Source organism: Citrobacter sp. EC_71 (assembly GCF_019584005.1).
Taxonomy (GTDB): domain Bacteria; phylum Pseudomonadota; class Gammaproteobacteria; order Enterobacterales; family Enterobacteriaceae; genus Citrobacter; species Citrobacter werkmanii.
Genome location: NZ_VDAY01000007.1, coordinates 1 through 57,671, shown reverse-complemented (window position 1 = coordinate 57,671; position 57,671 = coordinate 1). Strand labels below are relative to the sequence as shown.

Annotated in this window: 52 protein-coding genes, 1 tRNA gene and 1 pseudogene (1 of these 54 running past the window's edge); 23 read left to right on the top strand and 31 right to left on the bottom strand. The window is 52.1% G+C overall.

Annotation, left to right across the window (positions count from 1 at the left end):
• From rpsA to FHD02_RS09365, 5 genes are all read right to left on the bottom strand, one after another.
• A protein-coding gene (gene rpsA, locus FHD02_RS09385) for a 30S ribosomal protein S1 (protein ID WP_003035776.1) crosses the window boundary here: on the bottom strand, nucleotides 1-559 show its beginning. It extends 1,115 nt beyond the left edge of the window; only the first 559 of its 1,674 coding nucleotides appear in the window; the start codon lies at nucleotides 557-559; its stop codon lies beyond the left edge, outside the window.
• A gap of 113 nt (nucleotides 560-672) precedes the next feature.
• The gene (gene cmk / locus FHD02_RS09380; RefSeq protein WP_061381864.1) at nucleotides 673-1,356 is read right to left on the bottom strand and encodes a (d)CMP kinase; all 684 of its coding nucleotides are present in this window, start codon (nucleotides 1,354-1,356) and stop codon (nucleotides 673-675) included.
• A gap of 171 nt (nucleotides 1,357-1,527) precedes the next feature.
• Nucleotides 1,528-2,811 carry a 3-phosphoshikimate 1-carboxyvinyltransferase gene (aroA, locus tag FHD02_RS09375; RefSeq protein ID WP_220393824.1) on the bottom strand — a complete coding sequence of 428 codons (1,284 nt, stop codon included), beginning with the start codon at nucleotides 2,809-2,811 and terminating at the stop codon, nucleotides 1,528-1,530.
• Nucleotides 2,812-2,879: 68 nt separating this feature from the next.
• Nucleotides 2,880-3,968 carry a 3-phosphoserine/phosphohydroxythreonine transaminase gene (serC, locus tag FHD02_RS09370; protein WP_137349300.1) on the bottom strand — a complete coding sequence of 363 codons (1,089 nt, stop codon included), beginning with the start codon at nucleotides 3,966-3,968 and terminating at the stop codon, nucleotides 2,880-2,882.
• A 213-nt stretch (nucleotides 3,969-4,181) separates the two neighbouring features.
• Nucleotides 4,182-4,874 (bottom strand): DUF421 domain-containing protein, encoded by a 693-nt coding sequence (locus FHD02_RS09365; RefSeq protein ID WP_038639302.1) that lies wholly within the window; start codon nucleotides 4,872-4,874, stop codon nucleotides 4,182-4,184.
• A gap of 135 nt (nucleotides 4,875-5,009) precedes the next feature.
• On the opposite strand from FHD02_RS09365, the gene ycaO reads away from it, so the two are divergent.
• From ycaO to pflA, 4 genes are all read left to right on the top strand, one after another.
• Complete coding sequence (ycaO, locus tag FHD02_RS09360) at nucleotides 5,010-6,770, top strand: 30S ribosomal protein S12 methylthiotransferase accessory factor YcaO (protein ID WP_137359930.1); 1,761 nt, start codon at nucleotides 5,010-5,012, stop codon at nucleotides 6,768-6,770.
• A 404-nt stretch (nucleotides 6,771-7,174) separates the two neighbouring features.
• Complete coding sequence (gene focA, locus FHD02_RS09355; RefSeq protein WP_032939923.1) at nucleotides 7,175-8,032, top strand: formate transporter FocA; 858 nt, start codon at nucleotides 7,175-7,177, stop codon at nucleotides 8,030-8,032.
• Between the two features lie 59 nt (nucleotides 8,033-8,091).
• Nucleotides 8,092-10,374 carry a formate C-acetyltransferase gene (gene pflB, locus FHD02_RS09350; RefSeq protein WP_006685273.1) on the top strand — a complete coding sequence of 761 codons (2,283 nt, stop codon included), beginning with the start codon at nucleotides 8,092-8,094 and terminating at the stop codon, nucleotides 10,372-10,374.
• A gap of 185 nt (nucleotides 10,375-10,559) precedes the next feature.
• Nucleotides 10,560-11,300: a pyruvate formate lyase 1-activating protein gene (gene pflA / locus FHD02_RS09345; RefSeq protein WP_003035751.1), complete on the top strand. Its 741-nt coding sequence runs from the start codon at nucleotides 10,560-10,562 to the stop codon at nucleotides 11,298-11,300.
• 121 nt (nucleotides 11,301-11,421) lie between these two features.
• On the opposite strand, the gene FHD02_RS09340 is transcribed toward pflA, so the two are convergent.
• Nucleotides 11,422-12,570: an MFS transporter gene (locus FHD02_RS09340; RefSeq protein WP_042309480.1), complete on the bottom strand. Its 1,149-nt coding sequence runs from the start codon at nucleotides 12,568-12,570 to the stop codon at nucleotides 11,422-11,424.
• A 385-nt stretch (nucleotides 12,571-12,955) separates the two neighbouring features.
• Here FHD02_RS09340 and ycaC point away from each other — a divergent pair, with 385 nt between their 5' ends.
• Nucleotides 12,956-13,582 (top strand): isochorismate family cysteine hydrolase YcaC, encoded by a 627-nt coding sequence (gene ycaC, locus FHD02_RS09335; RefSeq protein ID WP_137359929.1) that lies wholly within the window; start codon nucleotides 12,956-12,958, stop codon nucleotides 13,580-13,582.
• A gap of 111 nt (nucleotides 13,583-13,693) precedes the next feature.
• On the opposite strand, the gene FHD02_RS09330 is transcribed toward ycaC, so the two are convergent.
• The 8 genes from FHD02_RS09330 to lrp all read right to left on the bottom strand — a co-directional run bounded on the left by FHD02_RS09330 (nucleotide 13,694) and on the right by lrp (nucleotide 25,906).
• The gene (locus FHD02_RS09330; protein ID WP_137359928.1) at nucleotides 13,694-14,557 is read right to left on the bottom strand and encodes a dimethyl sulfoxide reductase anchor subunit family protein; all 864 of its coding nucleotides are present in this window, start codon (nucleotides 14,555-14,557) and stop codon (nucleotides 13,694-13,696) included.
• A 1-nt stretch (nucleotide 14,558) separates the two neighbouring features.
• Entirely contained in the window at nucleotides 14,559-15,176 is a 618-nt protein-coding gene (locus tag FHD02_RS09325) for a DMSO/selenate family reductase complex B subunit (protein WP_038639290.1), read from the bottom strand.
• A 10-nt stretch (nucleotides 15,177-15,186) separates the two neighbouring features.
• A complete protein-coding gene (dmsA, locus tag FHD02_RS09320) occupies nucleotides 15,187-17,631 on the bottom strand; it encodes a dimethylsulfoxide reductase subunit A (RefSeq protein ID WP_137359927.1) in 2,445 nt (814 codons plus the stop codon).
• Between the two features lie 207 nt (nucleotides 17,632-17,838).
• The gene (serS, locus tag FHD02_RS09315; RefSeq protein ID WP_003836908.1) at nucleotides 17,839-19,131 is read right to left on the bottom strand and encodes a serine--tRNA ligase; all 1,293 of its coding nucleotides are present in this window, start codon (nucleotides 19,129-19,131) and stop codon (nucleotides 17,839-17,841) included.
• Between the two features lie 91 nt (nucleotides 19,132-19,222).
• Nucleotides 19,223-20,566 carry a replication-associated recombination protein RarA gene (gene rarA / locus FHD02_RS09310; RefSeq protein WP_137349295.1) on the bottom strand — a complete coding sequence of 448 codons (1,344 nt, stop codon included), beginning with the start codon at nucleotides 20,564-20,566 and terminating at the stop codon, nucleotides 19,223-19,225.
• 10 nt (nucleotides 20,567-20,576) lie between these two features.
• A complete protein-coding gene (lolA, locus tag FHD02_RS09305) occupies nucleotides 20,577-21,188 on the bottom strand; it encodes an outer membrane lipoprotein chaperone LolA (protein WP_085049191.1) in 612 nt (203 codons plus the stop codon).
• A 111-nt stretch (nucleotides 21,189-21,299) separates the two neighbouring features.
• The gene (gene ftsK / locus FHD02_RS09300) at nucleotides 21,300-25,277 is read right to left on the bottom strand and encodes a DNA translocase FtsK (RefSeq protein ID WP_220393823.1); all 3,978 of its coding nucleotides are present in this window, start codon (nucleotides 25,275-25,277) and stop codon (nucleotides 21,300-21,302) included.
• Nucleotides 25,278-25,411: 134 nt separating this feature from the next.
• Nucleotides 25,412-25,906 carry a leucine-responsive transcriptional regulator Lrp gene (lrp, locus tag FHD02_RS09295; RefSeq protein WP_002439523.1) on the bottom strand — a complete coding sequence of 165 codons (495 nt, stop codon included), beginning with the start codon at nucleotides 25,904-25,906 and terminating at the stop codon, nucleotides 25,412-25,414.
• Between the two features lie 547 nt (nucleotides 25,907-26,453).
• Between lrp and trxB the strand changes: the two genes are divergently transcribed.
• The 6 genes and pseudogenes from trxB (at nucleotide 26,454) to infA (ending at nucleotide 32,278) form a co-directional block, all read left to right on the top strand.
• A complete protein-coding gene (gene trxB, locus FHD02_RS09290; RefSeq protein ID WP_137359925.1) occupies nucleotides 26,454-27,422 on the top strand; it encodes a thioredoxin-disulfide reductase in 969 nt (322 codons plus the stop codon).
• A 114-nt stretch (nucleotides 27,423-27,536) separates the two neighbouring features.
• Nucleotides 27,537-29,303: a cysteine/glutathione ABC transporter permease/ATP-binding protein CydD gene (gene cydD, locus FHD02_RS09285; RefSeq protein ID WP_137371314.1), complete on the top strand. Its 1,767-nt coding sequence runs from the start codon at nucleotides 27,537-27,539 to the stop codon at nucleotides 29,301-29,303.
• Nucleotides 29,304-31,025 carry a cysteine/glutathione ABC transporter ATP-binding protein/permease CydC gene (gene cydC / locus FHD02_RS09280; protein ID WP_220393822.1) on the top strand — a complete coding sequence of 574 codons (1,722 nt, stop codon included), beginning with the start codon at nucleotides 29,304-29,306 and terminating at the stop codon, nucleotides 31,023-31,025.
• A 44-nt stretch (nucleotides 31,026-31,069) separates the two neighbouring features.
• On the top strand, nucleotides 31,070-31,774 hold the full coding sequence (gene aat, locus FHD02_RS09275) for a leucyl/phenylalanyl-tRNA--protein transferase (protein ID WP_042309498.1): 705 nt from the start codon (nucleotides 31,070-31,072) through the stop codon (nucleotides 31,772-31,774).
• Nucleotides 31,775-32,132 (top strand): annotated as a pseudogene (locus FHD02_RS09270) (hypothetical protein).
• Complete coding sequence (gene infA, locus FHD02_RS09265; RefSeq protein WP_002211347.1) at nucleotides 32,060-32,278, top strand: translation initiation factor IF-1; 219 nt, start codon at nucleotides 32,060-32,062, stop codon at nucleotides 32,276-32,278. The pseudogene FHD02_RS09270 and the gene infA overlap by 73 nt, the downstream one beginning before the upstream one ends.
• 79 nt (nucleotides 32,279-32,357) lie before the next feature.
• Here the strand turns inward: infA and FHD02_RS09260 are convergent, their stop codons facing one another.
• The gene (locus FHD02_RS09260; RefSeq protein ID WP_137371316.1) at nucleotides 32,358-33,269 is read right to left on the bottom strand and encodes a LysR family transcriptional regulator; all 912 of its coding nucleotides are present in this window, start codon (nucleotides 33,267-33,269) and stop codon (nucleotides 32,358-32,360) included.
• A 108-nt stretch (nucleotides 33,270-33,377) separates the two neighbouring features.
• Between FHD02_RS09260 and FHD02_RS09255 the strand changes: the two genes are divergently transcribed.
• The 3 genes from FHD02_RS09255 to FHD02_RS09245 all read left to right on the top strand — a co-directional run bounded on the left by FHD02_RS09255 (nucleotide 33,378) and on the right by FHD02_RS09245 (nucleotide 35,169).
• A complete protein-coding gene (locus FHD02_RS09255; RefSeq protein ID WP_042309501.1) occupies nucleotides 33,378-34,238 on the top strand; it encodes a pirin family protein in 861 nt (286 codons plus the stop codon).
• A gap of 16 nt (nucleotides 34,239-34,254) precedes the next feature.
• The gene (locus FHD02_RS09250) at nucleotides 34,255-34,932 is read left to right on the top strand and encodes an isochorismatase family protein (RefSeq protein ID WP_042309503.1); all 678 of its coding nucleotides are present in this window, start codon (nucleotides 34,255-34,257) and stop codon (nucleotides 34,930-34,932) included.
• A gap of 149 nt (nucleotides 34,933-35,081) precedes the next feature.
• Nucleotides 35,082-35,169 (top strand) — tRNA-Ser (locus FHD02_RS09245).
• A 142-nt stretch (nucleotides 35,170-35,311) separates the two neighbouring features.
• On the opposite strand, the gene rlmC is transcribed toward FHD02_RS09245, so the two are convergent.
• The 10 genes from rlmC to FHD02_RS09195 form a co-directional block, all read right to left on the bottom strand.
• Entirely contained in the window at nucleotides 35,312-36,439 is a 1,128-nt protein-coding gene (gene rlmC / locus FHD02_RS09240; RefSeq protein ID WP_137361312.1) for a 23S rRNA (uracil(747)-C(5))-methyltransferase RlmC, read from the bottom strand.
• Nucleotides 36,440-36,480: 41 nt separating this feature from the next.
• A complete protein-coding gene (locus tag FHD02_RS09235; RefSeq protein WP_137350973.1) occupies nucleotides 36,481-36,969 on the bottom strand; it encodes a YbjO family protein in 489 nt (162 codons plus the stop codon).
• A gap of 59 nt (nucleotides 36,970-37,028) precedes the next feature.
• The gene (gene potI / locus FHD02_RS09230; protein WP_042309508.1) at nucleotides 37,029-37,874 is read right to left on the bottom strand and encodes a putrescine ABC transporter permease PotI; all 846 of its coding nucleotides are present in this window, start codon (nucleotides 37,872-37,874) and stop codon (nucleotides 37,029-37,031) included.
• On the bottom strand, nucleotides 37,871-38,824 hold the full coding sequence (potH, locus tag FHD02_RS09225; protein ID WP_079224836.1) for a putrescine ABC transporter permease PotH: 954 nt from the start codon (nucleotides 38,822-38,824) through the stop codon (nucleotides 37,871-37,873). The genes potI and potH overlap by 4 nt, the downstream gene beginning before the upstream one ends.
• 9 nt (nucleotides 38,825-38,833) lie before the next feature.
• Nucleotides 38,834-39,967 carry a putrescine ABC transporter ATP-binding subunit PotG gene (gene potG / locus FHD02_RS09220; RefSeq protein ID WP_042309512.1) on the bottom strand — a complete coding sequence of 378 codons (1,134 nt, stop codon included), beginning with the start codon at nucleotides 39,965-39,967 and terminating at the stop codon, nucleotides 38,834-38,836.
• 138 nt (nucleotides 39,968-40,105) lie between these two features.
• A complete protein-coding gene (gene potF / locus FHD02_RS09215; RefSeq protein ID WP_042309515.1) occupies nucleotides 40,106-41,218 on the bottom strand; it encodes a spermidine/putrescine ABC transporter substrate-binding protein PotF in 1,113 nt (370 codons plus the stop codon).
• Nucleotides 41,219-41,651: 433 nt separating this feature from the next.
• The gene (locus FHD02_RS09210) at nucleotides 41,652-42,128 is read right to left on the bottom strand and encodes a YbjN domain-containing protein (RefSeq protein WP_042309517.1); all 477 of its coding nucleotides are present in this window, start codon (nucleotides 42,126-42,128) and stop codon (nucleotides 41,652-41,654) included.
• Between the two features lie 90 nt (nucleotides 42,129-42,218).
• A complete protein-coding gene (rimK, locus tag FHD02_RS09205; RefSeq protein ID WP_038639233.1) occupies nucleotides 42,219-43,121 on the bottom strand; it encodes a 30S ribosomal protein S6--L-glutamate ligase in 903 nt (300 codons plus the stop codon).
• Between the two features lie 57 nt (nucleotides 43,122-43,178).
• A complete protein-coding gene (gene nfsA / locus FHD02_RS09200; protein ID WP_069323237.1) occupies nucleotides 43,179-43,901 on the bottom strand; it encodes a nitroreductase NfsA in 723 nt (240 codons plus the stop codon).
• Nucleotides 43,885-44,175, bottom strand: a complete 291-nt coding sequence (locus tag FHD02_RS09195) for a YbjC family protein (RefSeq protein WP_137361314.1) — start codon at nucleotides 44,173-44,175, stop codon at nucleotides 43,885-43,887. The genes nfsA and FHD02_RS09195 overlap by 17 nt, the downstream gene beginning before the upstream one ends.
• Before the next feature lie 173 nt (nucleotides 44,176-44,348).
• Here FHD02_RS09195 and FHD02_RS09190 point away from each other — a divergent pair, with 173 nt between their 5' ends.
• Entirely contained in the window at nucleotides 44,349-44,612 is a 264-nt protein-coding gene (locus tag FHD02_RS09190; protein ID WP_016152408.1) for a GrxA family glutaredoxin, read from the top strand.
• Nucleotides 44,613-44,646: 34 nt separating this feature from the next.
• Here FHD02_RS09190 and FHD02_RS09185 read toward each other — a convergent pair whose 3' ends face one another.
• Nucleotides 44,647-45,027, bottom strand: coding sequence for an inner membrane protein YbjM (locus FHD02_RS09185; protein WP_137366272.1), 381 nt, complete (start codon nucleotides 45,025-45,027; stop codon nucleotides 44,647-44,649).
• A 269-nt stretch (nucleotides 45,028-45,296) separates the two neighbouring features.
• Here FHD02_RS09185 and FHD02_RS09180 point away from each other — a divergent pair, with 269 nt between their 5' ends.
• Nucleotides 45,297-46,982 (top strand): aspartate:alanine antiporter, encoded by a 1,686-nt coding sequence (locus FHD02_RS09180; RefSeq protein WP_042309524.1) that lies wholly within the window; start codon nucleotides 45,297-45,299, stop codon nucleotides 46,980-46,982.
• Between the two features lie 269 nt (nucleotides 46,983-47,251).
• A complete protein-coding gene (locus FHD02_RS09175; RefSeq protein WP_137361316.1) occupies nucleotides 47,252-48,049 on the top strand; it encodes an SDR family NAD(P)-dependent oxidoreductase in 798 nt (265 codons plus the stop codon).
• 12 nt (nucleotides 48,050-48,061) lie between these two features.
• On the opposite strand, the gene FHD02_RS09170 is transcribed toward FHD02_RS09175, so the two are convergent.
• Nucleotides 48,062-48,976, bottom strand: a complete 915-nt coding sequence (locus FHD02_RS09170) for a DMT family transporter (RefSeq protein WP_220393821.1) — start codon at nucleotides 48,974-48,976, stop codon at nucleotides 48,062-48,064.
• Between the two features lie 102 nt (nucleotides 48,977-49,078).
• On the opposite strand from FHD02_RS09170, the gene FHD02_RS09165 reads away from it, so the two are divergent.
• On the top strand, nucleotides 49,079-49,993 hold the full coding sequence (locus FHD02_RS09165) for a LysR family transcriptional regulator (protein WP_220393820.1): 915 nt from the start codon (nucleotides 49,079-49,081) through the stop codon (nucleotides 49,991-49,993).
• A gap of 5 nt (nucleotides 49,994-49,998) precedes the next feature.
• Here the strand turns inward: FHD02_RS09165 and FHD02_RS09160 are convergent, their stop codons facing one another.
• On the bottom strand, nucleotides 49,999-50,547 hold the full coding sequence (locus FHD02_RS09160) for a TetR/AcrR family transcriptional regulator (RefSeq protein ID WP_137371011.1): 549 nt from the start codon (nucleotides 50,545-50,547) through the stop codon (nucleotides 49,999-50,001).
• Nucleotides 50,548-50,632: 85 nt separating this feature from the next.
• Here FHD02_RS09160 and FHD02_RS09155 point away from each other — a divergent pair, with 85 nt between their 5' ends.
• The 3 genes from FHD02_RS09155 (at nucleotide 50,633) to FHD02_RS09145 (ending at nucleotide 53,046) form a co-directional block, all read left to right on the top strand.
• Nucleotides 50,633-51,841 carry an MFS transporter gene (locus FHD02_RS09155; protein WP_137366233.1) on the top strand — a complete coding sequence of 403 codons (1,209 nt, stop codon included), beginning with the start codon at nucleotides 50,633-50,635 and terminating at the stop codon, nucleotides 51,839-51,841.
• Entirely contained in the window at nucleotides 51,841-52,656 is an 816-nt protein-coding gene (locus FHD02_RS09150; RefSeq protein WP_137361321.1) for a Cof-type HAD-IIB family hydrolase, read from the top strand. Before FHD02_RS09155 ends, FHD02_RS09150 begins: the two co-directional genes overlap by 1 nt.
• A 108-nt stretch (nucleotides 52,657-52,764) precedes the next feature.
• Entirely contained in the window at nucleotides 52,765-53,046 is a 282-nt protein-coding gene (locus tag FHD02_RS09145; RefSeq protein WP_137361322.1) for a hypothetical protein, read from the top strand.
• A gap of 27 nt (nucleotides 53,047-53,073) precedes the next feature.
• Here the strand turns inward: FHD02_RS09145 and FHD02_RS09140 are convergent, their stop codons facing one another.
• A complete protein-coding gene (locus FHD02_RS09140) occupies nucleotides 53,074-54,306 on the bottom strand; it encodes an MFS transporter (protein WP_137361323.1) in 1,233 nt (410 codons plus the stop codon).
• Nucleotides 54,307-54,602: 296 nt separating this feature from the next.
• Here FHD02_RS09140 and ybjG point away from each other — a divergent pair, with 296 nt between their 5' ends.
• Nucleotides 54,603-55,211: an undecaprenyl-diphosphate phosphatase gene (ybjG, locus tag FHD02_RS09135; RefSeq protein WP_042309539.1), complete on the top strand. Its 609-nt coding sequence runs from the start codon at nucleotides 54,603-54,605 to the stop codon at nucleotides 55,209-55,211.
• Nucleotides 55,212-55,274: 63 nt separating this feature from the next.
• Entirely contained in the window at nucleotides 55,275-56,033 is a 759-nt protein-coding gene (gene deoR / locus FHD02_RS09130; protein ID WP_042309541.1) for a DNA-binding transcriptional repressor DeoR, read from the top strand.
• Nucleotides 56,034-56,081: 48 nt separating this feature from the next.
• Here deoR and dacC read toward each other — a convergent pair whose 3' ends face one another.
• Complete coding sequence (gene dacC, locus FHD02_RS09125; RefSeq protein WP_032940149.1) at nucleotides 56,082-57,284, bottom strand: serine-type D-Ala-D-Ala carboxypeptidase; 1,203 nt, start codon at nucleotides 57,282-57,284, stop codon at nucleotides 56,082-56,084.
• Between the two features lie 180 nt (nucleotides 57,285-57,464).
• Nucleotides 57,465-57,671: hypothetical protein (locus FHD02_RS09120; protein ID WP_220393819.1), on the bottom strand; the 207-nt coding region annotated here is incomplete at its 5' end.

Here is a 57,671-nt window from a genome sequence, read left to right as displayed (position 1 = left end):
CCAGCAGCTGATCGCGTTCTGCGCTGTTTTCGGATTCGATAACGGCACGACGGGAAACAACAACGTTGTTACGCTTCTGATCCAGCTTGATGACTTTGAACTCAAGCTCTTTGCCTTCCAGGTGCAGCGTGTCGCGGACCGGACGAACGTCTACCAGGGAACCCGGCAGGAACGCGCGAATACCATTCAGCTCAACAGTGAAGCCACCCTTGACTTTGCCATTGATAACACCAGTAACGGTTGCAGCTTCTTCGTAAGCTTTTTCCAGCGTGATCCAAGCTTCGTGACGTTTAGCTTTCTCACGGGACAGCAGGGTTTCACCGAAGCCGTCTTCTACTGCATCCAGAGCAACGTCAACTTCGTCACCAACCTGGATTTCCAGCTCGCCCTGGGCGTTTTTGAACTGCTCTGCCGGAATGGCGGACTCAGATTTCAGACCAGCGTCAACCAGTACTACGTCTTTGTCGATAGCAACAACAACACCACGAACGATGGAACCCGGACGGGTTTCGATTTCTTTTAAGGATTCTTCAAACAGTTGAGCAAAAGATTCAGTCATGTTTAATCTTCAGGTTTCATATTTAACGTCCACCTGGCTCCATGCCGGATGGGGTTGTTTAACATACCCGCTGTCAGTCCATTGCAACGGGGGTACTGCAAATTCGGTCGCACTTAAGCGAGTGCCAGTTTTTGGCGCGCATATTGTAACGCTTTTTCAATCACTTGCTCAATGCTTAATCGGGTTGAATCCAAAACTAAAGCATCAGCAGCAGGAATCAGCGGCGCTACAGCACGATTACGATCGCGGTAATCGCGTTCTTCGATCTCGGCCAAAAGGCGTTCAAAGTTAACACTAAAGCCCTTCTCCTGCAACTGTAGCATACGTCTATGCGCACGTTCGTGCGAGGAGGCGTCCAGAAAAATTTTCACCGGCGCATCCGGGAACACGACGGTCCCCATATCGCGTCCGTCGGCAATCAGGCCTGGCGCTTCGCGAAATGCGCGTTGACGACGTAGAAGCGCTTCGCGCACGCGGGGAAAAGCAGCCACCTGGGATGCGGCATTCGCCACTTCCTGAGTGCGGATTTCGCCGCTAACATCTTCACCCTCCAGAATGACTTCCAGGTTGCCGTCCGTTGAGATAAAACGCACATCCAGATGTGAGGCAAGCGGTACCAGAGCATCTTCAGAGGTGACATCAACATGGTGATGTAACGCTGCGAGCGCCAGTACGCGATAGATCGCGCCTGAATCTAACAGATGCCATTGCAATGCTTCCGCCATTGCTTTGCACAAGGTGCCTTTACCTGCACCGCTTGGGCCATCAATGGTAATAACCGGGGCAATTGCCGTCATCTTTTTCTCCTTAAACGGGCATACGTTAACGTGAACGCCGCGCATTATACGCGCCAACGGCAACGATCGTTATCTTTGTGTGAAAAATGCAGAATCATTGAAGCTGAGTGTAGAAGAAATAGACAATCAGGGATGACAGAATGTGCCGCACCTGATAGTGCGGCAATAAAATCAGGCCGGCGCGCTAATACGCGCCAACTGTTCGAAATAATCCGGGAAAGTTTTGGCGGTACATTTGGGGTCAAGAATGGTGACAGGGGTATCAGACAGCGCCACCAGCGAGAAACACATCGCCATACGGTGATCGTTATAGGTTGCGATATCCGCAAACTTCAGCGTCGCTGGTGGTGTGATGCGGATGAAGTCATGCCCCTCTTCAACTTCCGCGCCCACTTTGCGTAATTCCGTCGCCATCGCAAACAGACGGTCGGTCTCTTTGACGCGCCAGTTGTAGATGTTGCGTAGGATTGTGGTGCCTTTAGCAAACAGCGCGGTCGTGGCAATAGTCATCGCCGCGTCGGGAATATGGTTCATATCCATATCCACAGCGTTCAGTTCACCGTGAGTACAGGCAATAAAGTCATCGCCCCAGGTAATGGTCGCGCCCATTTTTTCCAGTACATCAGCGAAGCGAATATCGCCCTGCATACTGTTGCGGCCAATGCCAGTGACTTTCACTGTACCGCCTTTAATGGCGCCCGCCGCGAGGAAGTATGAAGCAGAAGAAGCATCGCCCTCAACCAGATAGGCGCCCGGTGACTGATACTGCTGCTGCCCCTGCACAACAAAGCGCTGGTAGTTCTGATTCTCAATTTCAACACCAAACGTCTTCATCAGATTCAGGGTGATATCAATATAAGGTTTGGATACCAGCTCGCCCTTAATGACGATCGTCGTATCTTGCGGTGCCAACGGTGCAGTCATCAGTAGCGCAGTGAGGAACTGGCTGGATACGCTGCCGTCCACCTCAACCTGACCACCGCTAAAACCACCGCGCAGACGAAGCGGAGGATAGTTTTCCTGCTCCAGGTACTCAATGCTGGCCCCCCCCTGGCGCAACGCATCAACCAGATGGCCAATCGGACGCTCCTTCATGCGCGGTTCGCCCGTCAACACGATGTCATTACTGCCCAGACACAGCGCAGCGGCCAGTGGACGCATAGCGGTTCCGGCATTGCCAAGAAACAGTTCCACTGCCCCTTCGGCATGTAATGCGCCACCGTTGCCGATAATCTCGCAGCGGGTGCGATCGGCGGAAAGGGTATAGCTAATCCCTAACGCATTCAGTGCATTGAGCATATGACGGACATCGTCGCTGTCCAGCAGGTTGGTCAGAACAGTGGTGCCATTTGCTAATGCGGCCAGCAGCAAAGCGCGGTTAGATACACTTTTGGATCCAGGCAGATTGATGGTGCCATCCACCCGCGCAATGGGTTGTAACGTCAGGGATTCCATGAAACTCAACTCTCAAAACAGATATAAAAACCCCACAGGCGGGCTGTGGGGATGAAAAGTACAGCAGATTAACCGCGGCGGCGTTCGAAATCGACCATGAAATCGGTCAGTGCTTTTACGCCTTCAAGCGGCATCGCATTATAGATAGACGCACGCATACCGCCGACCACACGATGGCCTTTCAGTGCATGCAGCCCCGCAGCGAAAGACTCCTCCAGGAAGAGTTTATCCAGGGCGCTGTCAGCCAGTTGGAACGGGACGTTCATACGTGAACGGTTCGACTTCGCGACATCGTTACGATAGAAGTCGCTGTTGTCGATCACGCCATACAACAGCTCTGCTTTTTGCTGGTTAATTTTATCCATCGCACTAACACCGCCCTGCTCTTTCAGCCACTTAAAGACCAGACCAGACAGATACCAGGCAAAGGTTGGCGGCGTATTGAACATGGAATCGTTGTCATTCAGCACGGTATAGTCGAGGATTGACGGGCATGAGACATGCGCTTTGCCCAGTAAATCTTCACGGACGATGACAATCGTCAGACCGGCCGGGCCGATATTTTTCTGTGCCCCGGCATAAATTACGCCATAACGACTAACGTCAAGCGGTGCGGAAAGAATGGTGGAGGACAGATCCGCCGTGACCACAACGTTGCTGGCAAAATTCGGCGTTTCATCGATCGCAATGCCATCGATGGTTTCGTTCGGGCAATAGTGCAGGTATGCCGCGTTATCAGAAAGTTGCCATTCACTCATCGGCTTAACAGCACGCAGGCCGTCCACGGTGACTTTGGCATCAATAACGTTTGGCGTGCAGTATTTTTTCGCTTCTTTAATTGCGCTGGCGGCCCAATAACCGGCATCGACGTAATCCGCGGTGGTTTTATCGCCCAGAATATTTAACGGGATACCCGCGAACTGCCCGCGACCACCGCCATGGCAGAACAACACTTTATAGTTGGAGGGGATGCTGAGAAGATCGCGAAAATCCTGCTCTGCTTCCTCTGCAACCTGGATAAACTCTTTACCCCGGTGGCTAATTTCCATTACCGACGTGCCAAGACCGTTCCAGTCGCGAAGATCCTGTTGAGCCAGTTTAAGTACTTCCGCCGGTAGCATTGCCGGACCTGAACTAAAATTGAAGACCTGAGCCATTTCCCCTCACCACGTTGTGTTGTTATCCAATCAACATCCTGTCATTGACGATAATCCTGCGACAGACATTGGGTATAAGTTATTCCTGTGGATATCGGTTTTATCATTCAGTGACACGCGCCGCAATGGGTAAAACTGGCTGGGGTAAAAATGAGTCATCGATCACACAACAGAATCTATCGGATTGACGGACAAAAACCGATATTTTCGCTGTCAGGTGACCCGTTTTGCCCGACTGGCCTTCGACCATTCTGGATTTGCGCAGCGCGGACATAATTGATGATCCCCCGCGCTCATTTGCACCACTTCACTACACCGTACACATGCATAGTCGCCTGTTTCAGGCACCACCTTAAATCGCTGTGTACAATGTTTAGGCAGGATACTGAGTCCCGGTTTTACGTCTTCATCGGCAAAGAAGTAAACGCTGATCTGCCCATTCGTCTCCAGAATAGCGAGTTTCACCTGCCCCAGTTGCTCTACGCCGTTCAAACGCAGCTCCATAAAGAATTCGAATTCCGTCATATTGGCGCGATTAAGCTTTGACCATGACAATTCACCGTCTTCAATGATGACCACTGGCTTGCCTTCCAGTAGATCTTCCAGCTTTTCGCTGTGTGACATCAGCCACATGACAAGACGATAAAGCAGCGCCAGGGTAATAAAAACCACCAGCACCGGAATCATCGGCACATCGTCATAAAACGCAACATCGCCCGCCGCAGAGCCCAGCGTAAGAATAATCAGCACTTCAAAAAGCGACATCTGCCGTACGCCACGCCGCCCTGTAAGCTTTAAAAACAGAAAAACCAATATAAAGGTATAGAGACTGCGCAGCGCAACCTCACCAAGAAACTCCATTGGCACCTTATCCAGTGCCATACGCTGTAAATCGAATGCTTTCATTTTGTGCTCTTAACATTGTTGACTGTGTGAAAGCATAGCCAATAGTTTTATTTACGCCTGGGCTCCGGCGGCGATAGCGCCGTTCATTGAAAACCCGTATCATTGCGCGCTTTCCGTACGACAAAAGTGATTTTCATGACGCAAACATTTATTCCCGGCAAAGATGCCGCTCTGGAAGACTCCATCGCTCGCTTCCAGCAAAAATTACTCGACCTTGGTTTTCAGATTGAAGAAGCCTCATGGTTGAACCCTGTGCCTAACGTTTGGTCTGTGCATATTCGCGACAAAGAATGCGCGCTATGCTTTACCAATGGTAAAGGCGCGACGAAAAAAGCGGCGCTGGCCTCCGCGCTGGGTGAATATTTTGAGCGTCTGTCTACGAACTACTTCTTTGCGGATTTCTGGCTGGGCGAAACCGTCGCCAACGGCCCGTTCGTGCATTATCCGAACGAAAAATGGTTCCCGCTGACGGAAGACGACGACGTGCCGGAAGGTCTGCTGGATGCGCGTCTGCGCGCGTTTTACGATCCAGAGAACGAATTGACCGGAAGCATGCTTATCGATCTGCAATCCGGTAATGAAGATCGTGGCGTCTGCGGCCTGCCGTTTACCCGTCAATCTGATAACCAGACCGTCTATATTCCGATGAATATTATCGGCAACCTGTACGTTTCTAACGGCATGTCTGCGGGTAACACGCCTAATGAAGCGCGCGTTCAGGGCCTGTCTGAAGTCTTTGAACGTTATGTGAAGAACCGCATTATCGCGGAAAGCATTAGTCTGCCGGAAATCCCGGCCGAGGTGATGGCGCGCTACCCGGCGGTAGTGGAGTCTATCGCCAAACTGGAAGCGGAAGGTTTCCCGATTTTCGCCTACGATGGCTCGCTGGGCGGCAAGTACCCGGTGATTTGCGTTGTCCTGTTCAACCCGGCCAACGGTACCTGCTTTGCGTCCTTCGGCGCGCACCCGGATTTCGGTGTTGCGCTGGAGCGTACCGTTACCGAACTGCTGCAGGGTCGTGGTTTGAAAGATCTTGATGTCTTCACCCCGCCGACCTTCGACGATGAAGAAGTGGCTGAACACACTAACCTTGAAACCCACTTCATTGATTCCAGCGGTCTGATCTCCTGGGATCTGTTCAAGCAGGATGCTGATTATCCGTTCGTTGACTGGAATTTCTCCGGCACTACGGAAGAAGAGTTCGCCACCCTGATGGCCATCTTCAAGCAAGAAGATAAAGAAGTGTATATCGCCGACTACGAACATCTGGGGGTATATGCCTGCCGCATTATCGTTCCGGGCATGTCTGACATCTATCCGGCTGAAGATCTGTGGTTAGCCAACAACGCAATGGGTGCCCATCTGCGCGAAACAATCCTCTCTCTGCCTGGCAGTGAGTGGGATAAAGAAGACTATCTCAATCTGCTCGAGCAACTGGATGAAGAAGGTTTTGACGACTTCACCCGCGTACGCGAACTGCTTGGTCTGGCGACCGGTGCGGATAACGGTTGGTACACTCTGCGCATTGGCGAGCTTAAAGTGATGCTGGCGCTGGCCGGTGGTGACCTGGAGCAAGCGCTGGTATGGACAGAATGGACGATGGAATTCAACGCCTCCGTGTTTAGCGCTGAACGTGCAAACTACTACCGTTGCCTGCAAACGCTGCTGCTATTGTCGCAGGAAGAGGAGCGTCAGCCGCTGCAATATTTGAACGCGTTTGTCCGCATGTACGGCGCCGATGCGGTTGAAGCGGCAAGTGCGGCATTGAGTGGTGAAGCCGCATTTTATGGTCTTCAACCAGTAGACAGCGATCTGCACGCGTTCCCGGCGCATCAGTCTCTGCTGAAAGCCTATGAAAAACTGCAGCGCGCGAAAGCAGCGCACTGGTCAAAATAGTGCCAAACAGCCTGCGTTAAGTAGGCTAAATGTATTGTCTGGGCTATATTACGGGGCGCTTTAAGCGCCCTGTTTTTTATTTTGGTCAAATCAAAAAATAAATGTAAAAGCAAGGTTAAATATTAGTGGTTGATATTAAAAAAAATAGCTTATTAATGTGGCTTTTTATCTCAATTACTCCATATTAATTAACCGTCCAACAGGAGGCTGAAAGAAAAAATTCAACTCACTTTATAATTTTTAAAATTTATTTTTATTTTGATAATCAACAAGTTACTCCGTAATCGCATAAAAACCATGCGTCTTGCGGGCCTATAAGCCAGGCGAGATATGATCTATATCAAATTCTCATCTATAATGCTTTGTTAGTATCTCGTCGCCGACTTAATAAAGAGAGAGTTAGTGTGAAAGCTGACAACCCTTTTGATCTTTTACTTCCTGCTGCAATGGCCAAAGTTGCCGAAGAAGCAGGCGTCTATAAAGCAACGAAACATCCGCTTAAGACGTTCTATCTGGCAATTACTGCCGGTGTATTCATTTCAATTGCCTTTGTTTTCTATATCACCGCCACTACCGGTACCGGTACTATGCCCTTCGGCATGGCAAAATTAATAGGTGGTATCTGCTTTTCCCTGGGGTTGATTCTTTGTGTTATCTGCGGTGCAGACCTCTTCACCTCAACCGTACTGATTGTTGTTGCTAAAGCCAGTGGTCGTATTACCTGGGGACAGTTGGCTAAAAACTGGCTTAACGTTTATGTCGGCAACCTGATTGGCGCCCTGATCTTCGTGTTACTTATGTGGCTTTCCGGCGAGTATATGACCGCCAACGGCGCGTGGGGACTCAACGTCCTGCAAACAGCCGACCACAAAGTGCATCATACTTTTGTTGAGGCGGTAAGCCTCGGTATTCTGGCTAACCTGATGGTGTGTCTGGCCGTATGGATGAGCTACTCAGGTCGCAGCCTGATGGACAAAGCGTTTATCATGGTATTACCGGTCGCAATGTTTGTTGCCAGCGGTTTTGAGCACAGTATCGCAAACATGTTTATGATCCCTATGGGTATTGTAATACGCGATTTCGCCACCCCGGAATTCTGGACCGCTGTCGGTTCTTCTCCGGAGAATTTTTCTCACCTGACCGTGATGAATTTCATCACCGATAACCTGATTCCGGTTACGATCGGTAATATTATCGGCGGCGGTTTGTTGGTCGGGTTGACATACTGGGTCATTTACCTGCGTGGTAACGATCATCATTAATCTGTTGATGCTCATTACACGCAGTAAATAAAAAATCCACTTAAGAAGGTAGGTGTTACATGTCCGAGCTTAATGAAAAGTTAGCCACAGCCTGGGAAGGTTTTACCAAAGGTGACTGGCAGAATGAAGTAAACGTACGTGACTTCATTCAGAAAAACTACACTCCGTATGAGGGTGACGAGTCCTTCCTGGCTGGCGCTACTGACGCGACCACCAAGCTGTGGGACAGCGTAATGGAAGGCGTTAAACAGGAAAACCGCACTCACGCGCCTGTTGACTTTGACACCTCCGTTGCTTCTACCATCACTTCTCACGACGCTGGCTACATCAACAAAGCGCTGGAGAAAATTGTTGGTCTGCAGACTGAAGCTCCGCTGAAACGTGCGATCATTCCGTTCGGCGGCATCAAAATGGTTGAAGGTTCCTGCAAAGCGTACAATCGCGAACTGGACCCGATGCTGAAAAAAATCTTCACCGAATACCGTAAAACCCACAACCAGGGCGTATTCGATGTTTATACCAAAGACATTCTGAACTGCCGTAAATCCGGTGTTCTGACTGGTCTGCCAGATGCGTATGGCCGTGGCCGTATCATCGGTGACTACCGTCGCGTTGCGCTGTACGGTATCGACTTCCTGATGAAAGACAAATACGCACAGTTTGTTTCCCTGCAGTCTGACCTGGAAAACGGCGTAAACCTGGAAGCGACTATCCGTCTGCGTGAAGAAATCGCTGAACAGCACCGCGCGCTGGGTCAGATCAAAGAAATGGCAGCGAAATATGGCTGCGATATCTCTGGTCCGGCTACCAACGCTCAGGAAGCTATCCAGTGGACTTACTTCGGCTACCTGGCCGCGGTTAAATCTCAGAACGGCGCAGCAATGTCCTTCGGTCGCGTATCTACCTTCCTGGATGCATACATCGAACGTGATATCAAAGCAGGCAAAATCACTGAACAAGACGCTCAGGAAATGATTGACCACCTGGTCATGAAACTGCGTATGGTTCGCTTCCTGCGTACTCCGGAATATGATGAACTGTTCTCCGGTGACCCGATTTGGGCAACTGAATCTATCGGTGGTATGGGTGTTGATGGCCGTACTCTGGTTACCAAAAACAGCTTCCGCTTCCTGAACACCCTGTACACCATGGGTCCTTCTCCGGAGCCGAACATCACCGTTCTGTGGTCTGAAAAACTGCCTCTGAACTTCAAGAAATTCGCCGCTAAAGTGTCCATCGACACCTCTTCTCTGCAGTACGAGAACGATGACCTGATGCGTCCGGACTTCAACAACGACGATTACGCTATCGCTTGCTGCGTAAGCCCGATGGTTGTTGGTAAACAAATGCAGTTCTTCGGTGCGCGTGCAAACCTGGCGAAAACCATGCTGTACGCAATCAACGGCGGCGTTGATGAAAAACTGAAAATGCAGGTTGGTCCTAAATCTGAACCGATCAAAGGCGACGTTCTGAACTTCGACGAAGTGATGGACCGCATGGATCACTTCATGGACTGGCTGGCTAAACAGTACGTCACCGCGCTGAACGTTATCCACTACATGCACGACAAGTACAGCTACGAAGCCTCTCTGATGGCGCTGCACGACCGTGACGTTATCCGCACCATGGCGTGTGGTATCGCTGGTCTGTCCGTTGCTGCTGACTCCCTGTCTGCAATCAAATATGCGAAAGTTAAACCGATTCGTGACGAAGACGGTCTGGCTATCGACTTCGAAATCGAAGGCGAATACCCGCAGTTTGGTAACAACGACTCTCGTGTAGATGACATGGCGGTTGACCTGGTAGAACGTTTCATGAAGAAAATTCAAAAACTGACTACTTACCGTAACGCTATCCCGACTCAGTCTGTTCTGACCATCACCTCTAACGTGGTGTATGGTAAGAAAACGGGTAACACCCCAGACGGTCGTCGTGCTGGCGCGCCGTTCGGACCGGGTGCTAACCCAATGCACGGTCGTGACCAGAAAGGTGCTGTTGCCTCTCTGACTTCCGTTGCTAAACTGCCGTTTGCTTACGCTAAAGATGGTATCTCTTATACCTTCTCTATCGTTCCGAACGCACTGGGTAAAGACGACGAAGTTCGTAAGACTAACCTGGCAGGTCTGATGGATGGTTACTTCCACCACGAAGCGTCCATCGAAGGTGGTCAGCACCTGAACGTGAACGTCATGAACCGTGAAATGCTGCTGGATGCGATGGAACATCCGGAAAAATATCCGCAGCTGACCATCCGCGTTTCTGGCTACGCAGTACGTTTTAACTCCCTGACTAAAGAACAGCAGCAGGACGTTATTACTCGTACTTTCACTCAGACCATGTAATTGGTTTTGACTGAAATCGTACTTTAAAAAGCGTACAATAAAGGCTCCACGTAAGTGGGGCCTTTTTAATAGCCTGCTTTGGCTGCTATCTATACTTATGGATAGCAGCCAAAACAGACTCGACACAGTTAATAACTGTGCACTAACACAGGCCCCGGATGGGCCACATCTGGAGAAACACCGCAATGTCAGTTATTGGTCGCATTCACTCCTTTGAATCCTGTGGCACTGTAGACGGCCCGGGCATCCGTTTTATTACCTTCTTCCAGGGCTGCCTGATGCGCTGCCTGTATTGCCATAACCGTGACACATGGGATACGCACGGCGGTAAAGAAGTCACTGTCGACGAATTAATGAAAGAGGTGGTGACCTATCGCCACTTTATGAACGCATCCGGCGGCGGCGTGACGGCGTCTGGCGGCGAAGCTATCCTGCAGGCTGAGTTCGTACGTGACTGGTTCCGCGCTTGTAAAAAAGAAGGTATTCATACCTGTCTGGATACCAACGGTTTTGTTCGCCGCTACGATCCGGTGATCGATGAGCTGCTGGAAGTCACCGACCTGGTCATGCTCGACCTCAAACAGATGAACGATGAAATCCATCAGAATCTGGTCGGCGTATCTAACCATCGTACGCTGGAGTTCGCGCGTTACCTGTCAAACAAAGACATCAAAGTGTGGATCCGCTATGTTGTCGTACCTGGCTGGTCTGATGACGATGACTCCGCACACCGCCTCGGCGAATTTACCCGCGATATGGGTAACGTTGAAAAAATTGAGCTGCTGCCTTACCACGAGCTGGGCAAACACAAATGGGTGGCAATGGGCGAAGAGTACAAACTGGATGGCGTCAAACCACCGAAGAAAGAGACCATGGAGCGCGTAAAAGGCATTCTCGAGCAGTATGGTCATAAAGTTATGTATTAAGTCTCCAGGTGGGTAACAAACCTGTTACCCACCTAACGCCTTCTTAATGCCCTCTTCTCGCCAGCAGCGGGAAAATCAATCCCAACCCGACCAGTACCTGTTCGTATTCTGTTAAAACAGGTCAAATATGCGCGATAGAATTGGGCGTGTGGCCCGTCTTGCGCAGCAGCATCAGTAAATAAATAAACGATACGCTGGCAATCATGATAAACAGCAAGCTATCTGAATAATTCTGCATCAGCATAGCGGTAAACGACGGGCCAAGCAGACTGCCAACGGTATAGCTTAATAGCAAAGCCTGATTCATGGCCACCAGTTGATGATGTTCCACCTTTTCACAGGCCCATGCCATCGCGACCGGATAGAGAGTAAAACCTGCCGCACCCAACATAAATAATGCGGGGGCCATCGCCGCCTGATTCAGCATAGCAATACTCCCGACGATAACCACAAAGACCTGGACGCGTAAAACCAGCAGGCGTCCCAGTTTGTCCGCCAGGCGGCCAATCGGCCATTGCCCCAGAATACCGGCGCTAACCAAAACTGCCATCCAGAAACCAATGCTGGCATTGCTCACTCCCTGATGGTTCAGATACAGCGGCATCAGGCCGTACAAAGAGCCCAGAACAATCCCGGAAATAATGCAGCCATTAACGCCCAGACGCGCCTGTCGCAGCTTCAGCATCGATACAATAGGGGTGGAGTGCTGTTCATTACCCTGCTGATTGGCAATCCGCGTAAAGAGCAGCGGCAGAACCCCAGCCAGGATGGTTCCCGTCACCCACGGCAGCACGTTCATCAGTTCTGTTGATACTTTACTGACCAGCAATTGCCCTAAAAACGTCCCCACGTAATAGATCATCATATAGGCGGCAAGCAAACGTCCGCGATTGCGCGAAGTCCCACTGCACATCAGCGCACTTTCCACTACCACCCAAATCATGGCGCAGCCAACGCCGGCAATGAAGCGCCAGGTCATCCAGCTCCAGAATCCAACCATAATCCCCAGTCCAACACAGCCCGCGGCAAAAATAAACGAGGCGATGTAATAGCTGCGGTTAAAACCAAGGCGTTTAATTAGATACCCGGTCAGCAACGTCCCTACCAAATTACCGGTAAAGTAGGACGAACTCACCATACCTACCTGCCAGGTTGGCAGATTTTCATGGGCGAGCCAAAGCGGGACGAGCGTGTTTAACACGGCGATCGCCAGGGTCAACAGAAGCAGCCCGCACAGCAGCAGCATGACGGGACGGGTATAGATGGACATGAATAAAAACCGTGAGGAAGCTCAAATTTCATGCGCATCATGCCACTGCTAAAAACATTGTCAATCGGCGCAATCAGAGGGCTGAGGCGCTTTCTGGACGATCGATTCGTATTACTGATTCTTAATGTGAATGGATAAATAACAGAAAAATACATCTGCTTGTTTTTATTGATCTAAAACAAAAATCTCACGTTTCGTTCAGTCGAAAAATTTCATGGACTCCCCTTACTTTTATTTCTTACTAAACTCTATGCGAGATGCAGAGCGGTATTGTCTTCGACATAGAACAGTAAGTTCTTATTTATACTTCCAGTCCGGATACCGTTCTTTCCCCAGACTTAAACTCATCAAATTTCCCGCACCGATGCCGAACAGGAGAAATATCATGACTAAACCTTACGTAAGACTTGATAAAGATAATGCGGCAGTATTGCTGGTCGATCATCAGGCTGGCTTGCTCTCTCTGGTTCGGGATATCGATCCCGATAAATTCAAGAATAACGTGCTTGCCCTGGGTGATTTGGCAAAGTACTTCAAACTCCCGACTATCCTGACCACCAGTTTTGAAACAGGGCCGAACGGACCGCTGGTACCGGAACTGAAAGCTCAGTTTCCCGATGCGCCCTATATTGCTCGCCCGGGAAACATCAACGCGTGGGATAACGAAGATTTCGTGAAAGCAGTAAAAGAGACCGGCAAAAAGCAGCTGATTATCGCCGGTGTCGTGACGGAAGTTTGCGTCGCCTTCCCTGCGCTATCCGCAATAGAAGAAGGGTTTGACGTCTTTGTCGTCACGGATGCTTCGGGTACATTTAACGAAATCACCCGCCATTCAGCATGGGATCGGATGTCGCAGGCTGGTGCGCAATTGATGACGTGGTTCGGCGTCGCGTGTGAGCTGCACCGCGACTGGCGTAACGATATCGAAGGGCTGGCGACGTTGTTCTCTAATCACATTCCAGATTATCGCAATCTGATGACCAGTTACGACACGTTGACCAAACAGAAGTAAAAAACCGGGGCGAAAAACCTGGCGTGACATAATGCCGGATGACAAGCAGCGTGAAGGCCTACTGTTCTGTAGGCCGGAGAAGGCACGAGCCGCCATCCGGCATATTATGGATTAGCTTGCAACCGCCATACCGACGGTCATATGCAGGCCATAGAACACGCCACGACCAATCAGCTCGCCGACTATCAGCAGAATAAACGCGACGGAAAGCAGTGGTATTGCGGGTTGGTAACCTTTGACTTGCGGTACAATCCAGCAGCACAGCGCTAACGCCAGTGCCACGATCCGCCAGGCCATCAGCGAGCCATAATCCGGAACCAGCGCAGACGCCTGTTGAATCGAACTGTGGATCGTCGCCAGTTCGGCACCCTGCATTACAGACATAATGGCGCTCACGACCAGAGCAAGCACTGAAATGGCTGGCAGCAGACGCATCGCCCAACCGTCAATACCGGCAATTCTCAATAGCAGATATCCCAGCAGCGGACCGCCCATAAACAGCGTCAGGAAGAAACCCAGCGGCGTCCAGACACTGTACCAGGTCGGCACGGTATCAATGGTGTTATACACACGCACCATCATCCAGACAAAAATGACGCCCAGTACCATGGTGACAACTAACCACAGATTGCGTAATGCGGGCGGCATTTTTTTCAACATCGCCAGCAGCCAACCGATGCCGCCAATGGCAAAGAACACTGAACCGCTGGCGATTTCATTGCTCAGCGCAGAAGCGCCTACGCGATTGAGCGAGTTAAAGGCACGCATCGGCGAGCCCAGGTGAAGCATAGAAGCAATAAAGCCAATGCCCATCAGTACCCACAGCCCGAACATGCAGGCGATTACCCGCTGCTGCAATTCAGGACGTAAGTCCCCTTTCATTAACGCCAATGCCAGAACGATAAAGCCACCAACCACACACTGTCCGAAGACCGTAAAGATCATCAGCGGCCATTCATGCCATCCACTTCCCATCTTACACCTCCTTCGGATTGGCCAGATAACCCGTGGTATCCCCGGTCGGGCGGCTATTGGCGTTAGGTTTGATGACAATGCTCGGTTTGGTGAAGTGCGCGCCCGGGAGTGGCGCAACAGCGGCCAGAGTACCGTGTTTTTTGCGCAGTTCGTCAATCGGACCGAAATCCAACGCACGCAGTGGGCAGGACTCGACGCAGATAGGTTTCTTACCTTCAGCGACGCGCTCATGGCAGCCATCGCATTTGGTCATATGTCCTTTTTCCGCATTGTACTGGGGCGCACCGTAAGGACAGGCCATGTGACAATACCGACAACCAATGCACACGTCTTCATCCACGACGACAAAGCCATCTTCACGTTTGTGCATCGCGCCGCTCGGACATACCTTGGTGCAGGCCGGGTCTTCACAGTGGTTACAGGCAATAGAGAGGTAATAGGCAAAAACGTTTTGGTGCCAGACACCATTGTCTTCTTGCCAGTCGCCACCCGCGTACTCGTAAATGCGGCGAAAACTGACATCCGGGGTTAAATTTTTGAAGTCTTTGCAGGCCAGTTCGCAGGTTTTGCAACCGGTGCAACGGCTGGAATCAATAAAAAATCCATACTGGGTTGTCATCGGTTACTCCTTACACCTTTTCAACCTGAACAAGGTTCGTATGTGACGGATTCCCCTTCGCGAGAGGAGAAGGACGCTGAGTCGTCAGGACGTTAATACAGCCGCCCTGATCCACACGCTTCGTGTCCGGGTCGTACCAGGCCCCTTCGCCTAATGCCACCACGCCGGGCATCATACGCGGCGTCACTTTCGCTTCGATATGCACCTCGCCACGATCGTTAAAGATGCGTACCTTGTCGCCGTTGTTAATGCCACGTCGCTGCGCATCCAACGGATTGATCCACATTTCCTGGCGGCAGGATGCTTTCAGAACATCTACGTTGCCATAGGTCGAGTGGACGCGAGATTTGTAGTGGAAGCCGGTCAGTTGCAGCGGGAATTTCTCCACTAGCGGATCACCTAAGCTTTCAAAGCCAGGGGTATAAATCGGCAATGGATCGATCACATCTCCTTCCGGCAGTTCCCAGGTTGCCGCGATCCCGGCAAGCTGCTGCGAATAAATTTCGATCTTACCCGACGGCGTGGTGAGCGGGTTGGCTTTGGGATCCTCACGGAACGCTTTGTACGCCACATGATGCCCCTCAGGATCTCGCTGCTTAAAGATGCCTTGTTTACGGAACTCTTCAAACCCAGGCAATTCAGGAATGGCTTTGCGCGACTGCTCATACAGATGACGCATCCACTCTTCCTGAGAACGACCTTCGGTAAACTGCTGCTCGACGCCAAGGCGTTTCGCCAGCTCGCTGGTCATCTGGTAGATAGTCTTGCATTCGAAACGTGGTTTGATCGCCTGATCGGTGAAAATCACATAGGACATGTTTCCGCAGGACGCATCCAGCGCGAAGTCCATCTGTTCGGAAGCGGTACAGTCTGGCAGCAAAATATCCGCATATTTCGCTGAGGAGGTCATATGGCAGTCGATGACAACAATCATCTCGCACTTCTTGTCATCCTGCAGGATTTCGTGCGTGCGGTTAATATCAGAGTGCTGGTTAATCAAGCAGTTACCAGCATAGTTCCAAATCATTTTAATCGGAACATCAAGCTTATCTTTGCCGCGAACGCCGTCACGCAGCGCCGTCATCTCCGGACCACGCTCAATAGCGTCCGTCCACATAAACATTGAGATGCTGGTTTCAACAGGGTTTTCCAGCGTGGGCATACGCTCAAACGGCAGACTGTAAGAGCCTTCACGCGCACCGCTGTTGCCGCCATTGATGCCAACATTACCGGTCAGAATGGCCAGCATAGAAATAGCACGGGTCGCTATTTCACCGTTAGCATGACGCTGCGGCCCCCACCCCTGGCTGATGTATGCCGGTTTAGCGCTGCCAATTTCGCGCGCCAGTTTGATGATACGGTCCGCGGGAATACCGGTAATCTGTGCCGCCCATTCCGGGGTCTTGGCAACACCGTCAGTCCCCTGACCAAGAATATACGCCTTATAGTGGCCATTCTTCGGCGCGTCAGCTGGCAAGGTTTTCTCGTCGTAACCCACGCAGTATTTGTCGAGAAACGCCTGGTCCACCAGGTTTTCGGTGATCAGGACATACGCCAGACCATTAACCAACGCCGCATCTGTACCAGGACGGATCGGGATCCATTCATCTTCACGCCCCGCGCCGGTATCGGTATAGCGGGGATCGATAATAATCATCCGGGCATTGGATTTCTGTCGCGCCTGTTCAAGGTAATAGGTTACCCCGCCCCCGCTCATACGGGTTTCGCCAGGGTTATTACCAAACAAAACAACCAGCTTGCTGTTTTCAATGTCGGACGGACTGTTACCGTCGGCCCAGCCGCCGTAGGTGTAGTTCAACCCGGCAGCGATTTGTGCCGAAGAGTAGTCCCCGTAGTGATTCAGGTAACCACCACAGCAGTTCATCAGACGTGCTACCAGGGTTTTACCCGGCGGCCAGGAGCGCGTCAGGGTGCCACCCAGCGTGCCGGTGCCGTAGTTCAGATAGATAGATTCGTTACCATAGTCTTTAATCAGACGCTGCATGTTGCTGGCAATAATCTCGTACGCCTCATCCCAACTGATGCGCTCAAATTTGCCTTCGCCACGCTTGCCGACGCGTTTCATCGGGTATTTCAGACGATCGGGATTATAAACGCGACGACGCATCGAGCGACCACGCAGACAAGCTCGCACCTGGTGCAGACCGTCATAGTTGTCATCGCCAGTGTTGTCGGTTTCGACATACTTTATTTCACCGTCTACCACATGCATCCGCAGTGGACAGCGGCTACCGCAGTTTACCGTACACGCGCTCCAGATGACTTTCTCATTGCGCTGCGTGGGATTAATGGCTTCGGCGGCATTGGCAATACGGGTAAATGGCAGGGTAAACGCGCTACTGGCCACCGCCAGTCCGCCTATCGCCGTCGTTTTTACCAAACCGCGGCGACTAACCTCAGCTGCCAGCACGGCATCGGGGATCTTAGTTTTCATAGGGGCTCACTCTGCTGCTCACAATAAACCAACAATAAATACTCGTTGTATATATTTTTATATATCGCTAGTATTAATATACAGACTGGTAGATACTGACTTTCATTCGAAGGCAGTATTACTCCTATGTGGGTAGTGGTTATTGTCCGACGTCAAACGGGCATAAAAAAAGCGCCCTAAGGCGCTTTTTCGCATAGAAAAGGTAGCTTAGCCGATGAATTCCAGGCCATTCATGTACGGACGTAATACTTCCGGAACCTGAATGCGGCCATCTGCCTGCTGATAGTTTTCCATTACCGCCACCAGCGTACGTCCAACTGCCAGACCGGAACCGTTCAGCGTATGCACCAGACGGGTCTTTTTGTCGGATTTGCTGCGGCAACGCGCTTGCATGCGACGGGCCTGGAAATCCCACACGTTGGAGCAGGAAGAGATTTCACGATAGGTATTCTGCGCCGGGATCCACACTTCCAGATCGTAGGTTTTGCATGCGCCGAAGCCCATGTCGCCGGTGCACAGAATGATCTTACGGTACGGCAGACCCAGAAGCTGAAGAACCTTCTCGGCGTGGCCGGTCATCTCTTCCAGCGCGTCCATTGAATCTTCCGGACGAACAATCTGCACCATCTCAACTTTATCGAACTGGTGCATACGGATCAGACCGCGGGTATCACGACCGTAAGAGCCAGCTTCAGAACGGAAGCACGGCGTATGCGCAGTCATTTTGATCGGTAGCGCATCTTCGTCAATGATTTCGTCACGCACCAGGTTGGTCAGCGGAACTTCGGCAGTTGGGATCAGCGCGTAGTTACTGCTGTCAGCTTCTTCGTCCAGCGGACGGGTATGGAACAGATCGCCAGCGAATTTCGGCAGTTGGCCTGTACCGTACAGCGTGTCATGGTTAACCAGATACGGAACATAGTTTTCACTGTAACCATGCTGTTCGGTATGCAGATCCAGCATGAACTGAGACAGCGCACGATGCATACGTGCGATCTGCCCCTTCATGACCACGAAACGAGAGCCGGTCAGCTTCACCGCAGCGGCGAAATCAAGACCCGTGTGCATTTCACCCAGGGTAACGTGATCGCGAACTTCGAAATCAAACTCACGCGGTGTACCCCAGCGGCTGACTTCGACGTTGTCATTTTCATCTTTACCCACCGGAACTTCATCCGCTGGCAGGTTCGGAATGGTCAGCGCAATGTCGCGGATCTCGGCCTGTAAGGTATCAAGTTCAGCTTTCGCGGCATCCAGCTCTTCGCCCAGTTTGTTCACTTCCAGACGTAAAGACTCGATATCTTCCCCGCGCGCTTTTGCCTGGCCAATGGATTTCGATCGAGAGTTACGCTCTGCCTGCAGGTTTTCAGTTTGTACCTGCAGAACTTTACGACGCTCTTCAAGAGCGCGCAGCTTATCTACATCCAGCTTAAAGCCCCGGCTTGCCAGTTTTTCTGCGACTGCGTCTGGCTCATTACGCAGCAGATTGGGATCGAGCATGCTTATCCTGTGCTTATCGAATTAAAATGGGAAAAGTGACCACAGCCTGCGGTCACAGGGATACAGAGACAACATTACCGCAACGATAACACTAACGGTAGCGTTTTATAGGGCTATTTTGATCCTGTCCGGCGAGCCAGGCGAGCTTTTCGCCAATCTTGCCTTCAAGACCTCTGTTTGTGGGGCGATAATAGCGCGTTTGTGCCATTTCCTGGGGGAAGTACTCTTCTCCGGCGGCATAGGCATTTGGTTCATCATGTGCGTAACGATACTCCTGACCGTAGCCCATCTCTTTCATCAGCTTGGTCGGCGCATTGCGCAGGTGAACGGGAACGTCGTAATCCGGACGTTCACGGGCATCGGCCAGTGCGGCCTTGAAGGCGGTGTAAACCGCGTTACTCTTCGGCGCACAGGCCAGATAAACAATCGCCTGAGCAATTGCCCGTTCGCCTTCTGCGGGTCCCACGCGAGTGAAACAATCCCACGCGGAAATCGCCACCTGCATAGCGCGCGGATCTGCGTTGCCCACATCTTCAGAGGCAATCGCAAGGCAGCGACGGGCAACGTACAACGGATCGCCGCCAGCGGTAATGATTCGCGCATACCAGTAGAGCGCCGCATCCGGCGCGCTACCACGTACCGACTTGTGTAAGGCTGAGATGAGATCGTAAAAGCGATCGCCTTTATTATCAAAGCGCGCGCTGCGTTCACCGGCAATTTCGGTCAGCAATTCCGCTTTCAATATGCGCTTGCCGGAATCATCAACTTCGGCCATATCGGCCATCATTTCCAGCGTATTCAGCGCCCGCCGCGCATCACCATTAACCAGTTCAGCAATCGCCCGACGCGTCTCTTGTGGCAGAACAATATCCTGACCACCGTAACCCCGCGCTTTATCAGCCATCGCCTGATCCAGTACTTGTTCAATATCGTCGGTGGTTAACGATTTCAGCAAATAAACGCGTGCCCGCGACAGCAGTGCCGAATTCAGTTCAAACGAGGGGTTTTCGGTGGTAGCGCCAATAAACGTAATTGTACCGTCTTCAATATGCGGTAAAAACGCATCCTGCTGGCTTTTATTAAAGCGATGGACTTCGTCCACAAACAATATTGTGCGTCGGCCAGCGTTACGGTTCTGACGCGCACGCTCAATCGCTTCACGAATTTCTTTCACACCAGAGGTGACAGCCGAAATTCGTTCAACATCGGCATTAGCGTAACGGGCAATGACTTCGGCAAGGGTGGTCTTACCCGTTCCCGGTGGTCCCCATAAAATCATGGAGTGCAGGTGCCCGGCCTCGATGGCACGCGGCAAAGGCTTACCCGTAGCCAGCAGATGCTGCTGGCCGATATACTGCGCTAAATTTTCTGGCCGCATACGCGCGGCCAGTGGCTGAAAAGTATTATCAGAAAAGTCGAGCGACAGATTGCTCACTCACACGCCTCTACTTACGTTGATCGTCAACCGTTACACCTTGCGGCGGGGTAAAGGTGAATTTCGATGGTTCAATCGCGCCATTCTGCTGCGATTTCAGCTGATAACTGCTGCGCTGATCGTCTTGCTCAACGGCGCTAAACTGATGGATCGTCCCGTCGCGCCCAACATTGATCGTAAACTGTTTCAGGTTACCGTTGCTGGTTTTCGGCGTCAGCACAAAATCATCGCCGTTTTGCTTAATGTTGTACTGCTGCCAGTCGCTGGCCTGGTTACGTGCAATCAGCATGAATGGCGTGTTGCCGGTGGCGTCTTTCAGCCAGGTCGCAGTAGCTTGTTCAACAAACGGGTTAAAGAACCACAGCGTTTTACCATCGGAGACCAGGATGCTCTCGTCAGGCTGCGTCATGTGCCAGTTAAACAGATTAGGACGTTTAACCCATAAATCACCCTGACCCTCCTGCACTGCCGCACCGCTACCGTCCGTAACCTTCTGCGTAAAGCTGGCATGGAAGCTACTGACTTTATCCAGGCGGCTTTTCAGGTCGCTGGCAGCGTCAGCCCAGACGCTGCTGACCACAAAGCTCGACAGTAATGCACAGGTGATTGCGATTCTTTTCATCGTTATTCCTCAAAATACGTCACTCCCAACGGGGAGATCCCTCTGCTATCCATTTCAGGCCAAAAATCAGCATGAGGAAAGTAGAAAATACTGAATTACTTAACTTTGCAATCAATCGAAGGGCGGCGGAGCCAACACTTCACGATTACCATTATGCCCTTGCTCACTGACAATTCCCTGCGCTTCCATCTGTTCGATGATGCGTGCCGCTCGGTTGTAGCCGATACGGAATTGTCGTTGAACACCAGAGATGGAAGCTTTGCGTTTTTGGGTAACAAAGTTCACCGCCTGATCGAACAATGGATCTAACTCTTCGCCACCATCAAAGCCTCCAGCACCACCTTCGCTTTCGCTATCAGAGGTAATACCGTCAACATATTGCGGACGCCCGCGCGCTTTCCAGTCCTGAACCACCGCGTGAACTTCTTCATCACGAACAAAGGCGCCGTGTACACGCACAGGAATCGTCGAGTTCGGTGCCGAATAGAGCATGTCGCCCATACCCAACAGCGATTCCGCGCCGCCTTGGTCAAGAATAGTACGTGAGTCAATTTTGCTGGACACGGTAAAGGCAATACGCGTCGGGATGTTCGCTTTAATCAGACCGGTAATGACGTCAACGGATGGTCGCTGGGTTGCCAGCACCAGGTGGATCCCCGCCGCACGCGCTTTTTGCGCCAGACGAGCAATCAGTTCTTCCACCTTTTTGCCAACGGTCATCATCAGGTCGGCGAATTCATCCACCAGCACCACGATATACGGCAGTTTTTCCAGCACCGGATGCTGAACATCCATGCTGTCGCCTGGCTTCCAGTATGGGTCCGGAATCGGACGTCCCATACGGGCTGCTTCAGCGATTTTCTCGTTATAACCGGCAAGGTTACGTACGCCAAGCGCCGACATCAGCTTGTAGCGACGTTCCATTTCATTGACGCTCCAGCGCAGCGCGTTGGCAGCATCTTTCATGTCGGTCACAACTTCAGTCAACAGATGCGGAATGCCTTCATAAACCGACAGCTCCAGCATTTTCGGGTCAATCATGATAAAGCGAACGTCTTCTGGCTGCGCTTTGTACAGCATGCTGAGGATCATGGCGTTCACCCCAACCGACTTACCGGAACCAGTAGTCCCTGCCACCAACAGGTGCGGCATTTTCGCCAGATCGGCAACAACCGGTTCGCCCGCAATATCTTTACCCAATACCACAGTCAACGGAGACGAGTTATCACGGAATTTCGCGTTATCTAACACTTCGCGCAGATAAACGGTTTGCCGTTTTTTGTTCGGTAATTCCAGACCGACATACGGTTTGCCAGGAATAACCTCGACCACGCGAACCGCAGCAGTTGACAACGAACGCGCCAGATCTCGCGACAGGTTGGAAATGCGCGCGGCTTTAACCCCTGGCGCCAGGTTTAGCTCAAAGCGGGTGATAACCGGGCCAGGAGAGTAGTTCACTACATCGGCTTTAATACGGAAGTCCGCCAGACGCGCTTCTACCAGACGCGCCATTTGTTCAAGTGCAAAAGTATCAATCGGCTCAACTTCACTCGGCGGCGGCGTGAGCAGATCTAACGATGGCAGCGGCGTACTCGGACGCTGAACCGGACGACTGTCGCCGTTACGCATCAACAGTGGATGGATCAGGCTATCCTGCGGCGGCGGTGTAACAGGCTGTGCCGGCTGCTGATAATGCTGCTGCGGCGCGACAGGCTGTGCCGGTTGCTGATAATGCTGCGGTGGTGCAACTGACTGTACCGGCTGCTGGTAATGCTGCTGCGGCGCGACAGGCTGTGCCGGTTGCTGGTAATGCTGCTGCGGCGCGACAGGCTGTGCCGGCTGCTGGTAATGCTGCTGCGGTGCGACAGGTTCCTGGTACTGCGGCGCAGGCTCCGGCATCACGCCTGGCGTAAACAGCGGCTCATGCGGACCGTCATCCACCAGCGTTTTCATTGGCGAAAATTCAAAGTCATCAAGCGAGAACGGATTCGCCCCGGCAGGCTGTTCGCCGGAATAGCGCTGCTGCTGGGAAGAGGCAAACTGGCGAGCCAGTTCCGCTTCTGCGGCTGAATCATCGTCATCAGCCTGGTGGGTATCGTCCTGATACTCTTCGCCATAACGATGCTGCTGAGACTGGGCAAACTGACGTGCCAGCTCGTCCTGCTGCATTGCATCCATTTCATCGTCACTGTACGCATCTGTATCAAGCTGCTCTTCGCGAGCTTTCTCTTCAGCCATACGCTGTGAGGGCAGTTTTATGCCATATGAAGCCAGCTCACGACGAGTAGGCACACGCACACGATTCGGACGCGGTAACTGCGGGCCAATGCCTTCTTTTACCTGCGGACGCGGCGCACCGCCACCCGCAAGGCTAAAGACAGGTGCTGCGGCTGCGGCACCTGCCCCCAAAGCGGCGCTTTTCACGCCGGCAGCCATCGGCGCAACGGCAGCAACAGACTCAACGGGCGGAATGGAGGCTGCCGTCGGCATAGATGGCATAGACGGCTTAACACGCTCAGGCTCCTGAACGGGTTCTGGAATAGGCTGATACCAGGCGGCCAACTGCTCACGCTCGCGCGCTCGTTTCTCTTCGACTTCTTCAAAATAGTAGAGCGGCGGACGAGACGGTTTCGTCTCCTCAACGACTGGCTCAGGTTCCACCACGGAAGGTTGTTCAACCACAGGTTGCTGGAACGCAGAAGGCTGTTGGAAGTCTGGCTCCTGCTGATAGACAGGTTGCGGCACAGGCTCCGGGTGATAAACAGGTTCCGACTGCCAGTTTTGCTGCGCAGTGAATTCCTGCGGCTGCGGCGCGACGGATTGCGCATATACCGGCTCAGGCGTCTGTGGCGCGTAATATTCCGGCTGTGGATTTTCCTGTGCAACCGGCTGTTGCCATGGCTCATACGGCTGCTGCACCGCAGGCTGAGCATATTCGGCTGGCTGCGGATAACCTTCAGGCGCTGGCGCAATAACCGCCTCACCGGCTTGCGGGCCAGGCGCGGATTGCCAGGCAACGGCTGGCGTCGACTGTTCCATAACGGTGCTGGTAACTGGCGACGTTTGCAACAGCGGGTCGACCGGCGCGCTCCAGGCCTGAGATGCCGTTGTGGCTGCTGCTGCGGCGGCTACTGGCTCTGTCACCGAATGACCGTTCAGCAGTGGATCGAGTTCGTCGTATTCAGGCAATGTTGCCCGATTACCAGAGAACAGCACATCGTTCGGATCGGCGGCCACGCCACGGGCGCTGTATTCGATGTCGTCTTCATCATCCATGCGTTTGCCGGAGAACAGCGCAGCATCAGTATGACGGCCCAGCGGATTGGTAAATTTCTCAGCCAGGCGTTTACGGCGCGCTAACGCACCGCGCAGAATTCGAGCCCGACGCGATTCGTTTGGTTTGCCATCAGCGGCGTCGACAAACTCTTCTTCATCTTCATATTCTTCGTCATCGACCCAGGTATCGTCGCGGCGGGTACGGTTGCTGGCAAATGTCAGGATATTAAGTAACCAGCCGCCCAGTTTTTCAGCAATGCTCACCCATGACCAGCCGGTAAACAGCGTTAATCCCGCAGCCCAGATGCACAAAAGCGTAAGTGTACCGCCACTACTATGCAGTAATGGCTGTAGCGTAGTGCTGAGCAGGCTGCCAATCACCCCGCCAGAGGCGAAATACCAGATGTCATCAGCGTTAATGGCGGCCAGCCCGCAAGAAGTGAGAATCAGCGCCAGAACGCCAATAATGCGCAGTGAAACGGCAAAATAATCGACGTATTCGTCGCTGGCCTGATGTCGCCAGGCAAACCAGCAGCCGCCGACAATAATGACCGGAATGGTGTAGGCCATGACGCCAAAAATAAAGAACAGCGTGTCCGCCAGCCATGCACCGGGAATGCCTCCCAGGTTATGGATAGGTTCATGCCACGCGGTTTGCGACCAACTGGGATCCGAAGGGTTAAAGCTGAGTAAGGCAGCCATCAACCAGACGGCAAAAAGGGCAATAAGGATCAGTAGCGCTTCCAGAAGTCGGCGCCCGCTGCTTAACTTCGTCAATGTGACGTCTTTGTCTTCAGTGTATTCCTGGCTCAAAAACGGCTCTCCAGGTTTCAGGCTTTTCCTGCCCGATGCTAAAACGGACAACAGCACCGGGTTGCCCCGGCACTGTTGCTGTATGGATTAACAGGAGTGTAATCAAACTGCGTCGATTTTGCACCTGTTCCGTGTTAGCGCGTCTTAATTACCAGACGATTGCTCTGTTTGACTTCTTCCATTACTACATAAGTACGTGTGTCATTTACGCCAGGCAGACGCAGCAGGGTTTCCCCCAGCAGCTTACGGTATGCTGACATATCCGGTACGCGTGTTTTCAGCAAATAGTCGAAATCACCGGAAACCAAATGACACTCTTGAATTTCTTCAAGTTTTTGTACTGCAGAGTTAAATTGTTCAAACACATCCGGGGCGCCACGATTCAGAGTTATCTCAACAAAAACCAGAAGTGATGCATCCAGATAATGTGGGTTTAACAGCGCTGTATAGCCCTGAATGAAACCCTGTCTTTCCAACCGACGCACACGCTCAAGGCAGGGCGTTGGTGAAAGTCCCACACGTTTAGAAAGCTCGACGTTAGAAATACGCCCATCCTTTTGCAGCTCATTAAGAATGTTACGATCGATACGGTCGAGATCTTTGCCAGGGCGCTTCTTACTATCTACCATTATTATTGTCTCTCTGTATTCCTTCCCTACTCCTGCCTGACTCTACTAACATCACTGTTCAGAGTCGCTCCCCATCAAAATAAACCGCAACCCAGAGGGATTTACGGCTCGCAATGTCTGGGTTTATGGTGAGAAGACCGTTGCCTGTCGGCGGCTATCGACATCACGAATGGCATCTGTCCACACCATGCGTAGATTTCGCTAACACGGTAAACATGGTATCTACATGCATGATTATGCAGCACATACATGACACAGTTTTTTTCTTCCTTGAATGTTTTCGCAAAACAGCAGGGGATTGTCAAAGCAAAACATCGATTTTTAGTACAACATGCCAGTTATTCAGTCGCGGTGATGGAAATTCGTCATTTTATCACCTTATAACTGACCGATTTTAAGTAGAAATCGTTATAGTGTTACGACTAAATCTGCCGTTCATCGGTTTCCGCTATTACACATATTGTTAACAAAATCGCCATACTCTTTTTTTACGCCTGTAAATTCCCTACAATCCTGCTCATTGCCTGCCAACAACTATGGGGATCTCATGGGCGCAACCAAACACAGTAAACTTCTTATTCTGGGCTCAGGCCCTGCGGGATATACCGCTGCGGTCTACGCTGCACGCGCTAACCTGCAACCGGTACTGATTACCGGTATGGAAAAAGGTGGTCAGCTGACCACAACAACAGAAGTGGAAAACTGGCCTGGCGATCCGCACGATCTTACTGGCCCGCTGCTGATGGAACGTATGCACGAACATGCATCCAAATTTGAGACAGAAATCATTTTTGATCACATCAGCAAAGTTGATTTGCAAAACCGCCCTTTCCGTCTGACCGGCGACAGCGGTGAATACACCTGCGACGCATTGATCATCGCCACCGGCGCGTCAGCACGTTACCTGGGCTTACCTTCAGAGGAAGCATTTAAAGGCCGCGGCGTTTCCGCTTGTGCCACCTGCGACGGTTTCTTCTACCGTAACCAAAAAGTTGCGGTGATCGGCGGCGGTAATACCGCTGTTGAAGAAGCGTTGTATCTGGCGAATATCGCGTCTGAAGTACATTTGATTCACCGTCGCGACAGCTTCCGTGCTGAGAAAATTCTTATCAAGCGTTTGATGGATAAAGTGGAAAACGGCAACATCGTGCTGCATACGCACCGTACGCTGGAAGAAGTGACTGGCGATCAAATGGGCGTAACCGGATTGCGCCTGCGCGATACGCAAAATGCTGACAACGTCGAATCACTAGACGTTGCGGGATTGTTTGTCGCCATCGGTCACAGCCCGAATACCGCCATTTTCGACGGTCAGCTCGAACTGGAAAACGGCTACATTAAAGTTCAGTCCGGTATTCACGGCAATGCGACGCAAACCAGCATTCCAGGCGTCTTCGCAGCCGGTGACGTGATGGACCATATTTATCGCCAGGCGATCACTTCTGCGGGCACGGGTTGTATGGCTGCGCTTGACGCAGAACGTTATCTCGACGGTCTGGCAGACGCTTGCAAATAAGTTTTACAAATCAGTAACAAAAGTAAAAAAGGCGACTATAAGTCGCCTTTATTTTTGCCTCGTTGTAACATTGTCCTGCCCAAAAATTCCAATAACTCACCTGCTAAGCGTGCAATGAATAAAACCCGTCAAAAAGAGCTGACCCGCTGGTTAAAACAGCAAAGTGTAATTTCCCAACGGTGGCTGAATATTTCACGCCTGCTGGGATTCGTGAGCGGCCTGTTAATTGTCGCTCAGGCCTGGCTCATGGCCCGAATTCTGGACCATATGATCATGGGCAACATCCCCCGAGAGGCGCTGCTGCTCCCTTTCATCGTGCTGATTTTGGTTTTCATCCTGCGCGCATGGGTTGTCTGGTTACGCGAACGCGTCGGGTTTCACGCCGGGCAACATATTCGCTTTGAGATTCGTCGCCAGGTTCTGGATCGCCTGCAACAGGCGGGTCCGGCCTGGATACAGGGTAAACCAGCCGGGAGCTGGGCTACGCTGATCCTCGAGCAGATTGACGATATGCATGATTACTATGCGCGTTATTTGCCGCAAATGGCGCTGGCCGTATGCGTTCCCCTGTTGATTGTGGCGGCCGTATTTCCGTCAAACTGGGTAGCCGCGCTTATTCTGCTCGGAACCGCCCCGCTGATCCCGTTGTTTATGGCGATGGTCGGTATGGGCGCAGCCGACGCTAACCGCCGCAACTTTCAGGCGCTTGCCCGCCTCAGCGGTCATTTCCTCGATCGCCTTCGGGGTATGGAAACGCTGAGAATATTTGGTCGCGGTGAAGCCGAAACAGAAAGTATTCGCGCAGCATCACAGGATTTCCGCCAGCGCACCATGGAAGTCCTGCGCCTGGCATTCCTGTCATCTGGCGTCCTTGAGTTCTTTACGTCGCTGTCTATTGCGCTGGTTGCGGTTTACTTCGGTTTTTCCTACCTCGGCGAGCTCGACTTCGGTCACTACGGCATGGGCGTCACGCTGGCGTCTGGTTTCCTGGCGCTCATTCTGGCACCGGAGTTTTTCCAACCCCTGCGCGATCTTGGGACGTTTTATCACGCCAAAGCACAAGCCGTTGGAGCTGCAGACAGTCTGAAAACCTTTATGGAAACCCCGCTGGCGCACCCTGAGCGTGGTGAGATTGAGCTGGCGACGAAAGATGCCGTTTCAATTGAGGCGCAAGATCTGGTCATCACCTCGCCGGAAGGCAAAGTGCTTGCGGGGCCGCTCAACTTTACCCTGGCAGCAGGTCAACGTACGGTGGTGGTGGGGCGTAGCGGCTCCGGAAAAAGTTCGCTGCTGAATGTTCTGTCCGGCTTTCTTTCTTATCAGGGGTCGCTGCGGATTAACGGTTTTGAACTACGCGACCTGTCGCCTGATTCCTGGCGCAAACAGCTGTCCTGGGTTGGGCAAAACCCGCAGCTCCCTGCCGCCACATTACGCGATAACGTACTGCTGGCACGGCCCGATGCCAGTGAAGAACAGCTTCAGGCCGCACTCGACAGTGCCTGGGTGAGCGAGTTTTTACCGCTGTTGCCGCAGGGCGTAGATACGCCAGTCGGCGATCAGGCGGCCCGACTTTCTGTTGGTCAAGCGCAGCGCGTGGCCGTGGCGCGCGCCTTACTTAATCCGTGTCAGTTGCTTCTGCTGGACGAACCCGCAGCCAGCCTTGATGCCCACAGTGAACAACGCGTGATGCAGGCATTGAACGCAGCATCGCGCCGCCAGACCACGCTGATGGTGACACACCAGCTTGAAGATCTTGCCGACTGGGACGCTATCTGGGTCATGCAGGATAGTCAGATCGTTGAACAAGGTAGCTGGGATGAACTTAGCGCTGCCAACGGTGCTTTTGCAACACTACTGGCTCATCGTCAGGAGGATATCTAAATGCGCGCTTTGCTACCCTATCTGACGCTGTACAAACGTCACAAATGGATGTTAACGCTGGGCATCGTTCTGGCGATCGTTACGCTGCTTGCAAGTATTGGCTTGCTGACGCTCTCAGGTTGGTTCCTGTCTGCTTCCGCGGTGGTGGGCGTCACCGGAATTTACAGTTTTAACTACATGCTCCCCGCCGCAGGCGTCCGTGGTGCGGCAATCACCCGAACCGCAGGCCGTTATTTCGAGCGTCTGGTCAGCCACGACGCCACGTTCCGTGTGCTGCAACATTTGCGTATTTATACCTTCAGCAAGCTGCTACCGCTCTCCCCTGCTGGCCTGTCCCGCTATGGACAAGGTGAATTACTTAACCGCGTCGTGGCTGATGTCGACACGCTTGATCACCTTTATTTACGCGTTCTGTCTCCGCTGGTGGGAGCATTTGTCGTCATCATGGTGGTCACGCTGGGACTGAGCGTTCTCGATTTCACGCTGGCGGTCACCCTCGGCGGGATTATGCTGCTGACCTTATTCATTCTGCCCCCACTCTTTTATCAGGCAGGCAAGAGTACCGGGCAAAGCCTGACGCATCTGCGCGGGCAATATCGTCAGCAGTTAACTTCCTGGCTGCAGGGCCAGGCTGAATTGACCATCTTCGGCGCCAGCGAACGCTACCGCGCTCAAATGGAAGCCACCGAATTGCAGTGGCATGAAGCGCAGCGACGTCAGTCCGAATTAACGGCACTGTCGCAGGCTATCATGCTGTTAATCGGCGCGCTGGCGGTGATTATGATGTTATGGATGGCCTCAGGCGGCGTGGGCGGCAACACTCAGCCAGGCGCGCTAATTGCGCTGTTCGTCTTCTGTGCGCTGGCTGCGTTTGAGGCATTAGCGCCTGTCACCGGCGCGTTTCAGCATCTCGGCCAGGTTATCGCCTCTGCATTACGCATCACCGAACTGACCGAACAGCAGCCAGAAGTCACCTTCCCGGATACCCAATCTCCGGTTTCTGAGCAGCTCACCCTTACCCTGCGTGAGGTTTCATTCAGCTATCCGGGGCAGACGCAAAAAGCACTCGACACCCTTTCCTTGCTGGCAAAACCCGGTGAGCACATCGCTATTTTGGGTCGCACCGGCTGCGGAAAATCAACATTGCTGCAATTGCTGACCCGCGCATGGGATCCGCAGAGTGGCGAAATCCTGATTAACGATCGACCGCTTTCAGCCCTGAATGAAGCCACGCTGCGTCAAATCATCAGCGTCGTGCCACAGCGCGTACATCTGTTCAGCGCTACGCTTCGCGATAACCTGCTGCTGGCAGCACCGCACGCCAGCGATGAAGCATTATCCGCGATCCTGTGCCACGTCGGGCTGGACAAACTGCTTGATGGCGATGGACTCAATGCCTGGTTGGGTGAAGGTGGTCGTCAGCTTTCTGGCGGCGAACTCCGTCGTCTGGCTATCGCCCGCGCCTTGTTGCACGATGCTCCGCTGATGCTGCTGGACGAGCCTACCGAAGGGCTTGATGCCACAACGGAAAGCCAAATGCTTGAATTAATTGGCGATGTGATGCAGGACAAAACCGTCCTGATGGTCACACATCGTCTGCGCGGATTGTCGCGTTTTGATCAAATAATAGTGATGGACAACGGACAAATTATTGAGCAAGGTAATCACGCAGATCTGTTAGCCAGGCAGGGGCGTTATTACCAGTTTAAGCAACGTCTGTAAGCTATTATTGAACGATCAAACTCGCGTAGTGGAGTTTCGCTGTCATGCGCCTGGTGCAACTGTCCCGCCATTCTATAGCCTTCCCATCACCGGAAGGCGCTCTACGCGAGCCTAACGGTCTACTGGCGCTGGGTGGCGATCTTAGCCCTGCCCGCCTGTTGATGGCCTACCAGCGCGGTATTTTCCCGTGGTTTTCTCCCGGCGACCCTATTCTGTGGTGGTCACCCGATCCGCGCGCCATTCTTTGGCCTGAGAACTTTCACCTCAGTCGCAGCATGAAACGCTTTCATAAAAATTCGCCTTATCGTGTGACGCTCAACTACGCGTTCGGTCAGGTGATTGAAGGCTGTGCGAACGATCGGGAAGAAGGTACCTGGATCACACACGATGTCGTGGACGCTTACCATCGTCTGCACGAACTGGGACATGCGCATTCAATTGAAGTATGGCGACAAAATGAATTAGTCGGCGGCATGTACGGCGTGGCGCAAGGTACGCTGTTTTGTGGCGAATCAATGTTCAGTCGTCAGGAAAATGCGTCCAAGACTGCACTACTTGTTTTTTGCACGGAATTTATCCGTCAGGGCGGAAAATTAATCGACTGCCAGGTATTAAATAGCCACACAGCATCCCTGGGCGCCATCGAAACCCCGCGGCGGGAGTACCTTGAGCAGCTGAGCATACTGCGTCAGCAGCGGCTACCGAGCCATTTCTGGATACCAAGGACGTTATTTTCGCCTCAGGGGTGAATGTTTTCGGCACATTTTTTGTCGGGGTGTTATAATTGTGCCGCAGAGTTGGTTTAGCCCATTACCCCGCCGCCGTTAAGGAACAGTTCGCGCCAGGCAACGCCTATCGTTTATCTCCTCGTTCCCTTACACGTTACGCTTTAAGTGCGGCTTTGCCGTGTGCGGTTAGAGTAATGCGCCAAACCCGATTTGCTGTGTTTTAAACGCACAAATCTTTACTTATTAAAAGAACTTCGGCATTATCTTGCCGGTTCAAATTACGGTAGTGATACCCCAGAGGATTAGATGGCCAAAGAAGACAATATTGAAATGCAGGGTACCGTTCTCGATACGTTACCTAATACCATGTTCCGCGTAGAGTTAGAAAACGGTCACGTGGTTACTGCACACATCTCCGGTAAAATGCGTAAAAACTATATCCGCATCCTGACGGGCGACAAAGTGACTGTTGAGCTGACCCCGTACGACCTGAGCAAAGGCCGCATTGTCTTCCGTAGTCGCTGATTGTTTTTAACGCCCGAATGGCGTCCAGATAATAAAAGGTCGGTTTAACCGGCCTTTTTTATAGGCTGAGGACAGGTATTTAATCCTCAAACATCCGCGCATATTCTTCTGTTAAGAAGTCCACCAATGAGCGTACTGAGGGCAGTAATCCCCGACGAGACGGAAAGACTGCGTGAATAATCTCCCGCTTAGGCTCCCAACCATCGAGCAATGCCACCAGTTCACCCGCCGCTAATTGTTCTTTCACCATCAGTTGCGGCAGTTGTACAACCCCCACACCGGCAACCGCAGCTTCACGTAACGCCAGCATATCAGTGGTGATCATACGCGGCGTGAAATGCACCTCCGCCCGTGCGCCCTGTGGGCCAAATAACTCCCAGCGATGCACATGTTTACCCGATGCCAGACTCAGCCCCGGCCAACGGGTCAATTCCGCCGGAGAGTTGACCGCGCCCATTTGTTCAATTAATCGCGGGCTGGCATATAACCGGTGTCCCCTGTCTGCAAGTACCCGCATCACCAGGTCGCTATCCTCAAATGGACGAGGTCTGACGCGAATCGCCACATCCAGGCCTTCGCCTACCACATCAACGCGGCGGTTCGTCGCCTCAAGCTGCACGGAAACATCGGGATAACGGGCCATAAATCGGGCGAGCATTGGCCCAATATGCACATGCAACAAGGTGACCGGACAAGTCAGTTTTACAACGCCGCGCGGCTCAACCTGTAAAGCCGCAATAGCATCCTGCGCCGCCTGCGCTTCCACCAGCATCGCCTTACAGTGTTCGTAAAATGTTTGTCCGACTTCAGTCACGTTAAACTGCCGGGTGGTTCGCTGAATAAGTCGAACCCCCAACCTCTCTTCAAGTTGCGCAATACGTCGGCTCAGTTTTGATTTCGGTTCATCAAGCGCACGTCCCGCCGCTGCGAATCCACCTTCCTCTACAACATGTACAAACCAGGCAAAATCATTGAGATCCGGCTTTGTCATTTTATTGTCCTATTTATGAGACAGTGAAGACCATTTTAGCGACTACTCAATTCGCTGTCATGAATATAAGCTTATTCACATCAAGACAACGCCACTGAGGAGACACAAATGAAACAAGTAACAGGCGTCTACACCGCACCTCGCCCACACTGGGTTGGCGATGGATTTCCGGTTCGCTCAATGTTCTCTTACCAGTCTCATGCAGAGCAGTTAAGTCCATTCCTGCTGCTGGATTACGCCGGTCCGCATACGTTCACACCGGGTAACGAAAAGCGCGGCGTCGGCGAACACCCTCACCGTGGTTTTGAAACGGTGACCATCGTTTACAGCGGCGAAGTTGAACACCGTGATTCAACCGGTCGCGGCGGCATTATCGGTCCCGGCGACGTGCAGTGGATGACCGCAGGTGCAGGAATATTACACGAAGAGTTCCATTCACCGGAATTTACCCGTCGGGGCGGCGAACTGGAAATGGTACAGCTGTGGGTTAACCTGCCGGCAAAAGACAAAATGGCCGCGCCGGGTTATCAGAGCATCACCAGCGATGTTATTCCCACGGTTGCTCTGCCTGATGAAACAGGAAGCGTTCGCGTTATTGCGGGTAGCTACGAGGAAACCAAAGGGCCTGCACATACCTTTTCGCCGCTGAACGTCTGGGATATGCGACTACAACGTAATCATCAGCTCACTTTGTCTCAGCCGGAAGGATGGAGCACCGCACTGGTGGTACTGAAAGGCAATATCACTGTAAACGGGACCACGCCAGCCAGCGAAGCGCAACTGGTAGTGCTAAGCCAGCAGGGGAAAACGCTGCACATTGAAGCCACCAGCGATGCCATCGTGCTGCTGCTGTCTGGCGAACCGTTGAACGAGCCGATTGTAGGTTACGGCCCGTTTGTTATGAACACGAAACAAGAAATCGCTGAAGCTGTACGCGATTTTAACTCCGGCCGTTTTGGCCAAATCTGAATCGAAGGAGAAGAATATGTCCAGTCCTGCAAACTTTAATGGCTCACGTCCGGTTATCGATGTGAATGATTCCGTCATGTTGCTTATCGATCATCAGAGTGGGCTTTTCCAGACCGTCGGCGATATGCCAATGCCTGAACTGCGTGCACGTGCCGCTGCGCTGGCTAAAATGGCGACCCTGGCGAAAATGCCGGTGATTACCACGGCATCCGTACCGCAGGGACCTAACGGCCCGTTGATCCCGGAGATCCACGCCAATGCGCCGCATGCCCAATACGTAGCGCGTAAAGGTGAAATCAACGCCTGGGATAACGAAGACTTCGTGAACGCGGTAAAAGCAACGGGTCGTAAGACATTGATTATCGCCGGTACGATCACCAGTGTCTGCATGGCTTTCCCGGCCATCAGCGCAGTGGCTGAAGGTTACAAGGTCTTCGCGGTGATTGACGCGTCCGGTACCTACAGCAAGATGGCGCAGGAAATCACCCTGGCTCGCGTGGTTCAGGCTGGTGTCGTGCCGATGGATACCGCTGCAGTCGCTTCTGAAATACAGGGGACATGGAACCGTGAAGACGCCGCTGAGTGGGCGGAAGTGTATACCAAAGTCTTCCCGGCTTATCAGTTGCTGATCGAAAGCTACAGCAAAGCCCAGGAAGTTGTGACCAACGGCGAAAAACTGGACTCTCAGCGTTAATTATATCCTCCGCGCCGGTTCGGGCGGAGGAATATGTACACTGTGTAACCAAACGAGAGTTAACACGTAAATTCTGCTTGACCGTTTTAGCGCAACTCCCTATAGTAGCGCCCCGTTGCCCCCCAAGCGGTCAGGCAGCAATACAATATGGTGAGGTGTCCGAGTGGCTGAAGGAGCACGCCTGGAAAGTGTGTATACGGCAACGTATCCGGGGTTCGAATCCCCGCCTCACCGCCATATCTTAAGAAGAGCTCGTACGCAAGTACGGGCTTTTTTTTCGCATATTGCATTTGCCGGATGCGGTGCAAGCACCTTATCCACCTTATGAATGACGAACAGCCTGTAGGCCTGATAAGCGAAGCGCCATCAGGCATAGCAGTTATTGTCGGCTGAGCAGCGTTAATACTTCATAATGTGCGGTGTGTGGGAACATATCGAAAAGCTGGACACGTTCAATGCGGTACCCTTGCAACTCGTGGATATCCTTCGCCATGGTTTGTGCATTGCAGCTTGAATAGACAATAAAACGTGGCGCCATGCGGGAAAGAAAATCGCACAGCGGTTTGCCAATCCCGCGACGCGGTGGGTTTACCAGCACCAGATCGGGGGCTTCGTCCTGGGCGGTAGCAAACTGAGTCGAATCCAGCGCCTGAAAATGCAGATTCTGCAACCCAAGCTCCTGCGCCGACTGTTTCGCACAGTTAATCGCCTCTGGCGCGATTTCAATACCTGTTAGTTTCATCTGCGACGTGGCGCAATGCAGACCAAAGCCCCCTACGCCGCAAAACAGATCCCACATATGAGTAACCGGAAGCTGACGCACCCAGTCGCGTGCGGTGGCATATAAATGCCCCGCCACCACTGGGTTGGTCTGAAAAAAGCTCTGCGGGCGTATCCACAACGGCACATCGTTAAAGCGTTCCGCCAGCGCCTGCTGTTCGGTCAGGAAGATTTCTGTCTCCCCTTCCATAATCGCCATATGCACCGGTTGAATATTAACAGTGATCACTTTTAACTGTGGCAATTGTGCCTGCAACCACGGTAGGGCTGCACGCAACTGCGCCAGTTTGGCGTCTGAACGCAGGACAAAGCGCAGCATCATACCGCCATCAAATCGGCTTTCCGTTAACAGCAGATATTTCAGCTCCCCGCGTTTACGCGCCACGTTATAGGGCGTTAACCCCGTCCGGGCGATAAACGGTTTGAGCGCGGCAAATACGGGCGCAAAAGAGGCGGGATAGAGCGGACAATCACACAAATCTTCCGGCGTACCGTCACGATGCAGCATCCCAAGCAGTGGTTTTTCCACGCTGCCGCTGACCACCATTTTGGCTTTGTTGCGAAAAGCGCGTTCCGGGCCGCTGACCGGTGCACACCATTCTCCGACCGAATAATCAGCCAGCAGATTCTGCAGATCGGCTATTTTTGAGAGGAGTTGATCGGCGACAGGCTGTGTTATCCACTGACAGGAGCGGCAGCGCTCAGCGTCATATAGTGCGCACTGCATACAAAAACCTATAAATTAACAGGGGGCCAATATTATACACGTTATTGCAAACGGAAAAACCGCCGACTGGACGCGGGAACAAACAGTAGCAGCAACACCAGCATATCCGGCAACTTTTGCATCACCAGCGTACGCAGGATCTCACGTCTGGACTCTCCCGCAATGCTGAACAGTTCCGGATAACCATAGCCCAACGAGGCCGCCCACAGATAAACGCTGGCGATAATCTGGGTCAACAGATAGACCCAACGCGCCCAGTTACGTCCTTTTACCAGCGAAAATGCGCAGTAGATTTCGATAAACAGCAGCGCCAGGCTGCCCAGAAACACCAGCGTCAAATTCCAGGTCTGCACGCTGCGATGAATAAATTCGCTGGTGCCATGCAACCCTAGCGTATTAAAAATCATCAACAGATCGAGACAGCGGATCATGATAATAGCCAGCGCCGCCACCTGCACCAACGCAGGGACGTTTAAGCGAGCATGTGATGTGGATGATTTCTTAAAAAATCCCAACGCGTCGTCTTCCATGAAAACGGCGCAACCACCACAGCTGCGCCGTATAGACAGGTTGGCAGATTTTAGTTTTTTCAGCCGCGTCTTGCACGTTGGATATCGCGAATCCGTTGTTTTTCTGTTCGCGCCATCAGATACCACGCGATAAATCCGATAATTCCTACCACGCCAAGAATCAGCGTCGCCAGCGCGTTGATCTCCGGGTTAACCCCCATACGTACGCTGGAGAACACCAGCATCGGTAATGTTGTGGCACCAGGACCAGAGACAAAGCTGGCGATAACCAGATCATCAAGCGACAACGTGAAGGCCAGTAACCAGCCGGAGATCACCGCAGGCATAATCATCGGCAGCGTGATAACGAAAAAGACCTTCAGCGGCGTAGCGCCAAGATCCATCGCCGCTTCCTCAATGGAGTGATCCAGTTCGCGCAACCGTGAGGAAATCACCACCGCCACGTACGCCGTACAGAAGGTGACGTGCGCCAGCCAGATGGTCAACATACCGCGATCCGCAGGCCAGCCGATGGCGTGCGCCAGAGCTACAAACAGCAGCAGCAGCGACAAACCGGTAATGACATCCGGCATAACCAGCGGTGCGGTAATCATAAAAGCAAACCCATTCGATCCGCGAAAACGGCCAAAACGCACCATTACCACGGCGGCTATAGTGCCGAGGATTACCGCCATCGTCGCCGCACCCGCGGCAATCGTTAAACTCATGCCGACGGCGCTTATCATCGCGGTATCGTGGAAAAGCTCACCATACCAACGCGTTGACCACCCCGCCCAGACCGTAACCAGCTTCGAGCTGTTAAACGAATAGATAACCAGCATCAGCATCGGGGCATACAGGAAGGTAAAGCCCAGTACCAGAATAAAAATACGCCACGGCGAGCGAACGACCGGTAAGTTATTCATCCGTGTTCCCCCATGCTTTTTTGCTGATATTTGTGGAACCACATGATTGGCACAATCAGTAACAGCAGCATAATAATGGCAACGGCAGACGCCACCGGCCAGTCGCGGTTATTGAAAAATTCCTGCCACAGCACGCGACCAATCATGATGCTATCCGGGCCGCCCAGCAGTTCCGGAATGACAAACTCACCCACAGCCGGGATAAACACCAACATCGATCCGGCGATAATCCCGCCTTTGGTCAATGGCACAATCACGCTAAAGAAGGTTTTCAACGGTCGGGCACCCAAATCCAGCGCCGCCTCTACCAGCGAATAATCAATACGCGTCAACGCGGTGTAAATCGGCAGCACCATAAAGGGTAAATAGGCGTAAACAATCCCGATATAGACCGCCAGATTGGTGTGCAGAATCGTCAATGGTTGATCGATAACGCCCAGCCACATCAGAAAGTTATTCAGTACACCGTTATTTTTCAGGATCCCCATCCAGGCGTACACGCGAATCAAAAACGACGTCCAGGACGGCAGGATCACCAGCAACAACAGAATATTGCGTGTCGAGGGTTTACTGTGTGCGACGGCCCACGCCAGCGGATATCCCAACAGCAGACAACAGATCGTCGAAATCCCCGCCACCTGCAAAGATTGCAGGTAGGCATCAAAATAGAGCGGATCGTCTGTTAACTGCAGGAAGTTGGCTAAGTTGAGCGTGATGGATAGCTGATCGTCAGCCCATGAAACGAGGTCGGTATAGGGTGGAATAGCGCGCGCCATTTCAGCCAAACTGATTTTGAAGACGATCAGAAAAGGCAGAAGAAACAGGAGCAGCAGCCACACATACGGCAGCGCAATCACCAGCTTGCGCCCGTGTTTCATTTGCAGCCGCGACATAAGCAGCGTGAATCGCCCTGCTTTATCCACGTGCGCCGGAGGTTCAAGTGTACTCATCTTCGCTCCTTAAACCGTCAACACCACACAACTGTCAGCATCCCAGCACAAACGGACCTCGTCACCCCAGGTTGGTAATCCCTTGCGATAACGATGTTCATTTTGTAGCTGAGCACTCAGCATCTGGCCGCTTTTCAAACGTACGTGATATACCGACAAATCGCCCAGATAGGCAATGTGCACCACTTCGCCTACCGCGAAGTTATAACCATCTGGCGGAGGAGCCTCACAGAGCATGATTTTTTCCGGGCGCAGCGCAACATACACCGGGACGTTATCGACAATAGATGCATCTGCATCTACTTTCAGCGGATGTACCAGTCCAGGAGACTCAATAATCAGACCCTCTTCCTGGCGTTCTTTAAGTAGTCCCTCAAAAACGTTAACCGAACCGATAAACTCGGCGCTATAGCGCGTAGTCGGATGCTCGTAGATCTCTTCCGGTTCGCCAATCTGCACAAATTTGCCACGGTTCATGATCGCAATGCGCCCTGCCATCGTCATGGCTTCTTCCTGATCGTGCGTTACCATCACGCAGGTCACGCCGACGCGTTCAAGGATATCCGCCACTTCCAGTTGCATGCGGTCACGCAGCTTTTTGTCCAGCGCCCCCATGGGTTCATCCAGCAGCAGTAACTTCGGCCGTTTCGCCAGGCTACGCGCCAGGGCCACACGCTGACGCTGACCGCCAGAAAGCTGGTGCGGTTTGCGTTTGGCGAACTCCTGCATATGCACCAGGCCCAGCATCTCATTCACCCGGCTGGCGATTTCAGCCTTTGGCAGCTTGTCCTGCTTGAGGCCAAAGGCAATGTTCTGCTCAACCGTCATGTGCGGAAACAGGGCATAGGATTGAAACATCATATTGATCGGACGCAGATAAGGCGGGACGTGCGCTAAATCGACGCCATCAAGCATAATTTGCCCGGTTGTCGGCTGTTCAAATCCCGCTAACATGCGCAGCAGAGTCGATTTGCCACAGCCGGATGCGCCGAGCAGGGCAAATATTTCACCTTTGTAGATAGTAAGGTTGACGTCATCGACGGCGTGTTGGCCGTCAAACGACTTGGTCAGGTTGCGAATTTCAAGCAGCGGGGTCAGCGCCTTGCGGATTTTCGCGTGTGGGCGTGGGGTTGCATCATTCACTCAGGTGCTCTCCGGCATAAAACAAAGAAACGGTGCAAATAACGCACCACGGTGGTGCGTATTGCCGGGTTAGGTGTGTTTAGGATCAACACTGCCCGGCAGGCATCAATCCTGCCGGGTCATGTCCCAAACATCAGGTTATTTTCCGCTTTTTACCTTCGTCCACGCTCGGGTACGGACACGGTCGATCTTCGGATCCTGTACTTTCAGCGTGAACAGCTTGGCGCGCACATCCGCAGGCGGGTAGATGCCAGGGTTATCACGAACTTCCTGACTGACCAGAGCCGTCGCTTCTTTGTTGGCATTGGCATAGAACACGTGGTCGGAAATATGCGCAATCACATCAGGACGCAGCAGGTAGTTGAGGAACTGATAGGCTTCGTCTTTGTTTTTGGCATCGGCTGGCATCGCGAATACGTCAAAGAACGCCATTGCCCCTTCTTTAGGAATTGAGAAAGAGATATTGACGCCATTTTTCGCTTCTTTTGCACGGTTCGCCGCCTGCCATACGTCCCCCGCCCAGCCAATCGCTACGCAGGTATCACCGTTTGCCAGGTCGTTAATATATTGCGAAGAGTGGAAGTAGCGAATATTCGGACGCAGTTTCAACAGCAGGTCGGTCGCCGGTCCGGTGTAATCATCTGCTTTGGTACTGTTTGGATCTTTACCCAAATAGTTCAGTACGGTTGCAAACACCTCTTCAGGCGCATCAAGGAAAGAGACACCGCAACTTTTGAGTTTTTCCAGGTTTTCCGGTTTGAGGATCAAATCCCAGCTATCAACCGGCGCATCTGGCCCCAGTACCGCTTTCACTTTGTCCACGTTATAGCCAATACCGGTCGTTGCCCACATATACGGCATCGCAAACTTGTTATCCGGATCGTGTTTACCCACCAGCTTCAGCAGTTCGGGATCGAGGTTTTTCCAGCCCGGTAATTTGCTCTTATCCAGCGGCTGGAAGACGCCTGCGGTTAGTTGACGTTCAAGGAAACTGGCGGAAGGAACAACCAGGTCAAAACCGGTGCTGCCCGCCATGAGCTTACCTTCCAGTACTTCATTGGAATCAAATACGTCATAGATAACTTTAATTCCGGTCTCTTTTTCAAAGTTAGCCACCGTATCCGGAGCAATATAATCAGACCAGTTATAAATATGCAGCGTTTTTTGTTCAGCAGCGAGCGTGCCGGCAGAGATGGACATCAGAGCACCCACAACCAGGCCTGATAACCATTTTTTATTTAAGGCGGTCATAATCTCTTTCCTTCTGAAAGTTCGTTAACAAACGAACAAAAATGTCACACTCTAATGATATGCAAGAAACGTGCATATTCTTTCATGCGGCATCAATGAAAAGAGAGACCTCTCCCGATGCCGCTATCGCCCGCAGATATCCGCCCACTCATTCACCACGTATTGTAGCCGCAGCTCAGGTCATACGGGGCAGTTAGAAAATTAACGTCTATATGCTTCGCAAGAATAACTTTAGCCAGGTTTTGTGGATATAGCCCAGATTAAAAAACGTCTTTTATCAATTTTTTATGCAGGAATTGTCTATGACATAAAGCAGAAGGAGCAGAATGGAAGTGAATAATTCTTTAATAAAAGGTTAAACACAGAATAAAAACAGGCCGTACGCAACCGCTCTGGTAGCGGCTGCGCAAAATGCGTCCAGATTCAGGGGGAATTAATGGAGGAAATGGACTTCAGCGTTGCTGTTTTGCGTATCTTCTTCAGCATTAAATAACAGCTGATGCGCCCCAGCTTCGAGGATCACCATCGATATCTGCTCTTCGCTCTGGCGAACAAAACATTCAAACTGCTCAAACGTTACGCCCGGCGTAACGGATAAAGACTGGCAAACCACCAGCTTTGGCAGATTATCATCCTGCATATCCAGAAATGCTTTTACCGTCAGTGAACTGGCATTAATCGCGGACAAATCGGCGGCCAGTGGCAACAGTGCGGAAGGTCTGACTTCCGCCATCGCAGAAAACAGGATGACGTTATCCACCAAATCAACTTTTGCATCAAAGATGCCGTCAAAGTTCTGCATATGAGGTAAATGCAGCGCCTGACAGGTATCGCATTCAAAAAAACTCATGCCCAGGTCGTCGAGCCATTGACGCAACGTATCCAGAGTGGGAACGACCAGTGATGTCATAATAATGTGCGACCTCTATTGATGAAAAAAATACCGGCACAGCTTACGCAAAAAGAGCGTGTCATACCACGATCGCAATCGATATTGTGTTTAGCCGCCGATTTTAAGACAAAATTCAGGCGTAGCATGGCGCTCGATCCACTGGATCATCTTGCCGGCAATGTCTATCCCGGTGGTTTTCTCGACCCCTTCCAGACCCGGAGAAGCGTTAACTTCCATGACCAACGGCCCACGTTCTGCACGCAGAATATCAACACCAGCAACATCCAGCCCCATGGTCTGAGCGGCTTTGAGCGCAATTTTTCTTTCGCGCGGCGTGATATTCGCAATCGTAGCAACCCCGCCGCGATGGAGATTAGAACGAAAATCGCCCTCTTTCGCACGGCGTTCAATGGCAGCCACCACCTCGTCACCCACCACGAAACAGCGAATATCCCGCCCTTGCGCTTCTTTGATATATTCCTGAACCAGAATATGAGCATTCAGCCCACGAAACGCATCCACGACACTTTCCGCGGCCTGCCGTGTTTCCGCCAGCACCACGCCGATCCCCTGTGTGCCTTCAACCAGTTTCACCACCAGCGGCGCGCCGCCAACCATATCAATCATGTCGCTGGTATCGTCCGGGGAGTGAGCAATCCCGGTGATGGGTAAATCAATCCCCTGACGCGCCAGCAACTGCAGCGAACGCAGCTTATCGCGCGCGCGCGTAATCGCTACCGATTCATTTAACGGATAGCTACCCAACATTTCAAACTGACGCAGCGCCGCCGTACCATAAAAGGTAATCGCTGAACCAATCCGTGGGATCACCGCGTCAAAATGGGGAAGCTGGCGGCCCTTGTAATGAATAGATGACGCCGCCGGGCTGATGTTCATATAGCAAGAAAGCGGATCGATAATTTCAACCAGGTGACCGCGCTGCATCGCCGCTTCACGCAGGCGCTTACAAGAATAGAGCGTTCCGTCCCGGGACAAAATGGCAATTTTCACCCTGCACCTCTCAATGACCTGGTAAAAGCAGGCGTATCATACACTGGGTTGAAATCTTTAGCGCGTGGCCCATCCCTGTTTATGCAAATATTCCAGGATAAAGGGACGACTTTCTTTAATGATGGTTCGGCGAATGTGATCGCTCCAGGTGTCACGACGCGTATTGCTGCCGCGAGTCAGATAGTACTGCGCAAGCTGTTCGTCATACTGCGACAAAACGTCTGTATCGAGCGGCTGATACTGGTTTTCGTGCACAACCAGCGACGCAGGCAGGCGCGGCTTGATATCCGGGTTATCCGCAGGCCAGCCAAGGCACAAACCAAACAGCGGCAGAACATGCTGCGGCAGTTTCAATAATTCCGTGACCGACTCAATATTGTTACGCAACCCACCAATATACACACCGCCAAGTCCCAGCGATTCTGCCGCCGTCAGCGCATTTTGCGCCATCATCGCCGTATCAACCACACCCAGCAGCAGTTGTTCTGCCAGCCCCAACTGCGCGTCAGGGCAAATCTGCAAATGACGGTTAAAGTCAGCGCAAAACACCCAGAATTCAGCGGCCTGCGCCACATGCTTTTGACCGCCAGATAAGGTAGCCAGCGATTCACGCAGAGTTTTATCGGTTATCCGAACAATCGTTGTGCACTGTAAAAAACTGGAGCTTGAGGTGCCCTGAGCGGCGGCAATGATTGCCTCTCGCTGTGCGTCAGAAATAGCTTCATCGGTAAAATGGCGAATGGAACGGTGGCTGCGGATTAAATCAATGGTTGGCGTCATCTCTTTTTTCTCTGTCTGAACGGGAAGAATCGTCGGGAGCGCACGACAGGAGCTGCGGCGCCAGCAGTTGAGCAATGCGCCACATCAACATCACTGCGGCGGGTAACATCAGCAGTACGCCCAGAAATATCATCACCACGCAGGCTAACGGGCTGTTAAGCGGCGCGGGTAAGGTCAGGTAATCATTAAGCGACAGCAGCGCCAGCGATAACAAAACCATCCCCATTATTTCCAGCATCAATACGCTCTTGGGTAATACACCGATGGTGCGCATAAGTGACCTCCCGGCGAAATGGCTTTTATTATAAAACGTTCCGGCTCGTCGTGTTTAACAGTTATAGCTTGAGGATATCAAAGCAACAGGCCGAACCTGCTTTCCATCCGTCACAAATCGCGGCATCATAATAAGTATTCGCCATCCGGCCTGATAAGTTCGAGGAGAGAGAGATGTTTGCCGTTATTTTTGGTCGCCCAGGGTGCCCGTATTGCGTGCGCGCAAAAGAATTAGCAGAAAAATTAAGCAATGAGCATGACGATTTTAACTTCCGCTACATTGACATCCATGCCGAAGGTATTACGAAAGCCGATCTGGAAAAGACGGTAGGTAAGCCAGTAGAAACCGTTCCGCAGATTTTTGTTGATCAAAAACACATCGGCGGATGCACGGATTTTGAGGCGTGGGCAAAAGAAAATATGAATCTGTTCGCCTGATAGCAGTTTCTACGCCCTCCGCTGGAGGGCGTCATCAGTTCTTTTTCCGTCGTTGATGCTGATTGAATAAGCTACTGATAAACAAAAAACACAATGCGCCAAGCGCGCACCAAAACACCGCACTGAATAACCACGCCATCTCTTGCCACAATGAACGCGTCGGCATAAAAACGAACCGCATCAGTAACAGACAGCACGGTGCCGCCAACATTGCACCAAGAAGAGGTCTGAGCACCTCCCGCCGATGGGAGAAAAAGCTTGCTGCAGCACCAGGCAAGATAAAAAACAACAACCCGACCTCTGGATGCCCTGCCGCTCTGAATGCCCCTTTCACGTTTAGCGTTAATGAAAGACACACCACAATAAAGAGCACAAAGCAGCAGATCGCCCCCGCCCAACTTTGCTTATGTTTCAATCGTTCCTCCTGACACATTCTCTATCGAACACTCTTTTCGCCCGCAGGCGTCCAGTCAGATAAAGTAACTCGGCATTCCATGCCAAAAACACACCCACACGATTCTTATAGCCGTTGATACGTAATGAGATTAAACTATCCGCATATATTGTTATGCTGCATTAATCGGGGCTGTGTGCGGTGCTGTCGCCCCTTAATTTCTGGCAAAAACATTAGCGTAAATTGCCATTTCTTTCAATAGCTTACTAGTAAACAAGAAGTTAGCCTCAGTGAATATAAACGTCGCAGATTTGTTAAATGGGAATTACATCCTGTTATTATTTGTGGTCCTGGCTCTGGGCCTCTGCCTGGGTAAATTACGCCTGGGTTCAGTCCAACTCGGTAATTCCATTGGCGTTTTAGTGGTGTCCCTATTATTAGGTCAGCAGCACTTTAGTATTAACACCGACGCATTAAATCTCGGCTTTATGCTGTTTATTTTTTGTGTCGGTGTCGAAGCCGGCCCCAACTTTTTTTCGATTTTTTTTCGCGATGGGAAAAATTATCTAATGCTTGCTCTGGTGATGGTCGGTAGCGCAATGCTGATCGCCCTGGGGCTGGGTAAGCTATTTGGCTGGGACATCGGCCTGACGGCGGGTATGCTGGCCGGTTCGATGACCTCCACGCCGGTGCTGGTCGGCGCAGGCGATACCTTGCGCCATTCCGGAATGGCAGGCTCACAGCTTTCCACCGCCCTCGATAACCTGAGTCTGGGGTACGCCCTCACCTATTTGATTGGACTGGTCAGTCTGATTGTCGGTGCGCGCTACCTGCCAAAACTTCAACATCAGGACCTGCAAACCAGCGCCCAACAAATTGCGCGTGAGCGTGGTCTGGACACTGACGCCAACCGTAAGGTTTATCTGCCGGTGATCCGCGCGTACCGCGTGGGCCCGGAGCTGGTGGCATGGGCTGATGGTAAGAATCTGCGCGAACTGGGTATTTATCGTCAGACCGGCTGCTACATTGAACGCATCCGCCGCAACGGCATCCTGGCTAACCCGGACGGTGACGCAGTGCTGCAAATGGGCGACGAAATAGCCTTAGTAGGTTATCCAGACGCGCATGCCCGCCTCGATCCCAGTTTCCGTAACGGCAAAGAAGTGTTCGATCGCGATCTGCTCGATATGCGTATCGTCACTGAAGAGATTGTGGTGAAAAACCACAATGCCGTTGGCCGTCGCCTGGCCCAGTTGAAGCTGACCGACCACGGCTGTTTCCTCAACCGCGTGATCCGCAGCCAGATCGAAATGCCTATCGATGACAACGTCGTGCTCAATAAAGGTGACGTATTGCAGGTTAGCGGCGATGCCCGTCGCGTTAAAACGATCGCAGATCGTATCGGCTTCATTTCCATTCACAGTCAGGTGACCGATCTGCTGGCCTTCTGCGCCTTCTTTATCATTGGTCTGATGATTGGGATGATCACTTTCCAGTTCAGTAATTTCAGCTTCGGTATTGGGAATGCGGCTGGATTACTGTTCGCCGGGATTATGCTCGGCTTCCTGCGTGCCAACCATCCAACGTTTGGCTATATCCCGCAGGGCGCGCTGAACATGGTGAAAGAGTTTGGTCTGATGGTATTCATGGCAGGCGTCGGTTTGAGCGCAGGTAGCGGCATTGGCAATGGCCTTGGTGCCGTTGGTGGTCAAATGCTGATTGCCGGATTGGTTGTGAGCCTGGTTCCGGTTGTTATTTGTTTCTTGTTTGGCGCTTACGTATTGCGCATGAACCGCGCCCTGCTGTTTGGTGCCATGATGGGCGCGCGTACCTGCGCTCCGGCAATGGAAATCATCAGCGACACGGCCCGCAGCAACATCCCGGCATTAGGCTATGCTGGCACCTACGCCATTGCCAACGTTCTGCTGACATTGGCGGGGACACTCATCGTCATTGTCTGGCCAGGCCTTGGTTAGCACTGAAAATCACCCTTAAACGAAAATTTTTTGCAGTTCAGCAGAACTTTTCTTCAAGGTGTCAGTCATAACTATTGCCACTGCTTTTCTTTGATGTCCCCAATTTGTGGAGCCCATCAACCCCGCCGTTTTGGTTCAAGGTTGATGGGTTTTTTGTTGCCTGAAATTTGCTATCCCCCCCTTCTCCCCGTAATCCCTCCCCCAAATTTGCAGCACGCCGGTTATGGCACATACTTTTAATCGGTGCTTAAAGGTGACGGGAGTTTACTATGTTGCTTACTGGAAAGGTTGCGGTGATCTTCGGCGGCAGCGGCGCTATTGGTAGCACGGTTGCACAGGCGATGGCGCGCGAAGGTGCTCATGTATACCTGGGCGCGCGCTGTCAGGAAAAGCTTGATTGGGCGGCCAGTCGCCTGCGAATGGCGGGGGGTACCGTCGATACGTTTATCACCGATGTGCTCGACGAGCACGACACCTCAACACAAGTTACCCGCCTGGTACAGCAAATCGGTGGAATTGATGTGGTGGTTAACGCGACCGGCTTTATGCATGAACAGGGCAAGCGCATCGACGCATTATCCCTCTCTGAGTTTATGAGTGGTATCACCCCTTTCCTTGCGGCTCAGTTCAATATCGCAAAAGCCGTAACGCCGCACATGGGCGGCAATCGAGCTGGCGTCATTCTCACCATCGTTGCTCCCGCAGCCCCGATGGCGATGCCTGGGCATCTCGGCCACATCGTCGGTTGTGCAGGAACAGAAGCGTTTATTAAAGCGCTTGCCAGCGAGACGGGCCCCATAAACATTCGTGTCGTCGGCGTGCGCTCGCATGCGATTATGGATGCGGTAGCGGCCGGTTCCTATACCGGGGAGATTTTCACCGCGAAAGCGCAGTCAATGGGTTTAACCGTCGAACAATGGTTAGGCGGTGCGGCACAAGGCACCATGCTCGGACGTCTGCCTACGCTGGCACAAATCGCTGAGGTTACGACCTTTCTGGCTTCAGACCATGCCGGAGCAATGACCGCCACGGTGGTAAATATTACCGGGGGCGCAACCGTAAGCTAATTTACCCGCTTTTCACGCCGTGCGCTGCTGCGAGCCTTTTTTTGCACTCGGGCGGGAACACAATGCTATACCGCACATAATAACCAACACGCTCACCAGATGATATGAATGCAGGGTGACGTGCAAAAACATAACGCTAAATAATCCGCCACTCAGTGGGATCAAGTGTGAATAGATCTCTCCGCGGGTTGCGCCAATAGCGCTAATCCCTTTGTTCCATAACAGATATGACAGCCAGGAAGGAAAAATGACAAGGTATGCCAGCCCAGTAATAACGCCTGTATTGGCATAGCTATCCCAGCCCGGCATACCATTGCGCATCAGCTCCACAGCCAGTACCGGAATAAGCACCATCGCACCGAGCAGCGCGCTCACGGCGACAAAGGCGTTTCCCTTCACCTCACGCGGTTTAATGCGCAAAAAGGCACAATAGACGGCCCAACTTAACGCCGACCCCATGGTCCAGACATCGCCCCGATTCAGATGTGCAAATACCCGCGTATGTATCATATCGCCCTGCGAAACCAGCCAGATAACACCAACGGTACTCAGGATCACACCTGCTATATTTCGCGCAGAAATCCGCTCTTTAAAAAAGAACTTATTGATTAACAGAACGAGCGCCGGGGTGGTGGACATATAAATCGCGGCATTGAGCGAGGTTGTATATTGCAGGCCGATATACAGCGTTAAGGGGAAAAGAACCTGACCACAAAGTGCGAGGAAGACGATGGTACCCAAGGATGTTTTCATCACCGGCCATTGCTCTGCGACCTGACGAAAATAGAGCGCCATCAATAATAACGCGGTAAATATCCAGCGTGCCGCTGATAAAACAATGGGATTAACTTCAGCGACCAACAGGTGACCAACCACATAATTCCCACCCCAAAAACAGGCAGCCAGACTGAGTAAAAGATAGGGCATATTTGCGCCTTATTGCCAGTTGTACGGTATGACCACAAGGCTACGGCGGCGTGAGAATGAATGCTAATATAACGTTTTTATCCATCTGCATAGATTAAAACTATGAAATTTACGCTAAGACAACTTGAGTTTTACATCGCACTTGCAGAAACATTACAAATTTCCAAAGCTGCTGCGCGCTGTCATATTTCTCAGTCATCAATGACTATTGCCATGCGGAATCTGGAAGATGCATTAGACGTGCAGCTATTTGTACGTTACCCCAAAGGGGTGAAGCTCACCGCCGAGGGCGAGCGCTTTCTGGCGCATGCCTGCAACATCATCAACAGTAGCCACTCGGCTGTTGACGACCTGCATGACAGGAGTGAAATTCTTACCGGCACGGTGCGCATAGGCATTGCCGAAACGCTCTCTGCTTATCTTATCCCGGATATACTCAACGATATTGAACGACGTTTTCCTTTGCTGGAGATCGTGTTTTATGAAGCTACAGCACCGGAACTGGTACAGGCGCTACGGGAACACGAGGTCGATTTTTGTCTGCTTCTTACCTCAAACATCAGCCATGATAACGACCTGGAGATCGAAACATTTATTCGTTCACAGCGCCGCCTGTGGACGTCTATTGGGCATCCGCTACAGAGCAAGTCTTCAATCCGTTTAATAGACGTCGAGAAGCTACCATTTTTACTGCTGGAAACCGATAAGTACCCTGACGTAATCATCGATTACTGGCAGCAGCGTGGCTATACGCCCAATATCAGTTTTCGCAGCAACTCTTTTGAAGCAATAAGAAGCCTGGTTGCAAAAGGCAGAGGAATAACTATTTTATCCGACCTGGTGTATCGCCCGTGGTCACTGGATGGTCTGCGCGTCATGCACAGAACGATTGATGATTTTATTACTTATATGGATGTCGGGACGGTAAAAAAAGCCGCCCGGCCATTGACGCCAGAAGCGGTGAAAGTCGTTGATTTTTTACGTCAGGCCATTACCCGCCTCGACAAACCATTTTGATGATTTTATCTCTGCGGCAATCCGGCAATACGCTCCACCATCATCAGAATATCTTCCCGCGACAGCGGTTTTTTGTCGGTAACAAAATGCAGCGTCATTCCTTCGAGAAATGCATCCAGCGCCCGCGCAGTTACCGGTTCAAACCACTGTTCCAGCGTTTGTTGACTGCGTAACATCCAGTTTTGCATCACCGTTTTCAACGTCGGTTTGCGACTGGCGAAAGCATACAACTGGTACATGAGTTCCATATTATCGGGCGTTGTAACCTGGGAGCTGTAAATCATCTCGGTAATGGCATGGCAGGCTGCCTGCGCATCCGCAACGTCGGCAAAAAAAGCCTGATACTGCTGAGACATCGTGTCAGTAAAGCGCCCGAACGCCTCCATTAAAAGCTCATCTATTCCCGAAAAATAATAGGTCATTGAACCCAGCGGTACCCCGGCAATCATGGCGATTTTTCGGTGCGTAACCCCATGGACACCGTAGGCGATTACCGCCTCAAGGGTGGCCTGAACTATCTTTTCCCGCCGTAGCGGATCGTTCGCGCGTCGCACTGCATTTCCTCACCTTGCGTTTGTGTACAAATGTACACAGTCTTGCTAATGTTGTCTTCTTCCCTCTTTTCTTTGGCTCGAATTCATGACAGGCACCTCACCACGCAAAGCCTTAAGACGTCGCACCTGGGCGCTTTTCACGTTTTTCTTTTTACCCGGATTACTAATGGCTTCCTGGGCAACGCGTACTCCTGCCATCCGAGATATCCTCTCCATCTCCACCGCCGAAATGGGCGCGGTATTGTTTGGACTCTCTATTGGTTCGATGAGTGGCATTCTTTGTTCGGCCTGGCTGGTGAAACGATTTGGCACGCGTAAAGTGATCCGTACCACCATGTCCTGTGCCGTCCTCGGGATGGCTATCCTCAGCGCGGCGCTATGGTTGCATTCCGCATGGCTTTTCGCGTTTGGCCTGGGCGTGTTTGGCGCCAGCTTTGGCGCAGCGGAAGTCGCCATCAACGTCGAAGGCGCGGCAGTTGAGCGCGAAATGAACAAGACCGTGCTGCCGATGATGCATGGTTTTTACAGTCTGGGAACGCTGGCGGGAGCCGGGGTCGGGATGATGCTTACCGCCTTCAGCGTGCCTGCGACCGTACATATTTTATTGGCGGCAATGGTGGCAATCACTCCTGTCTTTATCGCCATCAAGGCCATTCCAGACGGCACGGGTAAGAATGCCTCTGACGGCGCTCACTCCAGCGAAAAAGGCGTGCCTTTCTATCGCGACATCCAGTTGCTGCTGATTGGCGTAGTGGTGCTGGCGATGGCGTTTGCTGAAGGTTCGGCCAACGACTGGCTGCCGCTGTTGATGGTGGATGGCCACGGATTTAGCCCGACATCAGGCTCGCTGATTTATGCTGGATTTACGCTGGGTATGACCGTGGGTCGATTCACCGGCGGCTGGTTTATCGACCGCTACAGCCGCGTCGCGGTGGTGCGTGCCAGCGCGCTGATGGGGGCGCTTGGCATCAGTCTGATTATTTTTGTCGATAGCACATGGGTAGCGGGTGTTTCCGTTATTCTGTGGGGGCTTGGTGCATCGCTCGGCTTCCCGCTGACCATTTCAGCAGCCAGCGACACCGGTCCCGATGCGCCAACCCGCGTCAGCGTTGTAGCGACCACCGGCTACCTGGCATTCCTGGTAGGGCCGCCGCTGCTGGGCTATCTGGGTGAACATTACGGCCTGCGCAGCGCTATGCTGGTGGTGCTGGCGCTGGTGCTTATCGCCGCCATTGTCGCGAAAGCGGTGGCGAAACCGGATCTCAAAAATACCCCTGTGATGGAGAACAGCTAATGAGCATCAAATTAATTGCGGTCGACATGGATGGCACATTTTTAAGCGACCAAAAAACCTATAACCGTGAGCGGTTTATGGCGCAATATTGTCAAATGAAAGAACAAGGGATCCGCTTTGTCGTCGCCAGCGGCAACCAGTATTACCAGCTCATCTCCTTTTTCCCTGAACTGGCCAATGAAATCTCATTTGTCGCTGAAAACGGCGGTTGGGTAGTCAGTGAAGGGAAAGATATTTTTAACGGTGAACTGGCAAAAGACGATTTCAAGGCCATCGTGGCTCATCTGTTGACCCGTACGGACATCGACATTATTGCCTGCGGTAAAAACAGCGCCTATACGCTCAAAAAATACAGCGATGAGCATAAATCCGTTTCCGCCATGTACTATCATCGTCTTGAATTTGTAGATAATTTTGACAATCTCAACGACGTTTTTTTCAAATTTGGACTGAATATTTCAGACGATCGTATCCCGCAGGTGCAGGCCGATCTCCATGAGGCAATTGGCGATATCATGGTACCGGTGCATACCGGCTACGGCAGCATCGATTTAATTATACCAGGTGTGCATAAGGCAAACGGTCTGCGCCTGCTGCAACAACGCTGGAATATTAGCGACGACGAGGTTGTTGTGTTTGGCGATGGCGGAAATGATATTGAGATGCTGCGTCAGGCGGGATTTAGTTTCGCAATGGCCAACGCTCACGAACCGGTTGTCCAGGCGGCAAAATATCGCGCGGGATCGAACAACGAAGAGGGTGTGCTGGATGTTATCGACCGCGTATTAAAAAACGAAGCGCCGTTTACGCATTAACGCCTCAGCACAGACGGCAACAAAATGATGATATGATCTATTCATAATCCGCCTCAAATTAACCCCACTGGATTATTACCTCCAGTGATTACTTCAGGCGAGCGGATCATGAAGAAAAGTGTACTGATGGCGACATTGTTGCTGGGTTTTGCGGGGACTTCATTTGCGCAAAGCGTTACCGTGGATGTACCAAGCGGTTATAAAGTGGTGGTCGTGCCCTCTTCCGTCAGCGTTCCGCAGGCGGTCAACGTGACGACCGCGCCACAAACAGTATATGTTGCTCCAACACCTGCCCCGGCACCTGTCTATCGCGCACATCCCTATGCGCGACATGTTGCCAGCGTAGGTGAAGGGATGGTTATCGAACATCAGATTGACGACCATCACTGAGTTTCGTCAGGCCCGGGCAACCGGGCTTTAGCCTTCCCGGGAATTCCCTACCCGTTTATCTTTCAGAAAGATAACCATCAATATCAGCCACAGTACGCCGCTTGCCAGATTAAACAGGCTGAACAAGCCGTTTCCTCCCAGCAGATAAGCGTGTTTACTCAGCTCAATACCGACGGTGAAAATCAGCATCTGCAACATGCCCATAGCGGCAGAAACCGTCCCCTTACTCATTTCACTGGCAAACAACGTCAGGCGGACCAGCCCCGCATTCGCCACGCCAATGCCAAACGCATAGACACTCAAACCCGCCGTCATCCACAAATACGCATGGGATGACACTACCGTGGCCGCCGCGGCAATCACCAGCCCGACGGCGATAGGCCAGCCACCCATGATAATCAGCGAACGCACGGTCTTGCGCGAAGTCAGGCGCGCCAGCACCAGATTACCGACAATCAGCGCCCCAAAAATCGGCACCTGCAACAGGCCATATTCGTAACTGCTGAGATGTTCACCGCTGATGATAATAATCGGCGACTGGGCAATCCACGCCAGTAACGGCAGGCTGACAAAACCCAACGCCAGCGCGCCCGCGACAAAACGTACGTTCCTGAGCACCAGCTTATAATCTTTGCCCAACTCTTTAATGGACAGCTTTTCACCCAGCCGGGTCGCCGTTTCCGGCATCGCGCGTTGCAGGCCAAAGAAGGAGATAGCTGCGAGAGCGGCAAACAGGATAAACATCCCTTCCCACGGCAGAACATGTACCCAGGCCGCGCCAACTAACGGTCCCAGCAGCGGCGCAATCAGCGCCACGTTTGCCATCAGCGCGGTTATTTTTATACACACTGCTTCCTCAAAGGATTCCTGAATAGCGGCGTAACCCACCGCGCCAATAAAGCACAGGCTTATCCCCTGCAAGAAACGCAGAAAAGTAAATTGCTCAATATTCTGTGCCAGCAGAGTCGCAAGGCAGGTCACAATGAACCAGAGTACGCCGGTTAACATTACAGGGCGACGACCAATACGATCCGACAGCGGCCCTAACAGCCACTGTAAAAACATGCCACCCGCCAGATAGGCAGTCATGGAAGTGGGTACCCAGTCTAATCCGGCCTGATATTGCTCCACCACGGCCAACATTCCAGGTTGGATCATATCGTTACCGATATAAGTAGAGAATTCGTAAAGCACCAGACAGAGAGGGAAAAGTAATGCCTGACGCCCCAACCGGGCGCCTGAAGATAAACGGTTTTGCATGCAGTCTCTTAGCAAATGAAAAAACGCGCAAAGTGTAATAAATGCGCCGTACCGGTGATAGTGAATTATGTGATTTGAAAGCAAAATGAGCACATTTTTACATTCATTTGCTCAAGAACATTTTGCTTTAAGGTTAATTTAAGTTGAGGCCGCTATCATGCTCATTAAGTCTCATTAATTGTCTTAAAAATAGTCATTTAGCAGACAAATAAGACAAGACCGCTTTTTATCCCGTAACAGCAATTTTATGCTCTCCCCCTATGGGCCTTTTAACGAGTACACTGAGTCTGGACGTTATGCTGGAAAATCTTAATAATTCGCTGTTTTACCTGATCAACGCAACGCCGGACTCTGCGCAATGGGCTATCTCGCTGGCCATATTTATTGCCAAAGATTTAATCAGCATTGTCCCGCTGTTAGCGGTTATTCTCTGGCTTTGGGGACCGCGCGCTCAGGTTACTCTCCAGCGCCAGTTGGTCATAAAAATGGCGATAGCGCTGGCAGTTGGCCTGACTATTTCATGGCTGATGGGGCATCTGTTCCCCCACGATCGTCCGTTCGTTAACCACATCGGGTACAACTTCCTCCACCATGCGGCGGATGACTCTTTCCCGAGCGATCACGGCACGGTTATCTTTACTTTTGCTCTGGCTTTCCTGTTCTGGCATCGCCTGTGGACTGGCGCGCTGCTGATGGTTGTCGCCGTAGCGATTGCCTGGTCGCGCGTATACCTTGGCGTACACTGGCCGCTGGATATGCTGGGCGGATTCCTGGCTGGGCTGATCGGCTGCCTGAGCGCCCAGATGATCTGGCAACGGTTCGGCGCGCCCCTGTACTTCGGCTTGCAGACCTGCTATCGCACCTGTTTCGCTCTGCCCATCCGTAAAGGCTGGGTGCGTGACTAACCCACGGTAAAAAGAGTAGTATTAGGCGCAATACGAGCACTTATTCTACTCTCCAGGGGAACTATGGAAACTCGACGCGACGAGCGTATTGGTCAGTTGCTACAGGCGCTGAAACGCAGCGATAAATTACACCTCAAAGAAGCCGCGACGCTGCTGGGCGTATCTGAGATGACCATTCGTCGCGACCTGAATAATAACAATGCGCCTGTCGTCTTGCTCGGGGGCTATATTGTTCTGGAGCCCCGCAGCGCCAACCACTATTTAATCAGCGATCAAAAATCCCGTCTGGTTGATGAAAAACGCCGTGCCGCCCAGCAGGCGGCGAGCCTCGTGCAGGCGCATCAGACCATCTTTTTCGACTGCGGCACGACGACGCCGTGGATTATTGAGGCTATCGACAATGAACTGCCTTTCACCGCAATCTGCTACTCGCTGAATACGTTTCTGGTATTGCAGGAAAAACCACAGTGTCGCGTCATTCTATGTGGCGGGGAATTTCATGCCAGTAACGCCATCTTCAAACCTCTCGATTTTCAGGAAACACTGAATAATCTGTGCCCGGATATCGCCTTTTATTCCGCGGCAGGCGTGCACATTGAGAAAGGCGCGACCTGCTTTAATCTGGAAGAATTAGCGGTGAAACACTGGGCAATGTCGATGGCGCAGCATCACGTTCTGGTGGTCGACCACAGCAAGTTTGGGAAGGTACGTCCTGCGAGGATGGGGGAATTAAAACGCTTTGATACCATCATCAGTGATAGCCGCCCCGACGATGAGTTTGTTGAATACGCCAAGGCGCAACGCATAAAGCTGTTGTATTAGGTGATACTGCCGGACAGCGATGTTAGCGCCATCCGGCAATCGTTTAGATTAAGAGAACCAGCCGCCAAACCACTGGTGGAACTTCATCATCACAAAATCCCACATCCGGCTAAAGAAACCACCTTCTTCCACTGCTTCCATCACCATCAACGGACGCTGCTCGATAGATTTACCGTTCAACTGGAAGTCGATAGTCCCCACAACCTGCCCCTTTTTCAGCGGCGCGGTTAACTGTGGCTCGGTTAGCGTAAAGCTAGCTTTCAGGTTCTTAAGCTGACCGCGCGGGATGGTTACCGAACCCGCTTCCCCAGCACCCAAATTGACTTCGCTCTTATCACCAAACCAGACGCGCTGAGTCACGAAGGTGGCATCCGGTTTAATCGGCGTAACGGTTTCAAAGAAGCGGAAACCCCAGGTCAGCAGCTTTTCGGATTCATTAAAACGAATGCGGTCGGTTTTCGCCCCCAGCACCACGGAGATCAGGCGCATATCGCCCTGGGTCGCGGAAGCGACGAGGTTATAACCCGCGCCCGCCGTGGTACCGGTTTTCATTCCGTCCACGTTCAGATTGGTGCTCCACAACAGACGGTTGCGGTTCGGCTGGCGAATTTTATTAAAGGTAAACTCTTTCTCTTTGTGGATAGCGTACTCTTCGGGCACATCGTGGATTAACGCCTTGCCGAGCAACGCCATATCACGCGCGGTACTGAACTGCCCTGCCGCATCCAGGCCATGCACCGTCTGGAACGTGGTATTGGTCAGTCCCAGTTTTTTCGCGTAACCGTTCATCAGACCGATGAAGGACTCCTGACTCCCGGCAACGTAATCAGCGAGTGCAATACAGGCATCATTACCAGACTGAATGATAACGCCTTTGTTCAGATCGGATACCGCAACCTGATCGCCAGGTTTGAGGAACATAACCGACGAACCGCGCAGGGCCGGATTACCGGTCGCCCAGGCATCTTTGCCCACGGTGACCATGTCGTTGAGGTTAATTTTTCCGGCCTTCAGCGCCTGACCGACCACATAGCTGGTCATGATTTTGGTCAGACTGGCAGGATCCAGTTTCTCATCAGCATTACCTTCCGCCAGCACCTTGCCGCTGGCGTAATCCATCAGGATCCATGCACGCGCGTCCACGCTCGGAGGAGCCGTGGGTTGCTCCGCCGCCTGTACGGTCGGTGCCAAAAGGATTAAGAGTGCAGAACCAGCAGCAAAGCTGCGAAGTGAAGAGAAGTATTGCGTCATAAATGCCACCCGAGTATCCATTCTAAAAAACCACGTCATACCACACCGTGTTTACACAAAACTGGCCAGACAACCTCGGCCAACCCATTGCAGAAAAAGTCTGATGGATGACGTGTAAAATAAGTGCGGTGAGTAATAACGCACTAACGAGCTTAAAGAAACCGTAAGTTGGTAAAGTTTTTAAAGTTTATGCAATAACGCAGCGCAGCGCTGCCCCTGGCACGATTTTTTTAGACGTTGTTGCGTAAATATTAGGTTTCCCCCACCATGTGAGCTAAATAGCTGCGCGGAATAGTAGATCACTGAAAGGGAACTCAGCCCGGATTGTGCGATCTGATCAATCGCCAAACCAACCAAAATCACCAACCGGACTGAGCGATGCCGATC

Coding starts and splice junctions, on each gene's coding strand:
- cydD (WP_137371314.1), top strand. CDS start 27,537: ATGAATAAAACCCGTCAAAAAGAGCTGACCCGCTGGTTAAAACAGCAA.
- dmsA (WP_137359927.1), bottom strand. CDS start 17,631: ATGAAAACTAAGATCCCCGATGCCGTGCTGGCAGCTGAGGTTAGTCGC.
- lolA (WP_085049191.1), bottom strand. CDS start 21,188: ATGAAAAGAATCGCAATCACCTGTGCATTACTGTCGAGCTTTGTGGTC.
- FHD02_RS09195 (WP_137361314.1), bottom strand. CDS start 44,175: ATGCGCACCATCGGTGTATTACCCAAGAGCGTATTGATGCTGGAAATA.
- potF (WP_042309515.1), bottom strand. CDS start 41,218: ATGACCGCCTTAAATAAAAAATGGTTATCAGGCCTGGTTGTGGGTGCT.
- FHD02_RS09140 (WP_137361323.1), bottom strand. CDS start 54,306: ATGCAAAACCGTTTATCTTCAGGCGCCCGGTTGGGGCGTCAGGCATTA.
- potI (WP_042309508.1), bottom strand. CDS start 37,874: ATGAATAACTTACCGGTCGTTCGCTCGCCGTGGCGTATTTTTATTCTG.
- aat (WP_042309498.1), top strand. CDS start 31,070: ATGCGCCTGGTGCAACTGTCCCGCCATTCTATAGCCTTCCCATCACCG.
- FHD02_RS09155 (WP_137366233.1), top strand. CDS start 50,633: ATGACAGGCACCTCACCACGCAAAGCCTTAAGACGTCGCACCTGGGCG.
- FHD02_RS09340 (WP_042309480.1), bottom strand. CDS start 12,570: ATGTCCATCTATACCCGTCCCGTCATGCTGCTGCTGTGCGGGCTGCTT.
- FHD02_RS09365 (WP_038639302.1), bottom strand. CDS start 4,874: ATGAAAGCATTCGATTTACAGCGTATGGCACTGGATAAGGTGCCAATG.
- FHD02_RS09150 (WP_137361321.1), top strand. CDS start 51,841: ATGAGCATCAAATTAATTGCGGTCGACATGGATGGCACATTTTTAAGC.
- deoR (WP_042309541.1), top strand. CDS start 55,275: ATGGAAACTCGACGCGACGAGCGTATTGGTCAGTTGCTACAGGCGCTG.
- cydC (WP_220393822.1), top strand. CDS start 29,304: ATGCGCGCTTTGCTACCCTATCTGACGCTGTACAAACGTCACAAATGG.
- FHD02_RS09330 (WP_137359928.1), bottom strand. CDS start 14,557: ATGGGAAGTGGATGGCATGAATGGCCGCTGATGATCTTTACGGTCTTC.
- FHD02_RS09255 (WP_042309501.1), top strand. CDS start 33,378: ATGAAACAAGTAACAGGCGTCTACACCGCACCTCGCCCACACTGGGTT.
- FHD02_RS09170 (WP_220393821.1), bottom strand. CDS start 48,976: ATGCCCTATCTTTTACTCAGTCTGGCTGCCTGTTTTTGGGGTGGGAAT.
- FHD02_RS09175 (WP_137361316.1), top strand. CDS start 47,252: ATGTTGCTTACTGGAAAGGTTGCGGTGATCTTCGGCGGCAGCGGCGCT.
- pflB (WP_006685273.1), top strand. CDS start 8,092: ATGTCCGAGCTTAATGAAAAGTTAGCCACAGCCTGGGAAGGTTTTACC.
- serS (WP_003836908.1), bottom strand. CDS start 19,131: ATGCTCGATCCCAATCTGCTGCGTAATGAGCCAGACGCAGTCGCAGAA.
- pflA (WP_003035751.1), top strand. CDS start 10,560: ATGTCAGTTATTGGTCGCATTCACTCCTTTGAATCCTGTGGCACTGTA.
- cmk (WP_061381864.1), bottom strand. CDS start 1,356: ATGACGGCAATTGCCCCGGTTATTACCATTGATGGCCCAAGCGGTGCA.
- infA (WP_002211347.1), top strand. CDS start 32,060: ATGGCCAAAGAAGACAATATTGAAATGCAGGGTACCGTTCTCGATACG.
- FHD02_RS09325 (WP_038639290.1), bottom strand. CDS start 15,176: ATGACAACCCAGTATGGATTTTTTATTGATTCCAGCCGTTGCACCGGT.
- dacC (WP_032940149.1), bottom strand. CDS start 57,284: ATGACGCAATACTTCTCTTCACTTCGCAGCTTTGCTGCTGGTTCTGCA.
- potH (WP_079224836.1), bottom strand. CDS start 38,824: ATGAGTACACTTGAACCTCCGGCGCACGTGGATAAAGCAGGGCGATTC.
- FHD02_RS09210 (WP_042309517.1), bottom strand. CDS start 42,128: ATGACATCACTGGTCGTTCCCACTCTGGATACGTTGCGTCAATGGCTC.
- FHD02_RS09190 (WP_016152408.1), top strand. CDS start 44,349: ATGTTTGCCGTTATTTTTGGTCGCCCAGGGTGCCCGTATTGCGTGCGC.
- FHD02_RS09145 (WP_137361322.1), top strand. CDS start 52,765: ATGAAGAAAAGTGTACTGATGGCGACATTGTTGCTGGGTTTTGCGGGG.
- FHD02_RS09260 (WP_137371316.1), bottom strand. CDS start 33,269: ATGACAAAGCCGGATCTCAATGATTTTGCCTGGTTTGTACATGTTGTA.
- aroA (WP_220393824.1), bottom strand. CDS start 2,811: ATGGAATCCCTGACGTTACAACCCATTGCGCGGGTGGATGGCACCATC.
- FHD02_RS09165 (WP_220393820.1), top strand. CDS start 49,079: ATGAAATTTACGCTAAGACAACTTGAGTTTTACATCGCACTTGCAGAA.
- rlmC (WP_137361312.1), bottom strand. CDS start 36,439: ATGCAGTGCGCACTATATGACGCTGAGCGCTGCCGCTCCTGTCAGTGG.
- serC (WP_137349300.1), bottom strand. CDS start 3,968: ATGGCTCAGGTCTTCAATTTTAGTTCAGGTCCGGCAATGCTACCGGCG.
- lrp (WP_002439523.1), bottom strand. CDS start 25,906: ATGGTAGATAGTAAGAAGCGCCCTGGCAAAGATCTCGACCGTATCGAT.
- FHD02_RS09250 (WP_042309503.1), top strand. CDS start 34,255: ATGTCCAGTCCTGCAAACTTTAATGGCTCACGTCCGGTTATCGATGTG.
- trxB (WP_137359925.1), top strand. CDS start 26,454: ATGGGCGCAACCAAACACAGTAAACTTCTTATTCTGGGCTCAGGCCCT.
- ycaO (WP_137359930.1), top strand. CDS start 5,010: ATGACGCAAACATTTATTCCCGGCAAAGATGCCGCTCTGGAAGACTCC.
- ybjG (WP_042309539.1), top strand. CDS start 54,603: ATGCTGGAAAATCTTAATAATTCGCTGTTTTACCTGATCAACGCAACG.
- ycaC (WP_137359929.1), top strand. CDS start 12,956: ATGACTAAACCTTACGTAAGACTTGATAAAGATAATGCGGCAGTATTG.
- FHD02_RS09235 (WP_137350973.1), bottom strand. CDS start 36,969: ATGGAAGACGACGCGTTGGGATTTTTTAAGAAATCATCCACATCACAT.
- nfsA (WP_069323237.1), bottom strand. CDS start 43,901: ATGACGCCAACCATTGATTTAATCCGCAGCCACCGTTCCATTCGCCAT.